This window comes from Streptomyces sp. NPDC057694, assembly GCF_042799415.1.
Classification (GTDB): domain Bacteria; phylum Actinomycetota; class Actinomycetes; order Streptomycetales; family Streptomycetaceae; genus Streptomyces.
The window spans coordinates 664,932-709,918 of record NZ_JBHVIX010000001.1 but is presented as its reverse complement, the minus strand read 5'-3'; the positions used below and the strand labels follow the sequence as shown (position 1 = coordinate 709,918).

Sequence of the window (44,987 nt, the reverse complement as noted above, 5' to 3'; positions counted from 1 at the left end):
GGGGGGGGGGGGGGAGAAGGTCTTCGGGCGTGGGAAGGGGGGGGGGGGGGGGACCGGGTTGTGGGGGGGGGGGGGGGTTGGTTGGGTGGGGGGGAGGGGACCCGCCCGGCGGAGCAACCGCAGGAACGACCATCACCATCAGCCCATTGCTATAGCATATAGCGTAGGAGTCGCAGTGAAGCGCTGGAAACCTCTCCCCGCGCCCCTAAAACCCCCAGCACCACCATTCGAGGCGGCGCCGGGAGCACTGGGGGCGCCCCCGGCCGGGGCCGATCGTGCGTCCTCGCCGCCCGACGAGGACGCTGGCCGCCCGGGCCGAATGAACGCGGGAGTGGTCCTGTGGGTGACCCTCGCCGTCTTCGCGCAGGAGTCGGTGTGGAACTTCTACGACGCGCAGGTCCCCACCGAACTGCGCAAGTACCTGACCTCCGCAGGCCTCGTCGGACTGATCATGGGCATGGACAACATCCTGGGAGTACTCATCCAACCGTGGATGGGCTTCCTGTCTGACCGCCAGGCCCGCGCAGGCAGAGGCCGGTGGCCGATCATCCTGATCGGCGCGTGCGTGGCCGCCGTGCCCTTCGCGCTGATCCCGTGGACCCACAGCCTGCCGCTGCTCATGCTGTGCGTCGTCGCCTTCGCGGCCACAGGCAATGCCTTCAAAGGAATCACGGAGACCCTTGTCTCCGACTACATCGCCCCTGCCAACCGCACAAAGGCCCAGGGCTTCGTCAAGGCCGGGGTCAGCCTGACGATCGTCGTCTCCTCCCTGATCAGCCTGCTCGTGGTCGACCGCAGCATCAGGCTGGCTTTCGCCGTACCTCCCCTGCTGATGCTGCTGATGTTCGCCGCGTCCTGGACCTTCCTGGGCCGGCGCCACTCGGCGGCCCAGCTGTCCGAGACCGAGACCGAGACCGGGCTCGACGCCGGCCGCTCGGAACACGATGCGCCGGTCTCGCCCTGGACGACCGTTCGGCAATTCGTACGCGACCCGACCGGGCCGCGCGCCGCCCTTATGCTCGGCATCTTCTGCTTCGCGGGCATGTGGTCGGCCCTCCGATCGCTGACGACCTCGTACGGCACCGAGATACTCGGCCTGTCACGCGGCGCTGCCGGTGGTCTCACCCTCCCCGGAGCCATCGCCTTCCTCGTGTGCGTCGTACCCATCGCGTACGGCTCGACCCGGCTGGGACACGCCCGCGCCATGCGCTACGGCGTCGGCATGTTCGTCGTGGGACTGCTCATCGGCTTCGCCTCGCCCACCGTCGCCGGCACCACCGTGGCCATGATCATCGTGTCGCTCGGCTACGCATCGTTCGCGGCGAACGCCCTGGTGGCGCTGTGGGACCTCGCCCCCAACAAATACGTCCTGGGCACCTACAGCGGTCTGTACACGGTCGCCGCGTCCGCCGGCGCATCCCTGGGACCCGCCCTGCTGGGTGCCACCGTCGACCTGACCGGATGGCGCTTCATGCTCCTGAACGCCGCGGTGTTCGCCGCGATCACCTTCGGCGTGTTCACCCACCTGGTTCGACGAACCACCCGATCCCCGGCCTCCGCCATCTGACACCCCAGCCTGTCCGTCACAACCCCAAGGAAACAGACACCACATGGAGATCCGCATCCTCGCCCCGACCGGAGTCCTCGGCGCGGGTTTCGACGCCGACGCCTTCGAACGCGGCGTCGAAGCCCACCCGCACGTCATCGCGTGCGACGCCGGATCCACCGACTCCGGCCCCGCCGCCCTTGGCTCCGGCGTCCCCAAACTCTCCGACCAGGCCGTCACCCGCGACCTGCGCCTGCTGCTCGCCGCCCGCGACCGGCTCGGCGTGCCGCTGATCATCGGCTCGTGCGGCACCAGCGGCCGGGACGTGGGAGTCGACCATGTCGCCCGCCTGGCACGCGCCGTCGCCGCCGAGAAGAACCTGAGCTTCAGAATGGGACTGATCTACGCGGACCAACCGGCCGAGCGCCTGGAGGAGCTCCTCGACGCCGGACGCATCGCTCCGCTGCCCCAAGCCCCACGAATCGAGAGGGAGTTGTTCGCCCGCAGCCACACCGTCGCCATGATGGGCGTCGAGCCCATCCAGGACGCGCTCCGGGCCGGCTGCGACGTGGTCCTCGCCGGGCGGGCCAGTGACACGGCACTGTTCGCGGCGCTCCCTCAACTGCACGGCTCGGATCCGGGGTTGACCTGGCACCTGGCCAAGACCGTCGAATGCGGAGCCGCCTGTGCCGTCCCGCCGTCCGCGGACAGCCTGCTCGCGACACTCCGCGACGACCACTTCGACGTCACCACACTGGCCAAGGACAGCCGCCTCACCCCCCGCTCGGTCGCGGCCCACACCTTGTACGAGAACGCCGATCCGTTCCACGTGATCGAGCCCTCCGGCACCCTCGACACCACCGACGCGACCTACGAGAGCGTCGACGAACGCACCGTCCGGGTACGCGGGTCGCGCTTCGTCCCGGCCGACGAATACACCAACAAGCTCGAAGGCGCCGAACTGGTCGGTCACCAGACCATCGTCATAGGCGGCGTAAGGGACCAGGTCGTCATCCGGCGCCTGCCCGAACTGCTCCCCCTCGCCGAGAAGTACTTCGCACACAAGATCCTCGACGTGTTCGGCGGCGAGATCGACCCCGCCGACGTCGACATCAACTACCGCCTCTACGGCGCCGGAGCCGTCCTCGCCACCCCGGAACCGGAACCGCTGCACCCCCGTGAACTCGGCGTCCTCATCACGGTGACCGCCCCGGACCAGGCCACCGCCCACGCGGTCGCCACGTTCGTCGCCCACGCAAGCAGTCATCTGCCCGTCCCCGAGTACGACGGCCTGGTCTCCACCCTCGCCTACCCCTACTCCCCGCCGGAGACGGACCGTGGACCGCTCTACCGCTTCACGCTGAACCACGTGGTCACCGGCGTCAGCCCGACCGAGCTGTTCCGCACCGTCACCGAGGACGTGTGAGCCATGACCGCAGCCACCACAACAACTTCGACAAGGAGCGGACGATGACGACGCGAACCCCAGCCGGCAGAACCACACTGCTCGACTACTGCTCCCTCGTGCGTTCCAAGAACGCCGGGCCCTTCACCCTCACCTTCGACTTCATGTGCCGCGACCGGGAAGCCTACGACGCGCTGGTCGCCTCCGGCTTCCTGAGCAGAGAGCTGTTCGCCGGCCTCTACAACGCCGCCCCCGACGACATCCTCCTCGTCAACCACCCCCGGGCCCTGGCCGTGAAGGTCTCACTGCCGCGCCCCGACGTCCAGGGCAGCCTGCGCGACGCAGACTGCTACGCGGGCCAGCAGTACGCACCCCTCATGGACCTCCCCGTCACCAAGGAGCTCACCGCGTGAAGGCCGAACGCCCCCTTTCTCCCTGGGACCTGCCCGCAGGACACCCGGGGATCTCCTACCTCGTCGGGCACACCCCGCTGTTCGCCCTCTCCGGCGACCCGCGCTTCTCGTACTGCCTCTACGTACCCCGGGACCACAACGCCGACGGCCCGCCGAGCCCTCTTGTAGTCGCTATCCACGGAACGCGGCGCCGTGCCGAGACCCTGCGGGACGCCTTCGCGGACTTCGCCGAAGAACACGGCTGCGTCGTCCTCGCCCCGCTCTTCCCGGCGGGCATCACCGGCCCCAACGATCTGGACAGCTACAAGCTCCTCGACCCCTCCGCACTCCGCGCCGACGAGTTGCTGCTGGACATGGTGGACGAGATCGCCGCCCGCTGGCACGTGGACGCCGACCGCTTCCATCTCCACGGCTTCTCGGGCGGCGGCCAGTTCGCCCACCGCTTCACCTACCTCCACCCGGAGCGTCTGGCATCCCTGTCCGTCGGTGCCCCCGGCCGTGTCACCCTCCTCGACCCGACGCGGCCCTGGTGGCAGGGAACGGCGGACGTACAGGAGCTGTTCGGGACCACCGCGGCCAGCCCGTCCGCCATGCGCCGGCTGCCGGTACAGATGATCGTCGGTGAACTCGACACCGCAACCGACGGTCTCGCGCCCGCAGGCCAACGGCCTGCCCCGGCCACGGGGACGAACCGGGCCGAGTACTTGCGCGCGCTGTATGAGAACTGGCGAGAGGCCGGCATCGACGCGCAGCTCGACACGGTTCCCGGCGTAGCCCATGACCAACTGGGTGTCCTGCCCGCGGTCAAGTCGTTCTTCGCGGACCGCATCGCCACGCAGTCCGGCGGCACGAGCGGCGCTAGCGGGGTTGACGGCACCAGCTGAACACGGCCGTCCGGCCGGGCGGCAAGAATGCCCGGCCGGATGGCCGCTGGATGAGCGATATCCGCCGGGATCCTCAGCTCGTGGCGTCGAGTTCCCCGAGTTCTGGTCGGTGAACGCGGTCAACATCGTCACCAGCAAGTACTTCCGCGGCGCTGTGGGCACCCCGCAGCGTGAGGTGAGCCTCAAGCAGCTCATCGACCGCATCGTGAAGACGTATCGGAAGGCCGGCGAGGACTACAAGTACTTCGCGTCGCCCGCCGACGCCGAGATCTTCGAGCACGAGCTGGCGTACGCCCTCCTGCACCAGATCTTCAGCTTCAACTCCCCGGTGTGGTTCAACGTCCGGACGCCGCAGCCCCAGCAGGTCTCCGCCTGCCCCGGCCGGCCGCCACGACGCGACGCCAACGGGACCGGTCCTCTATGTTCCCGCCCGCTCGGTCCCGCGACCGCGTCTCCACCCGGGGGACCGGCGCGGCCGGGCGGAAAGGATCGACACCATGACCGTCATCGAGCCCGGCCTGTCCGTACGCAACGGCTTCGCGGAAGGACCGCTCGCCGACGCCGCGCTGTCCCGCGCGGCCCGCGGCGGACGGCTTCTCGCCAAACTGCAGGAGCGGGCACGCCTGCTGACCGACGGGCAGCTGCGTGACGGCGTGCACTGGGCGCTGCGCTGCTTCACCCAGGAGCAGCCGGCCGTCTGTCAGGTCGACAGCTTCACCGCGCTGGTCCGCCGTGGGGTGTGCATCGACTGGCCTGTTCCTGACCGTGTGCCCTGCACCTGACGCCCGCCTCGCGGGAGGGCGTCAGGGCGTCCTTCCGAGGGCACTGACGAGGAGGTCGAGTGGGCGCATTCCCTGTTTGAGAAGCTGGCGTCAGACAGTGGCTTCCGCGTTCCACTGCCGTTGCGGGCCGCCGACGGGCGAAGCGTCGTGGACGGCTGGACCGCCAGCGAGTTCCTGACCGGTCAACCTGGACCGGTGGGGCACTGGACCGGTGTCCTCAGTGCCGGTCGCGCCTTCCACAACGCTCTGCGGGATGTGCCCCGGCCCGAATTCCTTGATCTGCATGTGCACCCGTGGGCTGTGGCCGACCGAGTCGCGTGGGGCGAGCAGGACATCGACGTGATTGACGACCTCGTCGCACCGTTCTCGACCCTGCTGCAGTTGAGGCGCCCGGTGACGCCGGACACAGCTCAGCTCATCCATGGCGATCTCACGGGCAATGTCCTGTTCGGTCCGGATCAAGTGCCTGCCGTGATCGACTTCTCCCCGTACTGGCGGCCGCCAGCGTTCGCTGAGGCGATCGTGGTTGCAGACGGACTGCTGTGGTTCGACCTTCCGACTGACCTGTTGACGGCTGGCAGCGATCATCTTGACTGGCCGCAGATGCTGGTCCGTGCACTGATTTTCAGGCTCGTCGCGCACAGCGAGAGCGCAGGTCCACTGGGGCGAGCTCACTTGGGTGAGCCCGCCCGCTATGCAAGGGCAGCCGAGGTTCTAGGTGGCTGTGTCACTTTCCGGGGATGTCGTTTCGAGGTGATTCCAGGAGTCAGTGACGCCGGATCTTCATGATCAATGTCAGTGACTTTTGATGTCACTTTGCCGCAGCGGCAGCCCGTTAGGGCTGCCACAACGCGAGGGGTGACACACCTCAGGCGTGCAACACTTCTGCGTGTCAGTAGCATCGTGGTCATGCCCGATGTCTGGATCGGCTTCAACTCTGATGACCGCCGGAGGTATTGGTGGCGGAACGGCATCGTGACGCTTGCACTGGCCGCTGTGATGGTGGCGATGACCTTGACCGTGCGTGGGCCGGTTGAATGGTGGCTGTTCGGAGCCTTCGGGGTCTTCTCGGTGGCAGTGGTTTTGAGCGCGATGAGCTCGATCTATGGCCGGGTGCTCCTCACCGCGGCGGGGTTGGAGCTCCGCACCCTCGTCAGCAGACGATCGATCCCGTGGAGCGAGGTAGCTGGGATCGAGAGGCGGCAGCGAGTGTTGCGGAGCGGAATCTGGTCGGACCTGCGGGTCGTCAGAGTTGGCAGGCGTTCGCTGACGATTCCGGGGACCTTCACCAACCGGATGCGGGATGCGGAGCTTGAGCGGAAGCAGGCTGTCATCCAAGAACGCTGGTCTCTCGCAATGAGTGATTGAAGGAGCGAAGGTCGGTTCAGCCAGTGGCTGCCTGTTCGGCCAGAGCCCTGGTGTGGGCGAGCCGGGACTCCCGGCGCCGATGCGCCCTGCGCGGCTCCGGCCACTTGCCGTCCAGTGCCCCGCGCACGGTCCGCCACGTGACGTTGTGCTTGCGCTGTAACGCCCGCTGAGACATGCCCTCTTGATGATCGCGACGAATCGCCGCGTACAGATCGATCTTCGACTGTGACGTCCCCATGAGGCCCCCAGCGGCAGAAGCACATCCCACCGTCCCACCGCAAGCCCCGCAGTGACTTCAAAACAAACCGACATCGCAAACTCGGTCAGAAGGTGGCTCCCGGAATCACCTCGGAACGACTCCCGCACTGAGATACATAACCATTCTAGGACGCGCCTGAACCGCGGTCATGGTCGCAGCCAGAGTCTGATCGAGGCGAGTGTGACGGTGCCGTGGAAGATGTAGGCGCGCTTATCGAATCTCGTGGCCACGGCCCGGGAGTGCTTTAGCGCGTTGATCGTTCGCTCGACTTCGTTCCTGCGCTTGTAGATCGTCTTGTCGAAGCCGGCGGGCCGGCCGCCCCTGCTGCCGCGGGCTTGGCGGTTGGCGCGTTGATTCTTCGGCTCGGGGATGGTGTGCTTGACCTGGCGTCGTCGCAGGTAGCGGCGATTGCGGCGGGAGGAATACGCCTTGTCGCCGCCAAGGGGGTCGGGCCGGGTCCGGGGCCGCCCACCGTCGAGACGGGCAACACGGACACGCTCCATGACCGGGATGAACTGCGGGGCATCACCCCATTGGCCCGGAGTGATCAGCAGGGCCAGCGGGCGGCGTCCGCCCTCACCGGCAAGATGGATCTTGCAGGTCAGGCCACCCCGCGAGCGTCCGAGCCCCTCATCGGGGCGGTGCTGCCGGGGCGTGCGTCTTTTCCTGGCAGCCTTGGAGGCTTCTTGCGTGCTGCGGCGGCGTGCTGATGGGCCCGGCAGGAGGTGAAATCGACGCTCACCATCGACCAGTCGATGCGCCCTTCCGCATCGGTATCGGCCAGGACTGCCGCGAAGAGCCTGTCCCACGTGCCGTCCGCTGACCAGCGCCGATGCCGCTCGTAAACGGTCTTCCACTTACCGAAACGGGCAGGCAGATCACGCCACGGCACCCCGGTCCGGTTCCGATACAGGATGTCGTTGATGATCCTGCGGTGACCGCCCCAACGGCCGCCACGCTGACCGGACTTCGGAAGCTGCGGCTTCAACCGGGCCCATTCTTCACTTGTGAGATCTCCCCGCCCCATGGGCATGCCAACGAGCCAAGACCGAGACGGTCACATGATCCGCCGGACAGGCCCTAGCGTGATCGGCTGGCAGTGGGGTTGGCTGTGACTGCGGGCATGGCCGAGTACTTCGTCGGGAAGTGCGTGCGGGGAATTGGCCAGGATCGGTGCGAGTGTCTCGACCACGGTGTTCGCCGTGCCGTTCAGCGAGATGGAGGCATCACCGCAGACCGCCAGGACGGCATAGGCGACGTTCTCTTCCTCCAAGCCGATCGCGTCCCGGGCCTCCTGTGTCAGAAGCGCCAGTGCGGCCGGGCGTTCGTCGGCGGAGAGACCGCTGATCGACGCCAGTACCTCGTCCACCTCGGCGTTCTGAGCCTGCTGCTCCAGCGTCTCGGCCACAGTCGCGGGAAGGCCAAAGACGCTGCCGCTGGTCTCCATGAAGATCAGATCGCTGGCCGGGCCCGGCACATTCCGTGTTTTCTCAAGGTAGGCCACGAGCTGCTGGGCGTGGTGCTTTCGGACGGTGGTCGAGGTCTCTTCCCCGTCCTCCTCCTCGTCTTCGTCGGGGTGAACACCTCGCTGGCCTGCCTATGGGCGGACACGGCCTCCGTGGCGAGGTCGATCAGCGGCAGGATCAGCAAAGTGATCGAGATCGCGGTCACCGCGTCGGTGAACAACATCAGCCGTTCACCCGAGGCACCCCCTTCGCTCCCGCCGGCGCGGGAACCGGTGGCTGAGCCCTGTCGTATCCTCCCGTGCCGGTGTGGTCGACGGCGTCGCCGGCACTCATGCGTGTTGCACCTTTCTTCTGTCCGGTCCGTCAGGCCGGGGTCTGCCGACTGCGGTAGCTCCCACGATCAGGACGGATCCCAATGTCTGTCTGTACAAGGGCTGTTGGGTAAGCAGATTCGAGTTCGAGCACGAAGCAGCCGCTGCCCACGGGGCAGGCCGGGACTCAGGGCTGCCCGGAGGCGCGCACCTTCAGCGCTCCCGAGCGGGTGAGCAGCGCGGCGATCGCCATGAACACCAGTCCGTTGGTGACGATCGAGGCGATGTCCTGAGGCGGGGCGCCGTGCCGGAAGAAGAAGCGGCCCAGCTCGGACTCGTACCAGTAGGTGGCGCCGATGGAGAACACCGAGCGGGCGACAATCAGGCCGATCCAAAGCGCCGCGTAGCTGCGGCCGGCCCGGGCGACGACCTGGCCGTCCGGCTCCCGGAACACCTGGACCTGGCTGACGGCGACCAGCCCGAACAGCACGCCGGCCGCGAGGCCGCAGATTTCGATGGCCAGGCCGATCCCGCTGTCGAAGAAGGTGTGGACGAACACGGGGACGATGATCACCGCGACGATCAGCGGGCGGAGCAGGCGTCCGCGGCTCACCGCCTTGGTGCCGAGGTCGGCGTGCAGGGTCGTGAGCAGCACGACGACGTTGATGAGGAGAGCGCTCTGCAAAGTGGACATGGTTTCCGCCGGTAGGTGAAGGGGGTTCTTGTCCACACAGAGTCAGACCTGTGCCACGGCCCGGGCGTCGGCCGAGAAACCGAGGAGGGTGGAGCGCGGATTCCTCCACCCTCCTCCACCCTTCTCCACCTGCCGGCGGGCCCCGGCCCGGCTGCGGGGCAGAGGCGCATGCCAAGCTCACACCATGGTCGTTACCACCGAAGGCAAGCCGTCGTCTGCGCACGCTGTGCCACCGCGACCGGTCCTGCCGCGTGCTGACCTTTGGCAGCATGCGCTGCCCCGGGTGCTCGGGTTGGCTCTGGTGCTGGTCGGCCTGCCGTTCTCGGACGGGGTTGTCTGGTCCGCCACCACCTGGGAGCTGGTGGTGCTGATGAGCGGCGCCTGGGCTCTGTGGTGCGCGGCCGGCTTCCGTGCGGGATCTCCGGTGCCCGAGGCGTTGGCAGTGCCGATCCTCGGCGCCGTAATGATCAGCGGGAACCTCCTGATCACCCTCGAACCCGAGGCCATGCTGGCGACGGCAATCGTCGGCATGGCGGCGGTGTCGTCCGGAGCGATCCTGTCCACACTGCTCAGCGCGGCCGTGCTGGCGGCCGGCGTCCTGGCGCTGGCGATCGGCGGGATCGTGGCCGGCTTCCCCGGGGAGGCATGGGCGCGCGTCGCCGCCTGGATCGCAGCCCTGCTGGCTTGCCAGCTCGCCGGCGCGACCCGGCGCAGCATCGGGACTCAGCATGCGCAGGCGGAGGAACTGCTGCTGCAGACCCGGCGTGTGCACGAGGAGGAGCAGCGGGCCGCGGCGCTGGCCGAGCGGACCCGGGTCGCCCGGGAGATCCACGACGTCCTGGCGCAGTCGCTGGGTGCCCTGGCGGTGCAGCTGGACGTGACCGACTCGCTGCTCACCGCGGATCCGCCGCGCACCGAAGAGGCGGTGGAGCGGGTCCGCAACGCCCGCCGGATCGCCGTCGACGGACTCACCGAGACCCGCCGCGCGATCGCGGTCCTGCGTGCGGACACCCCGCCCCTGCCGGAGGCCCTCACCGCGCTGGTCCACGACCACCGCACCACCTCCGGCGCACCCGCGACCTTCACACCACTCGGCACCCCACGCGCTCTCGAACCGGACGTTGGGCTAGCGTTGCTGAGAGTCGCCCAGGAGTCCCTGGCGAACGCCGCCAAGCACGCCCGCGGACAGGAGCTGACCGCCACTTTGGACTACGAAGAGGACCAGGTGAGGCTGACCGTGCTGTCCGGGCCCGCCGACTCCGGTGGCGACGAGGCCGGACCACGGCCCCGAGTAGCGGGGATGGACGGCGGCTACGGTCTGGCCGGCATGCGCGAGCGGCTGCTGCTGGTCGGCGGTGACCTGACGGCCGGCCCCACCCCGCAGGGGTGGCGCGTGCAGGCGGAGGTGCCCGCATGACTACTCGGGTCGTGGTCGTCGACGATCAGCAGGTGGTCCGCGAAGGCCTGATGACCCTGCTGGACATGATGCACGGCATCGACGTCGTCGCCGGCGCCGCGAACGGCGAGGAGGCCGTCGCGCAGGTCGCCGAGACGCACCCGGATGCGGTGCTGATGGACCTGAGCATGCCGGGGATGGGCGGCGTGGAGGCCACCCGCCGCATCGTGACGGCGCACCCGGACGTGGCTGTCGTGGTGCTGACGACCATGGCGGACGATCAGCTGATTCTCGACGCCCTGCAGGCCGGCGCCCGCGCCTACCTGACCAAGGACGCCGGCAAGAGCGAGATCGTCCGCGCGATCGAGGCCGCGCTCGCCCGGCACACCACCTTGGACCCGATCGCGCAGGAGCGGCTGCTGGCCGCCGCCATCCGCGGCGCCGACCATACGACCGAACGGCGACGGGCCGAACCGCCGCAGGACCTGCTGACCCCGCGCGAGTCCGACGTACTGCGGCTGCTCGCCCAGGGATTGTCGAACGGCGCGATCGGCCGGCGCCTGCTGGTGGGGGAGGCCACCGTCAAGACCCACATCAACCACCTGTTCGCCAAGCTCCAGGTCCGCACCCGCGCGGAGGCCGTCGCCTGGGCCCATGCGCACGGATTCGGACCCGGTGCGGACCGCGTGCGCGCTAGCCAGCCCGCCGGGTGAGCGGCGCGCCGGGCACGTAGCTGAGCGCGGCCGCCCGGCACGGCTGAAACCTCATCGGGACGAGCGTTATATGACTGAGTGTGACGTCTCACCTCTAATTCGGTGCCTTAATGAATTTCACGCAACGTCACGAAAGCCAGCAAAGGGTCAGCATGGAGGCGGCCAGAGATGACGACACCTCGCGGTACCTGCACATCAATGCTTGCTCGCATTTCCATGCTGACCTGAAGGTTTGCAGGTCAGGCGCGTCCACATAGAGTGCAGGTGTGCCCGTGTGAGAGAACCAGTCGTACCACTCGACGGCGTTGCCGACTGAGGTGGCAATGGGTTGGCTGACAAGGCTGTCAGAGTGGGGGACGGCTGTCGCGGGCTCTGTAACCGCCACGTCCCGCCCCAAGGAACGTGGCAGTTTGCCACCAGTCCGAGGCAACCGACACCAAAGCGTGCGGATGTAGTCACCCGGCTGGGCGTGGCCGCGCGACCTGACTGCCTCCCCGTGCAGAATCTGCGCGCTGCACCTCCGCAGTGATTTGTAGGAACCGTGCAACCGGCTCCTCTAGGGCGTGTCCGCTAATTCGGTCGTGTGGTCAGCGGTCTACCCAGTCCGGCGCCCACACGTCGTGCGGGGTTCGCGGGCCTGCGGTGCGCAGATAGTCGCGTAGCGCGGTCAGCACGGGATGCTGGTCTCCGCTGCGGAACAGCAGCACGTGCGGGTAGACCGGGGTCGGGTCGTGCAACGGGATACGCCGCAGGTCGTGGGTCTGGGGCCACAGGTACCGGTCCCCGCTGCCGACAAGGGTGGCCAGCGAGGTCGAGTCCGCCAGGGTGTCCATCAGGGCCTCGTCACCGAAGTTGGGGCCAAGCGCGTCGATGCTCAGGCCGAAGGCCTCGGACAGCTCCTGGTAGAACGCCGCCCACTCCGTGCCCGGCATGATCCCGGGGATCCAGATGCGGTGACCGGCCAGGTCCGCAGGACTAACCCAGGGCGCGTCAGCCAGCGGGTGGCCGGGTCCGACCAGGAGCTCCAGGGGTCCGTCCAGGAGTCGTTCGGCGCTGATCCCGGCCGGGACCTGGGCTGCCGGCAGAGCACGGAAGGACGCATCGACAGTTCCATCGAGCACCGCGTGGGTGGCCTGGGTGGCGTTCTCCTTGCTCAGTGTGACGGCGTCGAGGTTCATCTCGGGGTGGGAGCGGTAGAACCGGTAGACGGCCTGAGCAGGAGCGATGCGCCGGTTGAGGACATCGACGCGCAAGGGACGGCTTCCGGGGCGCACGGCCTGCTCGGCCTGCTCGACGGTAGTCAGGACCTTCTTGGCGTGTGGCAGGAAGACCTGCCCGTCCAGGCTCATCCGGGAGCCGCGGGAGGTGCGGACCAGGAGCGTGACCTCGAGGTGCTTCTCCAGGGTCGCGATCCGCTTGGAGACTGCCTGCTGGCTGATCCCGAGCTCGTCCGCCGCCGCCTGGAACTGGCCGGTCTCGGCGACGGTCACGAACGTCCGCATCGCTTCAACATCCACACTCTCACCCTCATTTCACAACGGTTGGTTGTCGCTGGCTGGTCTCGAGGTTGTTTGATCGCGGGTTCTTCACGGTGGTGGGATTAGCGCATGTCTACTCGCACAGATCAGATCATGTATGTCCAGAAGCCTGAGTTCGCACGTCATATGGAGCGCGTTGTGGAGGTGACCGACGCGACGTCTCGGCTGAACGTGCTGCCGTTCAGCGATGGCGAAGGTCGTGCTGAACTACTTTCTGTTGTGTTCGGTGGTCCGCTCCCGGAGTCGGTGACGATCTACCCGCCGTTCTTCACCGAGTGCGGGCTGAACACGACGTTCGGTGAGAACGTCTTCGTCAACCAGGGATGTACGTTCATGGACAAGGGCGGGATCCGCGTCGGCAACAGTGTCATGATCGCCCCGAAGGTCAATCTCATCACCGGAGGGCATCCACTGCCCCTGGCCGAGCGCCGCGAGTTCCTCTCCTTTGCCCCGATCGTCATCGAGGACGACGTATGGATCGGGGCTGCTGCCGTGATCACGCAGGGGGTGACCATCGGTGCCGGTGCAGTGGTCGCTGCCGGTGCGGTGGTTACTCGCGACGTTCCGGCCGGCACCGTGGTCGCGGGCGTGCCCGCCCGGGTGATCAAGTCGATTGACTGAGCCCGGTCGGGCTGCTGACCCGGGTGCACGGCACCTCTGCGGTCTGTCCTGATGCCTCGTCACGCGTGTTTGACCGAACGGCAGTGGGACCGCATCCGACCTCTGCTGCCCTCCAGTGCCGGTCGTCGTGGCAGGCCGTGGGCCGAACATCGTCGCATTGTGGAGGCGATTGTCTACCGGTACCGCACCGGTATTCCTTGGCGAGATCTCCCAGCCCGGTTCGGATCCTGGAAGACCGTGTGGGCCCGCCACCGCCGTTGGGCCGCCGACGGGACCTGGGACCGCGTGCTCGGCATCCTGCTCGCCCGCGCGGACGACGATGAGCTGATCGACTGGCGGGTGGCGGTGGACTCCACCATCACTCGGGCCCACCAGCACGCCACCAACACCCGCCGCCCCGAGAAGTGCCGGGCCGCAGCCCGAGGGCAGGGCCTCGACGCTCACCGAGAGCCCGCCGGGCACGCGATCGGCCGTTCCCGCGGCGGGCTGACCACGAAGATCCACCACGCCGTGGATGGTCAGGGCCGACCGCTGGCCGTCGTCGTGACACCCGGGCAGGCGCACGACGGCCAGTCCCTGCCGTTGCTGCTGGGCGACCTGCGTGTCCCCAGGACCGGCGCAGGCCGCCCGCGCACAACCCCGGCCATGCTGCTCGGTGACAAGGCCTACTCCTCTCGCGCTATCCGAGCGGCGCTCAAGGCCCGCGGGATCACTGCGGTCATCCCTGAACGGCGTGACCAGCAAGAGCACCGTCGCCGCCGCGGTTCAGCAGGCGGGCGTCCGTCGAAGTTTGATCCGGTGGCCTACAGGAACCGCAATGTGGTTGAGCGGTCCTTCGCCCTGCTCAAGCAGTGGCGGGGCCTGGCCACGAGGTTCGACAAGCTCGCGATCGTCTACCGCTCGGCCGCGGTCCTCGGCGCCGTGCTGGTCTGGGCTCGCATTTAACGGACACGCCTTAGTCAGCATCGTTCCGTGGAGGAGGCTGCTCCGTGTCGCTTGGGCCGCTGCCTCTTGAGCGCGGCGGTTCGGCTCTGGCCACAGAAACACGAGCTCAGGAGGCCAGGCCGGGGCAGCGGTCGGTCATCGGTTTTGACCTGACGGGGCGTCATGAAAGTCAGCATTGGGTCAGCATCAGTCCGACTAAAGCTGGCTACAGCTGACGAAACTTGCGACTTGTAGGTGCGGGTTCAGACGTCACGAGAAGCGTTTGCGATCGCGTTGGATGGAAGCCGGGCGAGGCGACTCGCTGCTCGCTCAAGCTCACATGGATCATGCCGGGAACAACCCGCTCAGCGCACTCGACCCCGGGGTTTAAGCGGCACAGGCGGCAGCTCAGGCGCATCCAACCGCCCCCCGTCGTACCCCTTCACATCCCCAAACCGCGACCCGCTCATCCAGTCCTCCCGAGCCTGAGCGATCTCGTCCTGCGACCGCCCCACGAAGTTCCACCACATCACCAGCTCCTCCTCGAACGGCTCCCCGCCGAGCAGCATCAGGCCCGCGTCCGACGCGGCCCGTACCGGGAGTTCGGTGCGGCCGCAGCCGAGGTAGAGGAGGGAGCCGGGGAGGAGGGGGACGTCGTCGACGTGGGTTTCGCCCGACATCGACAGGACGGCGTACTCGAAGTCCGGCTCCAGAGGGATGCGGACGTCGGCGCCGCCGATGAGGGACAGGTCCGCGCCGACGAGCGGGGTGTACGTCGTGCCGGGAGAGACCGAACCGTCGAGGGAGCCCAGGATGACGGTCGCCGTGAGGCCGGGGGCCGTCGCCGTCGGGAGGGTCCCGTGGTGCTCGAAGAGCGGGTCCGTGTGGCGGTGGGCGTCAGGGAGGGCGACCCAGAGCTGGGCGCCGTGGAGGAAGCGGGCGTGGGACGCCGGGGACTCCTCCGAGTGGGAGATCGCGCGGCCCGAGGTCATCAGGCCCAGCTCGCGGGGGCGGATCGTCTGCAGGCTGCCGGTCGAGTCGCGGTGCAGGACCTCGCCCTCGTGCAGCCACGAAACCGTCTGCAGGCCCATGTGCGGATGCGGCGGGACCTGCATCCCGGGCTCGTCCGCGATGTCGTCCGGGCCGTAGTGATCGACGAACGCCCAGGCGCCGACCATCCGGCGGCCCAGGTTCGGCAGCAGCCGGCGGACCTCAGTGGAGCCGCCCAGCTTCACGCGCCGCGGACTGAGGAGTTCACGGACCGGTTCCGCGACGACGAAGCCGCGGCCGCCGCACACCGAGGGAACCGCCTCGCGATCAAGATTGCTCATGCCCGACAACCTAGCCCCGCGGCCGTGCCGCGTCAGTCGGGCGGCGCGAAATCGCCCCACCGGACGCCGCGCCACCCCGCGATGGGCCGGGCGCGCACCGCCCGTACGGGTCATCCCAGCGCGCCGAGTCCCGCCGTGGCCACTGGAATGGACGAGTGCCCTTCGTGATCGCAGTGCCGGCGGCGAACGCGGCGTCCGGCCCACCGCCGGACGACTGCCTCGCCCGCAACGACTGGATCTGCGGCGAGTACCTGAGCACGCGCCGCCACATCCTCGTGGACGCCGTGCTCCAGCATCTGCAGATCACCGTCGTGGCCGTCGCGATCGCGCTGGTCATCGCCGTGCCGCTGGCCGTCGTCGCGCGGCGCTGGGGCTGGGCCGCCGGGCCCGTGCTCGCCCTGACGACCGTGCTGTACACGATTCCGTCGCTGGCCATGTTCTCGCTGCTGCTGCCCGCCTACGGGCTGTCCGCGACGCTCGTCGTCGCCGGGCTCGTGCTGTACTCGCTGACCCTGCTCGTGCGGAACATCCTCGCCGGGCTGCGGGCCGTCCCCGAAGAGACCCGGCAGGCCGCCCGGGGCATGGGATACGGGCCCGTCCGGCTGCTGCTCACCGTCGAACTGCCGCTCGCGCTGCCCGCCGCCCTGGCCGGGCTGCGCATCGCCACCGTGTCGGCGGTGTCCCTCGTGACCGTCGGCGCCATCGTCGGCTACGGCGGGCTCGGCAACCTCATCTACTCCGGGATGAACACGTACTTCAAGGCGCAGGTGCTGACCGCGTCCGTGCTGTGCGTCGTCATCGCGATCGTCGCCGATCTGCTGCTGCTCTGGCTCGGGCGGCTGCTCACCCCCTGGACGAGGGCGGGAGACGCGTGAAGACCCTCACCGACGCCTGGAACTGGCTCGCCGACTCTGCCCACTGGTCGGGTGACGACGGCATCTGGCACCGCCTCCAGCAACACCTGGTGCTGACGCTGGTGTGTCTGGTCGTGAGCTGTCTCATCGCCCTGCCCGTCGCGCTCGTCCTCGGGCACCTCGGCAAGGGCGGGGCGCTCGCCGTCAACATCTCCAACGTGGGGCGGGCCGTGCCCACGTTCGCCGTCCTCGTGCTGCTCCTGCTCACCCCGCTCGGACAGTACGGGGAAGGGCCGACCGTCGTCGCCCTCGTCCTGTTCGCCGTACCGCCGCTGCTCACCAACGCGTACGTGGGCATGCGCGGTGTGGACCGTGGCGTCGTACGGGCCGCTCGGGGCATGGGCATGACCGGACGGCAGATGCTGTGGAAGGTGGAGCTGCCTCTCGCCCTGCCGATGATCATGAACGGGGTGCGGATCGCCGCCGTGCAGCTCGTCGCCACCGCGACCATCGCGGCTCTCGCGGGCGGCGGGGGACTCGGGCGGATCATCACCGCCGGGTTCAATCTCGCCAGCACCCCGCAGGTGGTGGCCGGCGCGGTGCTCGTCGCCGGGTTCGCCCTGATCGTGGAAGGGCTGTTCGAGATCGCCGAACGGCTCGCCCCGGCCTGGACGCGGGGGAGGGCCGGATGAGGCGGCTGCGGTGGTGTCTCGCGCTGTTGGCGGGGGTGGCGCTGCTCGCCGGGTGCGGCGGCGGGCCCTCCCTGGAGAACCAGGGCGAGGTGACGGGGCCGCCGGGGAACAGCAGCCATCTCGTGATCGGGTCGGCCGGGTTCACCGAGAGCGACCTGCTGGCCAACATGTACTCCCTGCTGCTGAAGAACGCCGGGTACGGCACCGAGATCCTGTCCGTCGCCAACCGCGAGCTGTACGAACCCGCCCTCGAATCGGGGCAGATCGATGTCGTCCCGGAGTACGCCGCGACCTTCGCCGACTGGCTCAACGCCAAGACCCACGGCGCCGACGCGAAACCGGTCGGCTCGCCCGATCTCGACGCCACGATGAGCGCCTTGCGCACCCTCGCCGCACCCCGCGGCCTCGTGGTCCTCGACCCCGGCCGGGCCGTCGACCAGAACGCCTTCGCCGTCACCGCCGCGTACGCGAAGGAACACGACCTCAAGACGCTCAGCGACCTGGGCGCCTCGGGCCTGAAGGTGCGGCTCGCCGCGGGCGACGAGTGCGTGCAACGCCCGTACTGCGAGCCAGGGCTGAAGAAGGTCTACGGCATCGACATCACCGGCATCGACCCCAAGGGCGTCGGCACCACGCAGTCCAAGCAGGCGGTGCAGAACGGGCAGGACCAGATGGTGCTGACCACCAGCACCGACGCGACGCTCACCGACTTCGGGCTCGTGCTCCTCGACGACGACAAGCACCTGCAGAACGCCGACTACATCGTGCCCGTCGTCAACCGCTCCCGCGCGGGCAGCGACAAGGTCGCCACGGCGCTCGGCGCCCTCAACTCCGTGCTCACGACGGACGACCTCGCCTCCCTCAACCAGCAGGTCGACAGCTGGCGGCGACTGCCCGAGGACGTCGCGCGCACCTATCTGGAAGACAAGGGACTGTTGAAGTAGACCGGTACGGGGCGGGTGTGCGGTGACGGGATCGGGGAACGCGGAACGGCCACCCTCCCCTCCTTGAGCACCGGAAACGGGGGACACCCATGAACCGAGTCGTCGTCGTCGGCGCGGGCGTGCTCGGCGCCTGCGTCACCTACCACCTCGCCCGCGCGGGCGCCCACGTGATCCTCCTGGAGCAGGCGCCGGGGCCCGCGGCCGGGACGTCCGGGGCGACCTTCGCCGCCGACGTCACCCACCTCAAGACTCCGTACGCGTACTACCGGCTGAACCGGCAGGGATCCGAAGGGCACCTGCGGCTCGCCGAGGAGCTCGGCGGGCCCGGCTGGCGGCATCCGGTGCCGCTCGTGCAGTGGGCGGACAGCGAGGACGGGCAGCGGGCGCTGCGGGAGAAGGCGGCGCGGGCCCGGGAGTGGGGCCACGATTGCCGCCTCGCGCCCGCCGCCGCCTTGCGCGATCTCGCCCCCGCCGTCGACCCGGCCGCCTGCCCCGCCGATGAGGTCGTCGTGCACGGGGGCGGCGCCTGGTTCGACGCGCCCCGCTTCGTCCGCGCGCTGCTCGCCGCCGCCGCGCGCCGCGGCACCGTCGAGACGCACTACGGCACGGCGGTCACCGGCCTGACGCGCGACGGAAAGCACGCCGGGGCGCTGGTCACCGGTGTCCGGACGGGGACGCGCACCTGGCACGCCGACGCCGTCGTCAACTGCGCGGGACCCGGCGCGGACCGTCTCGCCGACCTGGCCGGAGTACGGCTGCCCCTGCGGCGCGTACCTGGCCTGATCGCGACGAGCGGGCCGCTGCCCGACCGCCCGCTGACCGCGATCCTCTCCGTGCCGGGCCTCGACCTGCGGCCCACCGCCGACGGCGGGGTGCTCGCGCTGTCCTGGGAGATCGACGCCCGGCTGCGCGGCGCCGTCGACGGCCTCCCGCGGGAACTGCACCGGCGCGCCCGCGAGCTCGTCCCCGCAGTCGCGCGGGCGCGGATCACCGACGCCCGGATCGGGATCAGACCCGTACCCCTGGACGGCCTGCCCCTGGTGGGCGCGGTGCCGGAGGCGCCCGGCCTGTACCACCTGGTGTCGCACAGCGGAGTCACTCTGGCCCCCGTCCTCGGCCGGCTCGCCGCGCGGGAGATCACCGGCGGACGGCCCCTGCCCGAGTTGGCGGACTACCGTCCGGGCCGGCCGGTCGCCGACGCTGTGCACGACGAGAATCTCCGCGCGATGAACCATCACGGAGCCAAGTCTCAAGCTGAAGTTTAGGGTGAGGGTTTCGGTTCAGGCGTCCGCGACCGAGTCGAACGCCACCTCGTCCCGCCCGACCCCCTGCGCGTCCGCGTCGACCGACCGGCGCAGCGCCTCGTGCAGCTTCGCCGGGGTCAGCACCCCGAGGAACCGGGAGCCGTCGAGCACCGCGACCCAGCCCGCGTCGTGCTGGAGCATCACACCGAACGCCTGCTTGAGCGGCGCGCCGACCGGTACCCACGCGTTCATCCGGTGCGCGAGGTCGGCGACCCGGCCGTCCTGCCCGGCCAGCGCCGCCTCGTCGAGCCCGACCCAGCCGTGCAGATCGCCCTGCGGGTCGAGGACCACCGCCCAGCGGGCGCCCGTCTCCCGCATCCGGGCGGCCGCCTCGGCCGCGGACTCGTCGAGCCGGGCCACCGCCGGCTGCTCCAGGTCGTCCGGCTCGATCCGGGTCACCGACAGCCGCTTCAGGCCGCGGTCCGCGCCGACGAACTCGGCGACGTACGGCGTCGCGGGCGTGCCCAGGACCGCGCCCGGGGTGTCGAACTGCTCGATGCGCCCCTGCCCGTACACCGCGATCCGGTCGCCGAGCCGGACCGCCTCCTCGATGTCGTGCGTGACGAGGAGGACCGTCTTGCGCACCGCGGCCTGCATCCGCAGGAACTCGTCCTGCAACTGCTCGCGCACGACCGGGTCTACCGCGCCGAACGGTTCGTCCATGAGGAGGACCGGCGGGTCCGCCGCGAGCGCGCGGGCGACGCCCACCCGCTGCCGCTGACCGCCGGAGAGCTGCTCCGGATAGCGGCTGCCGAACGTCTTCGGGTCCAGGCCCACCAGATCGAGCAGCTCGGCGGCGCGGGCCCGCGCCTTCGCCTTCTTCCAGCCGATCAGCGCCGGGACGGTCGCCGTGTTGTCGAGGATCGTGCGGTGCGGGAACAGGCCGACCTGCTGGATGACGTACCCGATGCGGCGGCGCAGCTTGACCGGGTCGACCGTCGCGATGTCCTCGCCGTCGACGAAGATCCGCCCCGACGTCGGCTCGATGAGCCGGTTCACCATCATCATCGTCGTGGTCTTGCCGCAGCCGGACGGTCCGACGAGCGTGACCAGTTCGCCCTCGGCGACCTCGAAGGAGAGGCCGTCCACCGCCGTCGTGCCGTCCGCGTACCGCTTGGTCACCTGATCGAACCGGATCATGCGCTCACGCTAACCGCGCCGCTCAGTCCCCGCTCACCAGGATCACCTCCAGGGTGCGCGGACCGTGCACCCCCTCGACCCGGTCCAGCTCGATGTCGCTGGTCGCGGACGGTCCCGAGATCCAGGTCAGCGGACGCGTGGGAGCGAGCCGTTCGAGGGCCTGCGGCACGGAGGACACCACCTGGTCCGGGACGCGGACCACGCAGATGTGGTGGTCGGGGACGAGGGTGATCCGGCGACGGCCCTGGTCCGGGGAGCCGTCCAGGACGATGGTGCCGGTCTCGGCGACGGCCACGGCACATCCGGTGACCACACTCCCGACCCGGTCGAGTTCCGCGGTGGTACCGGCCTCCTGGTCCTGGACGCGCGTCGGGTCCGCGGCCGACAGCCACTCCGGGGGCAGCCCCGGCGGCACGAGCACGGTCTGCGAACCGCGTGCGGTGAGGAGCCGCGCGATCAAGCTCGGCAGCCCGGCCGCGTCCGTGCGGTGCACAACGGCCCGGTAGTCCGCCAGGTTCTCCGCGAGCAGGTCGACCGTCTGCCCGGTCGTGCGCGAGCCGTGCTCGCGCAGATAGCTCCGGTCGATGTCCGTCGCGTACGACACCGGTTCCCCGGCCGGGCCGCCGAGCGCCCGCCGCACCCGGCCCAGGATGACGTCCCTGCTGCTCACTTGCTGCCGTCCTTTCCGCCGTTCGTCCGCTGCCACCAGTCGCGGAACGATTCCGCGGGGACCTCGGGGAGATCCCGGGTCGCCGTCCACGCCCGGCCCGGGCCCGGGAGCGTACGGGGATGGAAACGGCGGGTGCGCGAGGCCAGCCGCTGGCCGGTGGTGAGCGCGGCCGGGTGGGTGAACGCCCAGCGGGCGGCGCGCATCGCGGCCCGTTCCGCCGCGTGCCCCTTCGCCGGTTTCAGGGTGACCTTCACGCCGCGCCGGGTCGCCTCGCCGCCCTGCACGATCCGCTCGCGCAGGTGGACGAGGACCTCGGGGATGTCGATGGCGACGGGGCAGACCTCGTAGCAGGCGCCGCACAGCGACGACGCGTAGGGGAGCGAGGCGTCGATCTCGCTCGCGGTGCCGCGCAGTTGCGGGCTGAGGATCGCGCCGATGGGGCCGGGGTAGACCGAGCCGTAGGCGTGACCGCCCGCCCGCTCGTAGACCGGGCAGACGTTGAGGCAGGCGGAGCAGCGGATGCAGCGCAGCGCCTGGCGGCCGACCTCGTCGGCGAGGGTGTCGGTGCGGCCGTTGTCGATCAGGACCAGATGGAAGGTCCGCGGGCCGTCGCCGTCGCTGGTGCCGGTCCACATCGACGTGTACGGGTTCATCCGCTCGGCCGTCGAGGAGCGGGGCAGGGTCTGGAGGAAGACCTCCAGGTCGCGCCAGGTGGGGACGATCTTCTCGATGCCGACGACCGAGATCAGGGTCTCGGGCAGGGTCAGGCACATCCGGCCGTTGCCCTCGGACTCGACCACGACGAGGGTGCCGGTCTCGGCGACCATGAAGTTGGCCCCCGAGATGCCGACCTTGGCGCGCAGGAACTTCTCCCGCAGGTGCAGCCGGGCCGCCTCGGCGAGTTCGGCGGGTGTGTCGGTGAGCCCGTCCGGGGCCGGGCGGCCCCAACGGCCCATCTCCTTGTCGAAGATGTCGCGGATCTCGCCGCGGTTGCGGTGGATGGCCGGCACCAGGATGTGCGAGGGGCGGTCGTCGCCGAGCTGCACGATGAGTTCGGCGAGGTCGGTCTCGTAGGCGTGGATGCCCTCGGCCTCCAGGTGCTCGTTGAGACCGATCTCCTGAGTGGCCATCGACTTGACCTTGACGACCTCCGACTCGCCGGTGTCGCGGACGAGGCGGGTCACGATGCGGTTGGCCTCGTCGGCGTCCGCCGCCCAGTGCACGGTGCCGCCCGCCGCGGTGACCGACTCCTCCAACTGGACCAGGTAGTGCTCCAGATGGCGCAGCGTGTGGTCCTTGATCTGCTTGCCGGCCTCGCGCAGTTGCGCCCAGTCGTCGAGTTCGGCGACGGCGCGGGCCCGCTTGTCGCGGATGGTGTGGGTCGCGTGCCGCAGATTGGCGCGCAGGGTGGTGTTCCGTACGGCGTCGTGCGCGGCCCTGGGGAAGGCGGGCATGCCGAGATACGTGTCGCTCGCACCGCTCATGACAGGGGGTCCTCCTCCGTGCTCGCCAGGATCTCCGCGATGTGCACCGGCCGCATGCCGACCTTCAGGCGCGACATGGTGCCGCCGATGTGCATGAGGCACGAGTTGTCGGCCGCGCAGAGCGTGTCGGCGCCGGTGGACTCCGCGTTGCGCACCTTGTCGGTGCCCATCGCCGCCGACACGTCGGAGTTCTTCACGGCGAAGGTGCCGCCGAAGCCGCAGCACTCCTCGGCCCCGGGCAGCTCCGCCAGCTCAAGTCCCTTGACCGCTCTGAGGAGTTGCGTGGGACGGTCGCCGAGGCCGAGCGAGCGCAGACCGTGGCACGTCGGGTGGTACGTCACCTTGTGCGGGTAGTACGCGCCGACATCGGTGACACCCAGCACGTCCACCAGGAACTCGGTCAGCTCGTACGTCTTCGGGATCACCGGCGCCAGTGTCGCCGCGAGCCGGTCGCCGCGGCCCTCCGCGCGCGCCCGCTCGCCCATGCGGGGGTACAGCTCGCGCACCATCGCCGCGCACGAACCGGACGGCGTGATGATTGCGTCGTAATCACCCGAGGCGATTCCCGGACCGAATACATCGGAGTAATAGCGGGCCAGCGGCTCGGCCTCGCGGCGGTACCCGGTGTTGTAGTGCGGCTGTCCGCAACAGGTCTGGGCGGCCGGGAAGTCCACCTCCACGCCCAGTCTGGTCAGGAGTTTCACCACGGCACGGCCCGTGTCCGGGTACAGCGTGTCGTTGACGCAGGTCAGGAAGAGCGCGACACGCATCGTGGCCCCTTCGGTTGTCGGTGCGGCTCGGTCATCGGATGGGTACAGCGGATGCGTGCAGCGTACGTGGTCGGTGGCCCCGGGTTACGAGGTGGTGACCCGGACGTGGGCGGCCGTCCACGCCGCCCGGTCACCGCGCGGCTCGTACCGGGTCAACGGCTGGGTGGTGGCGAGGAGTTGCCGCATCGCCGCCAGATCGCCCACGACACCGTCGGCGCGTGCCTGGACGAGGACGTTGCCGAGCGCGGCCGCCTCGGCGGGGCCCGCCACCACGGGCAGGCCGCAGGCGTCGGCGGTGAGCTGGCACAGCAGCGCGTTGCGGGCGCCGCCGCCGACGATGTGCACGACGTCGACCTCGCGGTCCGCGAGCCGGGCCGCGTCCATGACGGCCCGGCGGTGAGCGAGTGCAAGGGAGTCGAGGATGCAGCGGGTCGTCTCGGCGCGGGTGCGCGGTTCGGGCTGGCCGGTCGCCCGGCAGGCGGCGGCGATCCGGTCGGGCATGCCGCCGGGCGCCAGGAAGTCGCTGTGGCCCGCGTCCACCACCGAGCGCAGTGGCTGCGCCTTCGCCGCGGCGTCGAGGAGAGAAATCAAGTCCGTCTCCTGCCAGGTCCGTTGGCACTCCTGAAGGAGCCACAGGCCCATGATGTTGCGCAGATACCGGACCGTGCCGTCGATGCCGAGTTCGTTGGTGAAGTTCGCCGCGCGGCTCTCCTCGGAACGGACGGGAGAAGTGAGTTCGAGGCCCGCGAGGGACCACGTGCCGGTGCAGATGTACGCGAAGTGCGGTGTGGTGGCCGGCACCGCCGCCACCGCCGACGCCGTGTCGTGGGAGGCGACCGTCGTCACCGGGACCGGACCGGTCAGACCGGTCTCCTCCAGGACGTGCGGGAGGAGTTCCCCGGCCGGGTCGCCGGGGCGGCGCAGTGGCGGGAAGAGCCCGAGGTCGATGCCCGCGCGGGCTGCCGTGGCACGGGCCCAGTCCCCGGTCGCCGGGTCGATGAGCTGGGTCGTGGAGGCGTTGGTCAGCTCCGTGCCCGTCCGGCCGGTGAGCCAGTACGTGAGGAGATCCGGAATCAGCAAGAGCTGCTCGGCCGACCGGAGTTGGGCGGTGTCGCGGGCCGCCGCGAGCTGGTACAGGGTGTTGAACGGGGCGTACTGGATGCCCGTGGCCGCGTACAGCTCGGACGGCGGGACCTTCGCCCAGACCTGCTCCGCGACGTGCTCCGTGCGGGTGTCGCGGTAGTGGTACGGATTGCCGAGGAGCCGGCCGTCGGCGTCGAGCAGGCCGAAGTCGACGGCCCAGCTGTCGATGCCGAGGGAGCGGACCTGGCCCGCCGCGCGCAGTCCGTCGAGGACACCCGCGTACAGGGCGAGGATGTCCCACTGGAGGGCGTCGCCGGTGCGGACCGGGCGGTTCGGGAAGCGGTGGGACTCCGTCAGGGTGAGGGAGTCACGAGTGACCCGGGCGGTCATGACTCGGCCGCTCGATGCGCCCAGGTCTATTGCGGCGTAGGGGAGTTCGGGCATGTGTGGGCTCCGGGGGCGTGCTGGGGTGTGGTGTCGGGGGCGGGCGCGGGGAGGCCGGGGGTGTGTAAGGTCGCCCCGCCTCCCCTTCCCGTTCCCGAAACCGGGGGCTCGCCCCCGGAACCCCCTTCTCGGATCGTGTTCGTGTGCGGGTGCGTCGTGGTTGCTCGCACCGTTCCCCGCGCTCCTGGCGGGGTCTGTTCGGGTCAGCGCAGGAAGGCTGCCGCCACACCTGCGTCCACCGGGACGTGCAGGCCCGTGGTGTGGGTGAGGTCTCCGCCGGTGAGGGCGAACACGGCGTTCGCGACGTGCTCGGGGAGGACCTCGCGCTTGAGGAGGGTGCGCTGGGCGTAGAACTCGCCGAGCTTGTCCTCCTCGATCCCGTACGTCGCCGCGCGCTGCGCGCCCCAGCCGCCCGCGAAGATGCCGGAGCCGCGCACGACCCCGTCGGGGTTGACGCCGTTGACGCGGATGCCGTCACCGCCCAACTCGGCCGCCAAGAGGCGGACTTGATGGGCCTGGTCGGCCTTGGCGGCGGAGTAGGCGATGTTGTTGGGGCCGGCGAAGACCGCGTTCTTGGACGCGATGTAGACGATGTCGCCGCCCATGCCCTGCGCCTTCATCACGCGGGCCGCCTCGCGGGAGACGAGGAAGGAGCCGCGGGCCATGATGTCGTGCTGGAGGTCCCAGTCCTGGGCCGTGGTCTCCAGGAGCGGCTTGGAGATGGAGATGCCCGCGTTGTTGACGATCAGGTCGACACCGCCGAAGGCGAGCGCGGCCGCCTTGAACGCCTCGGCGATCTGCTCCTCCGAGGTGACGTCCACCTCCACGGCGATCGCCTTGTCCGTGCCGCCCAGTTCCCCGGCGACCGTGGCCGCGCCCTCGGCGTTCAGGTCGGCCACCACGACGCAGGCGCCCTCGGCCGCGAGCCGGTGGGCGATCGCCCGGCCGATGCCGCTGCCCGCGCCCGTCACCAGCGCCACGCGCGTGGCGAGCGGCTTGGGCTCGGGCATCCGCTGGAGCTTGGCCTCCTCCAGGGACCAGTACTCGATGCGGAACTTCTCCGACTCCTCGATCGGCGCGTACGTGGAGACCGCCTCGGCGCCGCGCATCACGTTGATGGCGTTGAGGTAGAACTCGCCCGCCACGCGCGCCGTCTGCTTGTCCTTGCCGAAGGAGAACATGCCGACGCCGGGGACGAGGACGACGGCCGGATCGGCGCCGCGCATCGCGGGGGAGTCGGGGCTCGCGTGGCGCTCGTAGTACGCGGCGTACTCCTCGCGGTAGGCGGCGTGCAGCTCCTTCAACCGGGCTTCCACCGCGTCGGGTTCGGCCGTCGGCGGCAGGTCGAGGACCAGCGGGCGGACCTTCGTGCGCAGGAAGTGGTCGGGGCAGGAGGTGCCGAGGGCGGCGAGGCGCGGGTGCTCGGCGGAGGCGAGGAAGTCCAGGACCGCGGGGGAGTCGTCGAAGTGGCCGACCTGGGGGCGGTCGGTGGACGCCAGTCCGCGGATGAGCGGCGCGAGGTGAGCGGCCCGCTCGCGGCGTCCGGCCGCGTCGAGCGCCGCGTACCCGTCGACGACCGGGCCGAACGGCTCGGCCTTGCCGTGCTCGGCGAGGAAGGTCTCCGCGGTGCGGATGATGAACAGGGAGTTCGCCTCGCACTGTTCGGCCGTGTCGCCCCACGCGCTGATGCCGTGGCCGCCGAGCACGCACCCGACGGCCTGCGGGTTGGCGGCCTTGACGGCGGCGATGTCCAGGCCGAGCTGGAAGCCGGGGCGCCGCCACGGCACCCACACCACCTTGTCGCCGAAGACTTGCGCCGTCAGCTTCTCGCCGTCGGCGGCGCAGGCCAGCGCGATCCCGGAGTCGGGGTGCAGATGGTCGACGTGGGCGGCGTCCACGAGACCGTGCATCGCCGTGTCGATGGAGGGTGCCGCGCCGCCCTTGCCGTGCAGGCAGTAGTCGAACGCGGCGACCATCTCGTCCTCGCGCTCGACGCCCGGGTACACCTCGGTCAGCGCCCGCAGCCGGTCGATGCGGAGCGCCGCGAGACCGGACTCGGTGAGTGTGCCCAGGTCGCCGCCGGAGCCCTTCACCCACATCAGCTCGACGTCGCCGCCGGTCACCGGGTCGGGGGCGAGCGCCTTCGCGGAGGTGTTGCCGCCGGCGTAGTTGGTGTTGCGGGGATCGGCGCCGAGCCGGTTGGAGCGCTCCAGCAGAGCGGCGACTTCAGGATGCACAGCCATGAAAAGTCCTAGAGATGAGGGGAGTCGGGTGCCATCGGTGACGGGGCCGGGCGGAGCTCAGGCACCCCAGCCCGCCTGTTCGCCGCCCACCCGCTCGGCCACGATCCGCTCCTGCCACCCGCACGCCGCGTACCCGGCGACCGGGTCCGGGGCGAGGCCCCGCTCCTCGCGCCACTCGGCCAGCAGCGGCCGCACATCGGTGTTGTAGGCGTCCATCAGCACGGCGTTGGCCGCCAGCACGTCGCCCGAGGCCTGCGCGGCACCGAGCGCCTCGCGGTCGACGAGCAGCGCCTTCGCCGTCGCCTCCTGCACGTTCATCACGGAGCGGATGACCGCCGGGATCTTCGCCTCGATGTTGTGGCACTGGTCGAGCATGAACGCGACGTTCGTCGCCGGGTCGAAGCCGCCGTTGCGGGAGACCTCGTACAGGATCCGGAAGAGCTGGAACGGGTCGGCGGAGCCCACCATCAGATCGTCGTCGGCGTAGAAGCGGGAGTTGAAGTCGAAGCCGCCCAGCTTCTTCTCGCGCAGCAGCAGCGCGACGATGAACTCGATGTTGGTGCCGGGCGCGTGGTGGCCGGTGTCCACGACCACCTGCGCCTTGTCGCCGAGCTTCAGGCACTGCGCGTACGCCGTGCCCCAGTCCGGTACGTCCGTCGTGTAGAAGGCCGGCTCGAAGAACTTGTACTCCAGGAGCAGCCGCTGGTCGTCACCGAGCCGCTCGTAGACCGCGGCGAGGGATTCGGCGAGGCGGTCCTGGCGGGCCACGATGTCGTCCTGGCCGGGGTAGTTGGTGCCGTCGGCGAACCACAGCTTCAGGTCCGTGGACCCCGTCGCATCCATGATGTCGATGCAGGTCAGCAGGTGCTCCACCGCCTTGCGGCGCACCTTCGGGTCCGGGTGGCAGACGCTGCCGAGCTTGTAGTCGTCGTCCTGGAAGGTGTTCGAGTTGACCGCGCCCAGCTCCAGGCCGCGCTCCTTCGCGTACGCCCCGAGCGCCGCGTAGTCGTCGACGGTGTCCCAGGGGATGTGCAGCGCGACCTTCGGGGCGATGCCGGTGAACTCGTGCACCTTCGCCGCGTCGTCCAGCTTCTCGCGGGGCGTGCGGGGCACGCCGGCCTGGGCGAACACCTTGAACCGGGTGCCGGAGTTGCCATAGCCCCAGGACGGAGTCTCGAGCCGCTGGTTGGCGAGTGCGGCCTTCACGGCAGCGATGTCAGGCATGTCCACCTCTGAGTGCGCGGGTAGCCGCATGCCCCCGGTCGGAGCGGGCATGGGCGAGGAGCGGGAAAACGTGAGCCAAGATGCGTGAATCGATTCACTTCGGTGGGGAAGTTAACCCCGGGGAGAGCGGCCGTCAAGAGGTCGCGCGTGAGGTCGGCTGCGTTACGCAATCGTGTCGCACGTCGTGCGATCCCTCTGCCCCACACCTCTTGACCTCTTCGCCGGGGCGGGGCTAGCTTCCGGGCAACTTCACTGAAACATTTCACGCCAGGTGGTCGGTGACCCGTCCGACGCCCTCAGCCGCCGCTCGTGCACGCGGTCCTACACCGGCCCACCCCCCTCTCGCAGACTCACGGAGACATGTCATGACGCATCCCGAACCGGAGACGACTCCGGTCCTCGCGCTGGAGGAGGTGAGCAAGTCCTTCGGTGCCGTGCGCGCCCTGCGCGGCGTCAGCCTGCGCCTGTACCCCGGCGAGGCGCACGCCCTGGCCGGTGAGAACGGCGCGGGCAAGTCGACGTTGATCAAAGCCCTGGCCGGGGTGCACCGGCCGGACGCCGGGAGGGTGCTGCTCGACGGCGCGCCGGTCGAGTTCCACGGCCCCGCCGACGCCCGGGACGCCGGAGTCGCCGTCATCTACCAGGAGCCGACGCTCTTCCCCGATCTGTCGATCGCCGAGAACATCTTCATGGGCCGCCAGCCGCGCCGCTCCCTCGGCCGCGTCGACCACCGCGCGGTCAACGACGCGACGGCCGCGCTCTTCAAGCGGCTCGGCGTCGAACTCGACCCCGACCAGCCGGCCCGCGGCCTGTCCATCGCCGACCAGCAACTCGTCGAGATCGCCAAGGCGCTCTCCTTCGACGCCCGGGTCCTGATCATGGACGAACCGACCGCCGCCCTCACCGGCAGCGAGGTCGCCCGCCTCTTCGGCGTCGTACGGACGCTGCGCGAGCAGGGCGCCGCCGTGCTGTTCATCTCGCACCGCCTGGAGGAGATCTTCGAGCTGTGCCAGCGGGTCACCACCCTGCGCGACGGCGCCTGGGTGAGCAGCGAGCCGCTCGACGGGCTGACCGAGGACGACCTCGTACGCCGCATGGTCGGCCGCGACCTCGACGAGCTGTACCCCAAGCAGGACACCGAACTCGGCGAAGTGGCGCTGAGCGTGCGCCGGCTGACCCGCGAGGGCGTCTTCACCGACGTCTCCTTCGAGGTCCGCCGCGGCGAGATCGTCGGCCTCGCCGGGCTCGTCGGCGCCGGACGCAGCGAGGTGGCCCGCGCCGTCTTCGGCGTCGACCGCTTCGACGGCGGCGAGGTCAAGGTGCTCGGCAAGCGCCTCAAGCCCGGCGCCCCGAGCCTCGCGATGCACGCGGGCCTCGCCCTCGTCCCCGAGGACCGGCGCGCCCAGGGCCTGGTGATGGACCTGTCCATCGAGCGCAACATCGGCCTCACCGGCTTCGCCGACACCAGCCGGGCCGGCCTGATGAACCGGAAGGCCGAGCGCAGCCGCTCGCTCGACTGGGCGGTGAAGCTCCAGGTGAAGTACGCGCGTCTCGCCGATGTCGTCGGCACCCTGTCCGGCGGCAACCAGCAGAAGGTCGTGCTCGCCAAGTGGCTGGCCACCGGGCCGCAGGTGCTCATCGTGGACGAGCCGACGCGCGGCATCGACGTCGGCACCAAGGCCGAGGTGCACCGCCTCCTCTCGTCGCTCGCCGCCGAAGGGGTGGCCGTGCTGATGATCTCGTCGGATCTGCCCGAGGTACTCGGCATGGCCGACCGGGTGCTCGTCATGCATGAGGGGCGGCTCGCCGCCGAGCTGTCGCGGGGCGAGGCCAGCGAGGAGTCGGTCATGGCCGCCGCTACGGGGAGGGCGGCCTGATGCCCGCGAACTCGCCGTTCTTCGAAGCCCGTTCGTCGGCGGCCGCGCGTCGTGTGTGGTTGCTCGCGCAGTTCCCCGCGCCCCTGAGGGAGTTGTCCGCATCGTGACCATGACAGCGCAGCCCGTACGCGAGGACGCCGTCCCCGAGCCCACCGCCGGACGCCGCCTCATCGACAAGGTGTTCAAGGCCCGCGAGCTGGCCGTGGCCGGTGTGCTCGTGGTGATGCTGCTCGCCACCGAGGCGTCGAACACCGAGTTCCTGTCCGAGCAGGGCGTCAAGGACCTGCTCCTGAACGCCACCATCCTCGTCCTCGTCGCCACCGGCCAGGCCGTCGTCGTCATCACCCGCAACGTCGACCTGTCCGTCGGCTCGGTGCTCGGCATCTCGGCCTTCGCCGCCGGTAACTACCTTCAAGGCGGCGGAAGTTCACTGATCGCCGTGGTCTACGCCGTCGTCATCGGTGCCGTGTTCGGCGCCCTGAACGGCGCGCTCGTCAGCCTCGGCAAGGTGCCCGCCCTCGTCGTCACCCTCGGCACGCTGTACGTCGTCCGTGGCATCGACTCCATCTGGGTCGGCTCCGAGCAGATCGTCGCCGCCGACCTGCCGAACGGCTTCGTCGACTTCGGCCACGACGGCCTGTGGGTCGTGCCCTATCTGGCGCTGCTCGCCCTCGCCGTACTGCTCTGCGTCGGGTACTACCTGCGCAGCTTCCGCAGCGGCCGGGAGATGTACGCGCTCGGCTCCAGCCCCGAGGCCGCCACCCTCGCCGGCATCCCGGTCCGCAAGCGCATCATGACCGCCTACGTCCTGTGCGGCGCGCTCGCCGGACTCGCCGGCGCCCTGTACCTGGCGCGCTTCGGCAACGTCGACTCCGGCACCGGCAACGGCTACGAACTCACCGTCGTCAGCGCCGTCGTGGTCGGCGGTGTCGCCTTCACCGGCGGCTCCGGCACCGTCTACGGCGCGGCCCTCGGCGCACTGCTGCTGACCTCGATCAACAGCGTGCTGCCCGCCATCGGCGTCAGCTCCGTCTGGGTCACCGCCATCAACGGGATCCTGCTGCTGCTCGCCATCGCCGTCGACCGGATCCTGGCCCTGCGCGTCGCCGCGGTGCTCCGCAAGCAGGCCGCACAGATGAGGAGCGCCCGCCATGCCTGACTTCCTCAAGGCCGATCTCAAGGCCGATTCTCTGAAGAGCGCGGTCCGCTGGGACACCGCGGTCGGCGCCCTGCTGGTCGTGCTGCTGCTCTGCTCGTTCTCGTTCGTCGACAACTTCGGCAACGCGCTCAACGTGTCGTTCCTCATCGGCAACACGCTGCCGATCGCCCTGATCGCCCTGCCCATGACGATGCTCGTCATCTCGGGCGAGGTCGACCTGTCGGTCGGCTCCACGGCCGGACTGTCCGGCGCCGTCATGGGCGCCCTGTGGAACAACGGCATGGCCATCGAGACGATCATCCCGGTCTGTCTGCTGCTCGGCGTCGTCTGCGGCCTGGTCAACGGACTGCTCGTGACCCGCCTCGGGCTGCCGTCCCTCGCCGTCACCATCGGCACCATGGCCGCCTACCGCGGTATCGCGCAGATTGTCCTCGGCTCCGACTCGGTCACCGACTTCCCCACGCAGTACCTGGACTTCGGCGCCGGCCGGTTCGGCGACACGTTCATCCCGTACGCCGCGCTGCCGTTCGTGATCCTGCTCGCCATCGCCGTCGTCGTCCTGCACGCCACCCGCGTGGGCCGCTCGCTGTTCGCGATCGGGGCCAACGAGGAGGCCGCCCGGTTCGCCGGGGTCCGCGTCAAGCGGCTCAAGCTGTCCATGTTCGTGACGACCGGCCTGCTGTCCGCCCTCACCGGCGTGTTCTGGGCGCTGCACTACGCCAGCGCCCGCTACGACAACGCCACCGGCCTCGAACTGTCCGTCATCGCCGCGGTACTGCTCGGCGGCATCGACTTCGACGGCGGCAGGGGCACCCTCGGCGGCGCGATCGCCGGTGTCTTCCTCCTCGGCTCGCTGCAGAACGTGATGAGCCTGCTCAACGTCTCCTCGCAGTCCCAGATCGTCGTCACCGGCGTCCTGCTCGTGATCTCCGTGCTCGCGCCGCGCGTCGGCCGCCAGATCGCCCAGTCCAGGGCCCGCCGCAGGACCGCCGCCGCGCCACCACCGGCGCCCGCCGCCACCTGACGCGCGACCCCCGTACCTCGCACACACGTCCCGTTCACACCACCGCGAAGGAACCCTCATGTCCGTCACCGCCCGAACCCGCCGGCTCACCGCGGCACTCGCCGTCACCACCGCTCTCGTCGTCGGCGCCACCGCGTGCGGCGGCACCACGAAGGACGACGCGAGCAAGGAGGCGGCGAAGTCCAACGCCGCGGGCAAGGCCGACCCGAACGCGGCCACCAAGAAGGGCCTCACGGTCGCCTTCCTGCCCAAGCAGGTCAACAACCCGTACTTCACCACCTCCGACAACGGTGGCAAGAAGGCGCTCCAGGAGCTCGGGTCGACGTACAAGGAGGTCGGCACCAGCAGCGGCACCGACACCTCCGGCCAGGTTTCCTACGTCAACACCCTCACCCAGCAGCAGGTGAACGGCATCGCCGTCTCGGCGCAGGACCCGGGCGCCCTGTGCACCGCCCTGAAGCAGGCGATGAAGAACGGCGTCAGCGTCGTCACGTACGACTCCGACACCAAGGCCGACTGCCGCAACGTGTTCGTCTCGCAGGCCTCCGCCGAGGACCTCGGCCGCACCCAGGTCCAGCAGATCGCCCAGCAGATCGGCAACAAGGGCGAGATCGCGATCCTCTCGGCGGCCCAGACGGCCACCAACCAGAACACGTGGATCGACTACATGAAGGACGAGCTGAAGAAGCCCGAGTACAAGGACATCAAGCTCGTCAAGACCGCCTACGGCGACGACGACGCCCAGAAGTCGTTCCAGCAGACCCAGGGCCTGCTCCAGGAGCACCCGAACCTGAAGGGGATCATCTCCCCGACCACCGTCGGCATCAAGGCCGCCGCCCAGTACCTGTCCGGCTCCAAGTACAAGGGCAAGGTCAAGCTGACCGGCCTCGGCACCCCCAACGACATGCGGGCCTACGTCAAGAACGGCACCGTCGACGCGTTCGAGCTGTGGGACCCGGCCAAGCTGGGCGCGCTCGCCGCGCACACCGCCGTCGCCCTGCAGTCCGGCCAGATCACCGGCAAGGAGGGCGAGAAGTACAAGGCCGGTGACATGGGCGAGTTCACCATCGGCAAGGACGGCGTCGTCTCCCTCGGCAAGCCGACCGTCTTCGACGAGAAGAACATCGACCAGTTCAAGTTCTGAGGGGCGGTCCCACACACATGCAGCGCGTCTGCTTTCTGCTCAAGGTCAGGGCCGACCGGATCGACGAGTACCGCGCCCGCCACGAGGACGTGTGGCAGGACATGCGGGAGGCCCTCACCGCCACCGGCTGGCACAACTACTCCCTCTTCCTGAGGGACGACGGACTGCTCGTCGGATACCTGGAGACGGAGGACTTCGACAAGGCCCGCGCCGCCATGGACGCCACCGAGGTGAACGCCCGGTGGCAGGCGGAGATGGGCTCCTTCTTCGAGGAACTGGACGGGCAGGCGCCGGACGCCGCGATGCGGCCGCTCACCGAGGTCTTCCACCTTGCCTGAGCGGCCGGGCGGCCGGTCCACGGCCGGCATCAAGGACGTGGCGCGCGTCGCGGGAGTCTCCGTGGGCACCGTCTCCAACGTCCTCAACCAGCCGCACCGGGTCTCCGAGCCGACCCGCCGGCACGTCCAGCAGGTCATCGCCCGCCTCGGCTACGTCCGCAGCGAGTACGCGCGCCAACTGCGCGCCGGGCGCAGCCGCATGCTGGGGCTGCTCGTGCTCGACATGGGCAACCCGTTCTTCGTCGATGTCGCGCGCGGCGTGGAGCGCGCCGCGCGCGACGCCGGGCTCGGCGTCATGGTCTGCAACAGCGGTCAGGACCCGGCCGAAGAGGGCGAGTACCTCTCCCTCTTCGCCGAGCAGCGGGTGCGGGGCGCGCTGATCACCCCGGCCGACCCCAGCGGCAGCACCCTGCGCGACTTCAGGCGGCACGGTATTCCCTACGTCGTCGTGGACCGGGTCGCCGGTGACGAGGAGGGGTGCTCCGTCGCCGTCGACGACGTGTCGGGAGGCGCCCTCGCGGTGCGTCACCTCGTCGCGGGCGGCCACCGCTCCCTCGCGTTCGTCAGCGGACCGCCCCATCTGCGCCAGGTCCAGGACCGAAGGGAGGGCGCGCGCAAGGCGCTCGCCGAGGCGGGGCTGCCGGACACGCTCCTGCGCGAACTGCCCACCGGACGCCTCGACGTGGCCGCGGGACGGGACGCGGGCGCGCGCCTGCTCGGCCTCTCCCCGCGCCCGACCGCCGTGTTCTGCGCCAACGACCTCCTCGCGCTCGGCGTCCTCCAGACGCTGTACGCGGCCGGGGTACGGGTGCCCGAGGACCTGTCGATCGTCGGCTACGACGACATCGAGTTCGCGTCGGCGGCCACGGTCCCCCTCACCTCGGTCCGCCGGCCCGCGCTCACCCTGGGCACGATCGCCGCCGAACTGCTGCTCCAGGAGACGGGGGAGCGGGCCGCCGCGCATCGGCATCAGCATGTGGTGCTGCGGCCGGAGCTGGTGGTGCGGGGGTCTAGTGCTCGTCGTCCGGGTGCGGGTTGAGTGCGGCTGGTCGCGCAGTTCCCCGCGCTTGCGCTCCGCGCTCCTGGGTTGTCGGTCGGGTGCGGGCCGGTGGCCGCTTCTCGCGCAGTTCCCCGCGCCCCTGAAGGCAGCGCTTCGCGCGCCTTCCCCTGAAGGTTGCGCTTCGCGCCGCCTCCCCTGGGCGAGCGGAGCTCGCTTCCAGGGGCGCGGGGAACTGCGCGAGAAGCGGCCACCGGCCGTCAGCCGACCATCAAGCCCTGATGACCCCGAGGACCTCGTCGCGGACCTTCTCCATAAGGTCCCGGTCCCGCGCCTCCGCGTTCAACCGCAGCAGCGGCTCCGTGTTCGACGGGCGGACGTTGAACCACCAGTCCTTCGCCGTGACGGTGAGACCGTCGAGCTCGTCCAGGGTGATGCCGTCCCGCTCGCCGTACGCGGCCTTGATCGCGGCGAGACGGTCGCCCTGGTCGGCGACCGTGGAGTTGATCTCGCCGGAACCGGCGTACCGGTCGTAGGAGGCGACCAGGGCGGAGAGCGGACCGTCCTGGCCGCCGAGCGCCGCCAGGACGTGCAGCGCGGCGAGCATGCCCGTGTCCGCGTTCCAGAAGTCCTTGAAGTAGTAGTGCGCGGAGTGCTCCCCGCCGAAGATCGCGCCGGTGCGGGCCATTTCGGCCTTGATGAAGGAGTGTCCGACACGGGTGCGGACCGGCGTGCCGCCGTTCTCCTTCACCACCTCGGGCACCGACCAGGACGTGATCAGGTTGTGGATCACGGTGGCGCCGGGGTGCCGGGCCAGTTCGCGGGAGGCGACCAGTGCGGTGATGGAGGACGGGGAGACCGGATCCCCGTGCTCGTCGACCACGAAGCAGCGGTCCGCGTCACCGTCGAAGGCGAGGCCGATGTCGGCGCCCTCGGCCCGCACCCGCGCCTGGAGGTCCACCAGATTGGCCGGGTCCAGCGGGTTCGCCTCATGGTTGGGGAACGTGCCGTCCAGCTCGAAATACATCGGCACCACCTCCAGCGGGAGACCCGCCAGAACGGTCGGCACGGTGTGCCCGCCCATCCCGTTCCCCGCGTCGACCACAACCTTCAGCGGCCGGATCCCCGTGAGATCGACCAAGCCACGCAAGTGCGCCGCATAGTCGTCCAGAGTGTCCCGCCCGGTGATCGTGCCCGCGGTCGCGGCAGGCGCCGGGGCACCCGCGTCGCTCCACTCCTCCGCCAGCCGCCGGATCTCGGTCAGGCCCGTATCCCGGCCGACCGGGGCCGCACCCGCCCGGCACAGCTTGATGCCGTTGTACTGAGCCGGATTGTGCGAGGCCGTGAACATCGCGCCCGGCAGATGCAACGCCCCCGACGCGTAATACAGCTGATCGGTCGAGCACAGGCCGATCTCCGTGACATCCGCACCCTGCGCCGCCGCGCCCCGCGCGAACGCCCGGGACAGGCCCGGGGACGAGGGCCGCATGTCGTGCCCCGTCACGATCGCCGTCGCGTCCGTGACCCGGACGAACGCGGCACCGAACAGCTCGGCCAGCTCCTCGTCCCACTGGTCCGGGACCACCCCGCGCACGTCGTACGCCTTCACGAGTCCGGAGAGGTCAGTGGCGCGGGTCATCGGCAGGTCCTTCGGAGGAGAGAGGGTCGATCAGCCACAGAGCGGTGTCCGCCGGAAGCACGGCGTCGTCGAGCGGCGCGCTGCCGAGCACCGGATGTCCCGGCAGCGCAAGAGAGGTGAGCGGCACCGGTGTCGAGCCGACGTTGACGGCACAGACCAGTGCGCCCCGGCGGAAGGCGAGGACGTCGTCCCCCGGTGCGGACAGCCAGGTCGGCGGGGCCGCGGGATCCGGCGCCGGATGGGCGCGCCGCAGCCGCAGCGCCTCCCGGTACAGACGCAGTGTCGAGTCCGGGTCCCTGAGCTGCGCGTCGACCGTCAGCGCGGCCCAGTCCCCGGGCTGCGGCAGCCAGGTCCGGGAGGGCGGCGCCTTCGTGAAGCCGTAAGGTGCCTCCTCGCCGGACCAGGGCAGCGGAACGCGGGCGCCGTCGCGTCCGCGCTCGGTGTGCCCGGAGCGCTCCCACAGCGGGTCGCGGATGCGGTCGACGGGGATCTCCGCCTGCGGCAGGCCCAGCTCCTCGCCCTGGTACAGGTACGCGGATCCGGGCAGCGCCAGCATCAGCAGGGCGGCCGCGCGGGCGCGGCGCAGGGACCCGTACCGGGTGACCGGGCGCACCGCGTCGTGGCTGGACAGCAGCCAGGTGACGGCGGCGCCCGGTACGGCGAACGAGCCGTCGACGACCCGCCGCAGCTCGGCTGCGTTCCAATCCGCTTCCAGGAAGGCGAAGTTGAAGGCCTGGTGCATCTCGTCGGGCCGGATGTAGCGGGCGAGGCGCGCCGGGTCGAAGACGGCGGACTCGGCGACCATCACCCGGTCCTCGGGGGCCACCGCGCCGGGCGGCGCCGGATGCGTGTCGAGCAGGGCCCGCCACTCGCGGTAGAGCGGGTGCAGCTCGTCCTGGTCGTAGTACGGCATGAGGTGGTTGCGCCACGGGTCGGTGTGCTGGCCGGGCCCGGCGTCGGGCAGCCCTTCCGCCTTGAACAGGGCGTGCGCCACGTCGACCCGGAAGCCGTCCACGCCCCGGTCCAGCCAGTGCCGCAGCACGCCGGTGAACGCGTCGCGCACCTTGCGGCTCCGCCAGTTCAGGTCCGGCTGCTCGGCGGCGTGCAGATGGCAGTACCACTCGCCGTCCGGTACCCGGGTCCAGGCCGGGCCGCCGAACGCCGACTGCCAGTCGTTGGGCGGCAGTTCACCGTCCGCGCCCCGCCCGGGCCGGAAGAGGTACCTCTCCCGTTCCGCCGAACCGGGGCCGGCCGCCAGCGCCTCCTCGAACCAGGGGTGCCGGTCGGAGGTGTGGTTCGGCACCAGATCGACGATCAGCTTCAGGCCCAACTCGTGCGCCCGGGCGGTGAGCTCGTCGACGTCCGAGGCCGTGCCGAGATCCTCGGCGACGCCCTTGTAGTCGGCGATGTCGTAGCCGCCGTCGGCCAGTGGCGACGGATAGAACGGTGTGATCCACACGGCGTCCGCGCCCAGATCCTTGAGATGGTCGAGGCGCGCGGTCACCCCGGACAGATCGCCGACGCCGTCACCGTCGGAGTCGGCGAACGCGCGCGGGTAGATCTCGTAACAGACCATGTCCTGCCACCAGCTCATGACCAAGCCTCCAGGGGAATCTGCGGCACCGGCTGGGCGACCCCGGTGTCGGCGGCGACCGTCGCGGCCTCGGCGACCGCCACGGCACTCAGCCCGCTGACGGCGTCCGCCTGCGGAACGGAGCCCTCGTGCACCGCCCGTACGAGATCGGCCAGCGCCGCGCGCACGCTCTGCGCGTACACGTACGGCTTGCGGGGCTCGCCGCCGAGATCGAGGACGGCACGCACCCGGTGCGGGACCGTGCGCTGCTCACCGCGGCCACGGGCCGGGACCGAGGAGCCGGCGTCCCGCTCGGCTTCCACGGTCACCCGTTCGAAGCCGTGCGGCGTGAAGCCGTCCACGGACAGCAACGCGTCGGCGAGGGAAGGAAGTTGCTCCCAGGCGAGGGCCCCCTCCTCGTCCGTCCACGCCGACACCTCGGCCCGTACCGGGATCCAGCCGCTGATCCGCGTTTCCGCGAACCCGTGGTCCAGGCGCATCAGTTGACGCTCGGCGCGATGCGCGTGCGTGAACGAGTGCAGGTGCGAGGCGAGCACTCCGTCCGGATGCACGACGTCCGCGCTCACCATGTCGACGGGACCGTCGGGACGGCGGACCGCGGTGGCTCGGACGCTCACCGGGTCCGAACCGAGCAGCGCTCGTGCCGCGTCGAAGAAGTGCACCCCGTGCTCGACGAAGATGCCGCCACTGTGCGCCCGGTCCCAGAACCAGTGGTCCGGGCCGAGATCCTCGTCCGACGCGTCGTTCTCGAACAGGAACCGGCGCGCGGGCCCGAGCAGCCCCCGCTCCGTCAGTCGCCGCACCGCCCGCAGCAGCGGGTTGTAGCGCAGCACATGGTCCACGACCAGGACGCGGCCGGTGCGGCGCGCCTCGGCGGCCACCGCCGCCGCGTCCTCGGCCGTGGTCGCGAGGGGCTTCTCGCAGAAGACATGGCGCCCTGCGCGCAGCGCGGTCACGGCCATTTCGGCATGGGTGGCGGGCGGTGTCGCGATCAACACGGCCTCGACGTCGATGAGTTCGAGCAGCTCGTCCAGGGATGCGAGCGCCGGGACGCCGTGCCGTGCGCCGAGCCGCGCCGCCCGTTCGGCGGACGGGTCGGCGACGGCCGCCAGGCGCAGGCCCGGCAGTCCGGCCGCCGCGTCCAGGACGAACTCGGCGAAGCCGCCACAGCCGACCAGGCCGATCCCGAGCGGTGCGCGGGCGCCGCCGGTCACGCGGTGCGCTCCAGCAGGGCCACACCGATGTGCGCGTCGGCCATGCCGTAGAACACGTACAGCTCGCCGTCGATCTCCTCGATCGCCGTCGGGAAGACGACGTTCGGGACCGTGCCCGACATCTCCTCCTCGGTCTCCGGCGCCATCAGCGGCGCGTCCGAGCGGGCGAGGACCTGCGACGGGTCGGCCGGGTCGAGGATCATCGCGCCGGCCGCGTACGACACGTCCTGGTTCTGCGCCCACGGGTCCTCGATGGAGCCGGAGACACCGTGGTGGATCAGCAGCCAGCCCTCGGGCACGCGGATCGGGGCAGGGCCGCCGCCGATCTTCAGGGACTCCCACTCGAACTCGGAGAGCGCCACGAGGCGGTGCTGTCGCGGGCGTACCAGCGCGCGGATGTCGGCCTCGACCTCGGTCACCGGGACGTACGAGATCCAGATGCCGGGCCGCTCGTCGGTGACACCGGCGGGCAGGTGCACACCCTCGCCCTCGCGGAACCAGCCGAGGTCCCACATCGGGCGGTGCAGCATCGCGTACGCCATCTCGCCGTCCGGACCCGGGACCGGCTCGGGGAAGTGGACGACGTCCTTGTTCGGGAAGAGGTTGAGGTCGGTGTCCAGGTCCGCCTGGTACGCGAACTGGATCGGGCCGAGGCGCGTCCAGTCCGTCAGGTTCTCGGACACGGCGAGCGCGGGCTTCGGGCCGAGCGGGCCGTAGGCCACGTACGACATCACGTGCTTGCCGAGCGAAGGGACCCAGGTGATGCGGGGGTCCTCGACACCGGCGTTGTTCTTGCCGCGCTCCCAGCCCTCGTCGGGGGAGAGGACGACACCGCGGCGCTCGACACCGCTGGGGACGCCCGCCTCGTCGAAGGTGACCTCGGCGAGGCCGACGCGCGAGACGTTGCCCTCGGAGACCAGGCGCGGCAGCAGGTGGAGCTTGCCGTCGGGGGTGCGGCCCGCGGCCGGGTTCAGGACGCCCTCGACCTCGTTGGCCTCACCGGCCAGGGGAGACATCACGACGCCCTTGCGGACCATGCGGTAGGGAATGCGGGTGGTGCTCATGGTGGGGTTAGCCCTTTACTCCGGAGTCGATGTCGGTAGAGGTGAAGTGGCGCTGGAACAGGAGGAACAGGACCACCGCGGGCACGGCGAGGACGACCGCGCCGGCCAGCAGGGCACCCGCCGGGTTGGCGACCGTGCCCTGCATGTTGGAGAGGAAGCTCGCCAGCGAGACGGCGAGCGGCTGCATGTCGGCGTTCTTCGTGACGAGGAACGGCCACAGGAACTCGTTCCACGGCCCGATGAACGTCAGCAGGAGTGCCGTGAGCACCGCGGGGCGGGCCATCGGCAGGGCGATCGTCCACAGGATCCGCAGTTCGCTCGCGCCGTCGATGCGGGCCGCCTCGAAGAGGGACGCCGGCATCTGGAGGAAGAACTGGCGGAACAGGAAGACGGCCGTGGAGTTGATCGCGAACGGCAGGATCATGCCGAGGTAGTTGTCGCCGAGCCCGTAGTCGCGGACCACGAGCACGTACAGCGGCAGCGTGAGCAGCTGGAACGGGACCATCTGCACCAGCAGCAGCGCACCGAACACGGCGCCCTTGCCGCGGAAGCGCAGGACCGCCAGACCGTACCCGGCGAGCACCCCGAAGACGAGCGTGCACACGAGCACACCGATGGTCATGATCCCCGAGTTGAGGAGCGAACGGCCCACCGAGATCGCGCCGTTGATCGCCGTGTAGTTGGCGCCGGTCAGGCCCGACGGCACGGCCGCCGTCAGGTCGCCGACCGTCGTCGTGCGCAGCGAGCCGACGACCATGTAATAGAAGGGGAAGAGGAAGGCGACCGCGCCGAGCGACAGGAGCACGTAGCGCACGGGCTTCGAAGCGCGAAGGCTGGTACGCATGTCAGTTGCCCCTTTCGGACAGCTTGCGGGAGACGATCGAGACGACGGCGACGAAGGCGATGAGGACGACGCCGAGCGCGGCGGCGAAGTCGGGGTGCCCCTGCTCGATGCCCTTCTGGTACATCAGCAGCACCGGCGAGGTGGACGCGTGGTCCGGTCCGCCGCCCCCGGTCAGCAGGTACGGCTCGCTGAACAGGTTGGCGCCGGTGATGATCGCGTAGATGACGACGAGCGTCGTCGCGGGCCGCACCCCCGGCACCGTCACCGAGAAGAACTGCCGCACGGGTCCCGCGCCGTCCATCGCCGAGGCCTCGTAGAGTTCCTTGCCGACGTTCTGCAGCGCCGCCAGATAGAGCATCACGAAGAAGCCGAGCTGCTTCCACGTCACGAACACGGCGATCATCGGCATCGCCAGATGCGAGTTGACCAGCCACGACGGGTCCGGCGCGTGGGAGCCCAGCAGGTGATTGACGAACCCGTCCGAGCCGAACAGGAACTGCCACACCGCGACCAGGGCCACGCTCGCGGTCACGTACGGGAGATAGAACGCGGCCCGGAAGAACGCGCGCCCTCGGATCTTCGCGTTCAGCGCGCTCGCCAGGACCAGGGCGAGGCCCACGGTGAGCGGCACGTTGATGACCAGAAAGATCACGATGTTGAGGAAGGCCTGGCCGACGACCGGGTCGGTGAAGACGTCCCGGTAGTTCGACAGACCCACCCACGGCGCGTCGATGTCGGTGCCCGGCGCCGTGAAGTAGAAGCGGTGGAAGGAGATCCACACCGTGTACACGAGCGGCACGGCGAAGACGACCAGGATGAACAGCACGTACGGCGACACGAACAGGGCACCGATGCGGCTGCCGCCCTTGCGGGGAGCCCGGGTGGCGGTGGCGCTCATGACGGGTCCTCGTATTCGTCGAGCAGGTGGGAGATCTCGGACGACGCGTCGCGCAGTGCCGAGTCCGTCGGCTCGCGGCCGAAGACGACCGACTTCGTCCACGCGTCGCGGAAGGCTTGCCAGATGTCCACGGACCCCGCCACGTTGGGCACCTCGACGACCCGCTTCGCCTGGTCGGCGAACGCCTTGTACGTGGGGTTCTCGGCGAAGAAGCCGGCGTACCTCGACGTGAGATCGGTGCGCATCGGCATCTGACCGGTGGTGTCGAGGAACTTGCCGTCCTGCTTCACCGACGTCGCGAACTTCAGCACGTCCCAGGCCGTGGCCCGGTTCTTGCAGGAGCTGAACATCGACACGGACTTCTCGTCGCTGAACGAGTGCTTGTCCTTGCCGCCGTCGGCGGTCGGCACCGGCGCGACTCCGATGTCCACGTTGTTCTTGTACGCGGCGACCGCCCACGGCCCGACGGTCGCCATCGCGGACTTGGCGTCGCCCAGCGGGTCACCCGGGTACGACTCCTGCGGCGCGAGCTTCTCCGCGTACAGCTTCCGCCAGAACGAGGCGACCTGGCGGCCCGCCTCCGAGTCGAACTGCGGCGTGCCGTCGTCGATCAGCTGCTTGCCGCCGCTCTGCGCGGCGAACGCCGGGTAGAAGTCGTACCAGGGCTGGAAGAAGTCACTGCTGGGAGAGGGCCAGATCGCCGCCTTCGCGGCGCCGCTGCGCACGAGCTTGCGCGATGTGGCGAGGAACTCGTCGTACGTGGCGAGCTTCGGGTGCGCGGGGTCCAGACCGGCCTTCTCGAACAGCTTCTTGTTGTAGAGGATCATGACCGGGTTGCTCTTCCAGGGCAGCTGGTAGAACTTGCCGTCCGCCGACTTGTACTGGTCCGCGAGGGAACCGCTGCGCTTCTCCACGTACGAGGCGCCGTCCGCGAAGTCGTTCAGCGGCACGAGCCCGTTCTGCTTCTGGAACGTCGGCACCGCCGCGGGCGAGGTGTTGAACGCCAGGCAGGCGCTCGTGCCCGCGATGATCGAGGCGCTGATCGCCTCCTCCGAAGTCTTGCCGGCCGGGATCTGCTGAGCCGTGACGTGCTGGTCGGGGTGCGCCTTGTTCCAGGCGGCGACCATCGCCCTGCCCCACTGCACTTCCTGGGCGTTGTTGGACAGCCACACCGTGATGGGGCCGCGCGCGTCGGCGGCGGTCTTCGCGTCCGGGGCCGCCCGGCCGCAGGCCGTCGCCGCGCCCGCGAGCGCGAGTACGAGCAGCGCGGACGCCGTTCTCCTCAGCATGTTGGATCTCCGAACTGTTCACGCACGGCCTCGTCGCCGTGCGCCATGGCCGGTCCGCGCGCACGCGGCCGGTACGTGGTGCCCCCGTGGTGGTGTGCCGGCGTCAGCCGCGCGGGGCGGGCCCGATCGAGGCGCGGGGCACGAACTGGGCGGGCGGCAGCGTCACGTGCGCCGCCTCGCCGACGGCGATGACCGCGTCCAGGGCGCGGGCCGCCGCCTCACCCCAGCCGCGGGCGTCCGCACGGGCGGAGGCGAGCGGCGGGAAGCTGTAGCGCGTCAGGGGAGTGTCGTCGTAACCGACGACCGACAGCCCGTCCGGCACCCGGATGCCCAGTTCCTGGGCGACCGAGAGTCCGGCCATGGCGGCCAGGTCGTTGCCGTAGACGATCGCGGTCGGCGGTTCGGGGAGGGCGAGCAGCTCGCGGGTGGCGCGGGCGCCGCCCTCGGCGCTGAACCCGCCCGGCAGCACCGGGCCCTCGGGCAGGCCGAGATCGCGCAGCGTCTGCTCCCAGGCGTGCCGGCGCCGCTGCGCGTGCCGCAGCTCGCGCGGCCCCTCGACGTGGGCGATGTGCCGGTGGCCGAGCTCGGCGAGCCGGCGGACGGCGGCCGCGTAGGCCGGCTCGTCGTCCAGGCAGACCGCGGTCAGTCCGTCGCCCCACTCGGGGCGGCCGATCACCACCGCGGGCAGCCCGAGTTCCTTCATCAGAGCGGGGCGCGGGTCGTCCTCGCGCAGGTCGGTGAGGAGCACGCCGTCGACCTGCCGCTCCGCCGCCAGGCGCGTGTACACGCCGCGCTCCTGCGCGGGCGTGGTGACATGCACCATCAGCCCGTCGCCGCGCTGCCCGATCACCGTCTCCACCCCGGCGATGAACGCGGGGAAGAACAGGTCGCTGCCGATCTGCTCCGGATCGCGCGCCAGCACGAGACCGAACGCCCCCGCCTTGCCGAGCGACAGGGCACGGGCCGGCCGGCTGGGCGTCCAGCCGAGCTCGTCGGCCGCGGCCATGATGCGGGCCTTGGTCTCCTCCGCGACCCCGGGCCGGTCGTTCAGGGCGAAGGACACGGTGGCACGGGAGACACCGGCGCGCTGGGCGACGTCGGCGATGGTGGGCTTGCGTGCCATGGTGTGGGACTCCCTGTCGGCGGACCGCTCGGGAAGCGGCCCGCGTTCAAACCGGTTTGAACCGCGGAACGGGGTCAACCAAACCGGTTTGAACGGCGGAGCGTCAAGGGTTCACCAGTTGTGATCTACATCTCAGGGGGGAGGGGGTGGGGGGGGGGTGTCCCCCCCCCCCCCCCCCCTCCCCCCCCCCCCCCCCTCCCCCCCCCCCCCCCCCCCCCCCCCCCTCCCCCCCCCACCCCCCCCCCCCCCCCCCCCCCCCCCCCCCCCCCCCCCCCCCCCC

Annotated in this window: 41 protein-coding genes and 1 pseudogene; 22 read left to right on the top strand and 20 right to left on the bottom strand. The window is 70.3% G+C overall.

Annotated elements, in window-relative coordinates:
- Positions 1-343: 343 nt before the first annotated feature.
- The 8 genes and pseudogenes from ACFVDP_RS03380 to ACFVDP_RS03345 all read left to right on the top strand — a co-directional run bounded on the left by ACFVDP_RS03380 (position 344) and on the right by ACFVDP_RS03345 (position 6,398).
- Complete coding sequence (locus ACFVDP_RS03380) at positions 344-1,567, top strand: MFS transporter (protein ID WP_383482454.1); 1,224 nt, start codon at positions 344-346, stop codon at positions 1,565-1,567.
- Positions 1,568-1,610: 43 nt separating this feature from the next.
- The gene (locus ACFVDP_RS03375) at positions 1,611-2,972 is read left to right on the top strand and encodes an acyclic terpene utilization AtuA family protein (RefSeq protein WP_383482451.1); all 1,362 of its coding nucleotides are present in this window, start codon (positions 1,611-1,613) and stop codon (positions 2,970-2,972) included.
- Between the two features lie 44 nt (positions 2,973-3,016).
- A complete protein-coding gene (locus ACFVDP_RS03370) occupies positions 3,017-3,364 on the top strand; it encodes a DUF4387 domain-containing protein (RefSeq protein ID WP_383482448.1) in 348 nt (115 codons plus the stop codon).
- Positions 3,361-4,248 carry a poly(aspartic acid) hydrolase gene (locus tag ACFVDP_RS03365; RefSeq protein ID WP_383482445.1) on the top strand — a complete coding sequence of 296 codons (888 nt, stop codon included), beginning with the start codon at positions 3,361-3,363 and terminating at the stop codon, positions 4,246-4,248. The genes ACFVDP_RS03370 and ACFVDP_RS03365 overlap by 4 nt, the downstream gene beginning before the upstream one ends.
- 79 nt (positions 4,249-4,327) lie before the next feature.
- Positions 4,328-4,624 (top strand): annotated as a pseudogene (locus ACFVDP_RS03360) (vitamin B12-dependent ribonucleotide reductase); the annotation flags it as partial.
- Between the two features lie 121 nt (positions 4,625-4,745).
- On the top strand, positions 4,746-5,030 hold the full coding sequence (locus ACFVDP_RS03355) for a hypothetical protein (RefSeq protein WP_383484410.1): 285 nt from the start codon (positions 4,746-4,748) through the stop codon (positions 5,028-5,030).
- 147 nt (positions 5,031-5,177) lie between these two features.
- The gene (locus ACFVDP_RS03350) at positions 5,178-5,819 is read left to right on the top strand and encodes a hypothetical protein (protein WP_383482442.1); all 642 of its coding nucleotides are present in this window, start codon (positions 5,178-5,180) and stop codon (positions 5,817-5,819) included.
- 120 nt (positions 5,820-5,939) lie between these two features.
- Entirely contained in the window at positions 5,940-6,398 is a 459-nt protein-coding gene (locus tag ACFVDP_RS03345; RefSeq protein ID WP_383482440.1) for a PH domain-containing protein, read from the top strand.
- 405 nt (positions 6,399-6,803) lie between these two features.
- Here the strand turns inward: ACFVDP_RS03345 and ACFVDP_RS03340 are convergent.
- From ACFVDP_RS03340 to ACFVDP_RS03330, 3 genes are all read right to left on the bottom strand, one after another.
- Positions 6,804-7,684, bottom strand: a protein-coding gene (locus tag ACFVDP_RS03340) for an IS5 family transposase (RefSeq protein WP_383484296.1) whose coding sequence is annotated in 2 segments (ribosomal slippage) — positions 6,804-7,321 and positions 7,321-7,684 — 882 coding nt in all. Because the reading frame shifts where the segments join, the coding sequence is not laid out codon by codon here.
- Between the two features lie 30 nt (positions 7,685-7,714).
- Complete coding sequence (locus ACFVDP_RS03335) at positions 7,715-8,161, bottom strand: hypothetical protein (protein WP_383482438.1); 447 nt, start codon at positions 8,159-8,161, stop codon at positions 7,715-7,717.
- 460 nt (positions 8,162-8,621) lie between these two features.
- Entirely contained in the window at positions 8,622-9,128 is a 507-nt protein-coding gene (locus ACFVDP_RS03330) for a hypothetical protein (RefSeq protein WP_383482436.1), read from the bottom strand.
- A 283-nt stretch (positions 9,129-9,411) separates the two neighbouring features.
- On the opposite strand from ACFVDP_RS03330, the gene ACFVDP_RS03325 reads away from it, so the two are divergent.
- Both ACFVDP_RS03325 and ACFVDP_RS03320 read left to right on the top strand, forming a co-directional pair.
- Positions 9,412-10,545 (top strand): sensor histidine kinase, encoded by a 1,134-nt coding sequence (locus ACFVDP_RS03325; RefSeq protein WP_383482434.1) that lies wholly within the window; start codon positions 9,412-9,414, stop codon positions 10,543-10,545.
- Positions 10,542-11,237 (top strand): response regulator, encoded by a 696-nt coding sequence (locus tag ACFVDP_RS03320; protein ID WP_383482432.1) that lies wholly within the window; start codon positions 10,542-10,544, stop codon positions 11,235-11,237. The genes ACFVDP_RS03325 and ACFVDP_RS03320 overlap by 4 nt, the downstream gene beginning before the upstream one ends.
- Positions 11,238-11,824: 587 nt before the next feature.
- On the opposite strand, the gene ACFVDP_RS03315 is transcribed toward ACFVDP_RS03320, so the two are convergent.
- Positions 11,825-12,754: a LysR family transcriptional regulator gene (locus ACFVDP_RS03315; protein ID WP_383482430.1), complete on the bottom strand. Its 930-nt coding sequence runs from the start codon at positions 12,752-12,754 to the stop codon at positions 11,825-11,827.
- Between the two features lie 114 nt (positions 12,755-12,868).
- Here ACFVDP_RS03315 and ACFVDP_RS03310 point away from each other — a divergent pair, with 114 nt between their 5' ends.
- A complete protein-coding gene (locus ACFVDP_RS03310) occupies positions 12,869-13,396 on the top strand; it encodes a DapH/DapD/GlmU-related protein (RefSeq protein ID WP_383482428.1) in 528 nt (175 codons plus the stop codon).
- A gap of 51 nt (positions 13,397-13,447) precedes the next feature.
- Positions 13,448-14,341, top strand: coding sequence for an IS5 family transposase (locus ACFVDP_RS03305; protein ID WP_383482426.1), 894 nt, complete (start codon positions 13,448-13,450; stop codon positions 14,339-14,341).
- Positions 14,342-14,685: 344 nt separating this feature from the next.
- Here ACFVDP_RS03305 and ACFVDP_RS03300 read toward each other — a convergent pair whose 3' ends face one another.
- Positions 14,686-15,651, bottom strand: a complete 966-nt coding sequence (locus ACFVDP_RS03300; protein WP_383482424.1) for a pirin family protein — start codon at positions 15,649-15,651, stop codon at positions 14,686-14,688.
- Between the two features lie 164 nt (positions 15,652-15,815).
- Here ACFVDP_RS03300 and ACFVDP_RS03295 point away from each other — a divergent pair, with 164 nt between their 5' ends.
- The 4 genes from ACFVDP_RS03295 (at position 15,816) to ACFVDP_RS03280 (ending at position 19,406) form a co-directional block, all read left to right on the top strand.
- Complete coding sequence (locus tag ACFVDP_RS03295; protein WP_383482422.1) at positions 15,816-16,526, top strand: ABC transporter permease; 711 nt, start codon at positions 15,816-15,818, stop codon at positions 16,524-16,526.
- Positions 16,523-17,197: an ABC transporter permease gene (locus tag ACFVDP_RS03290; RefSeq protein ID WP_383482420.1), complete on the top strand. Its 675-nt coding sequence runs from the start codon at positions 16,523-16,525 to the stop codon at positions 17,195-17,197. The genes ACFVDP_RS03295 and ACFVDP_RS03290 overlap by 4 nt, the downstream gene beginning before the upstream one ends.
- Entirely contained in the window at positions 17,194-18,141 is a 948-nt protein-coding gene (locus tag ACFVDP_RS03285; RefSeq protein WP_383482418.1) for an ABC transporter substrate-binding protein, read from the top strand. The genes ACFVDP_RS03290 and ACFVDP_RS03285 overlap by 4 nt, the downstream gene beginning before the upstream one ends.
- Positions 18,142-18,230: 89 nt before the next feature.
- Positions 18,231-19,406 carry an NAD(P)/FAD-dependent oxidoreductase gene (locus ACFVDP_RS03280; RefSeq protein WP_383482416.1) on the top strand — a complete coding sequence of 392 codons (1,176 nt, stop codon included), beginning with the start codon at positions 18,231-18,233 and terminating at the stop codon, positions 19,404-19,406.
- Positions 19,407-19,421: 15 nt separating this feature from the next.
- On the opposite strand, the gene ACFVDP_RS03275 is transcribed toward ACFVDP_RS03280, so the two are convergent.
- The 7 genes from ACFVDP_RS03275 to rhaI form a co-directional block, all read right to left on the bottom strand.
- Positions 19,422-20,585 carry an ABC transporter ATP-binding protein gene (locus ACFVDP_RS03275; protein ID WP_383482414.1) on the bottom strand — a complete coding sequence of 388 codons (1,164 nt, stop codon included), beginning with the start codon at positions 20,583-20,585 and terminating at the stop codon, positions 19,422-19,424.
- A 22-nt stretch (positions 20,586-20,607) separates the two neighbouring features.
- The gene (locus tag ACFVDP_RS03270; protein ID WP_383482412.1) at positions 20,608-21,255 is read right to left on the bottom strand and encodes a lactate utilization protein C; all 648 of its coding nucleotides are present in this window, start codon (positions 21,253-21,255) and stop codon (positions 20,608-20,610) included.
- Entirely contained in the window at positions 21,252-22,739 is a 1,488-nt protein-coding gene (locus tag ACFVDP_RS03265) for a LutB/LldF family L-lactate oxidation iron-sulfur protein (RefSeq protein ID WP_383482410.1), read from the bottom strand. Before ACFVDP_RS03265 ends, ACFVDP_RS03270 begins: the two co-directional genes overlap by 4 nt.
- Positions 22,736-23,509, bottom strand: coding sequence for a (Fe-S)-binding protein (locus ACFVDP_RS03260; RefSeq protein WP_383482407.1), 774 nt, complete (start codon positions 23,507-23,509; stop codon positions 22,736-22,738). The genes ACFVDP_RS03265 and ACFVDP_RS03260 overlap by 4 nt, the downstream gene beginning before the upstream one ends.
- 84 nt (positions 23,510-23,593) lie before the next feature.
- Positions 23,594-25,036 carry a rhamnulokinase family protein gene (locus ACFVDP_RS03255; protein ID WP_383482404.1) on the bottom strand — a complete coding sequence of 481 codons (1,443 nt, stop codon included), beginning with the start codon at positions 25,034-25,036 and terminating at the stop codon, positions 23,594-23,596.
- Positions 25,037-25,239: 203 nt separating this feature from the next.
- Positions 25,240-27,279 (bottom strand): bifunctional aldolase/short-chain dehydrogenase, encoded by a 2,040-nt coding sequence (locus ACFVDP_RS03250; protein WP_383482401.1) that lies wholly within the window; start codon positions 27,277-27,279, stop codon positions 25,240-25,242.
- Positions 27,280-27,336: 57 nt separating this feature from the next.
- Positions 27,337-28,503: an L-rhamnose isomerase gene (gene rhaI, locus ACFVDP_RS03245; protein WP_383482398.1), complete on the bottom strand. Its 1,167-nt coding sequence runs from the start codon at positions 28,501-28,503 to the stop codon at positions 27,337-27,339.
- A 365-nt stretch (positions 28,504-28,868) separates the two neighbouring features.
- On the opposite strand from rhaI, the gene ACFVDP_RS03240 reads away from it, so the two are divergent.
- The 6 genes from ACFVDP_RS03240 to ACFVDP_RS03215 all read left to right on the top strand — a co-directional run bounded on the left by ACFVDP_RS03240 (position 28,869) and on the right by ACFVDP_RS03215 (position 35,084).
- Complete coding sequence (locus tag ACFVDP_RS03240; RefSeq protein ID WP_383482395.1) at positions 28,869-30,380, top strand: sugar ABC transporter ATP-binding protein; 1,512 nt, start codon at positions 28,869-28,871, stop codon at positions 30,378-30,380.
- Positions 30,381-30,483: 103 nt separating this feature from the next.
- On the top strand, positions 30,484-31,539 hold the full coding sequence (locus ACFVDP_RS03235; protein ID WP_383482392.1) for an ABC transporter permease: 1,056 nt from the start codon (positions 30,484-30,486) through the stop codon (positions 31,537-31,539).
- Positions 31,532-32,563, top strand: coding sequence for an ABC transporter permease (locus tag ACFVDP_RS03230; RefSeq protein WP_383482389.1), 1,032 nt, complete (start codon positions 31,532-31,534; stop codon positions 32,561-32,563). Before ACFVDP_RS03235 ends, ACFVDP_RS03230 begins: the two co-directional genes overlap by 8 nt.
- Before the next feature lie 58 nt (positions 32,564-32,621).
- Entirely contained in the window at positions 32,622-33,707 is a 1,086-nt protein-coding gene (gene rhaS, locus ACFVDP_RS03225; RefSeq protein ID WP_383482386.1) for a rhamnose ABC transporter substrate-binding protein, read from the top strand.
- A gap of 17 nt (positions 33,708-33,724) precedes the next feature.
- Entirely contained in the window at positions 33,725-34,045 is a 321-nt protein-coding gene (locus ACFVDP_RS03220) for an L-rhamnose mutarotase (RefSeq protein WP_383482384.1), read from the top strand.
- Complete coding sequence (locus ACFVDP_RS03215; protein WP_383482381.1) at positions 34,038-35,084, top strand: LacI family DNA-binding transcriptional regulator; 1,047 nt, start codon at positions 34,038-34,040, stop codon at positions 35,082-35,084. The genes ACFVDP_RS03220 and ACFVDP_RS03215 overlap by 8 nt, the downstream gene beginning before the upstream one ends.
- Before the next feature lie 229 nt (positions 35,085-35,313).
- Here the strand turns inward: ACFVDP_RS03215 and ACFVDP_RS03210 are convergent, their stop codons facing one another.
- The 8 genes from ACFVDP_RS03210 to ACFVDP_RS03175 all read right to left on the bottom strand — a co-directional run bounded on the left by ACFVDP_RS03210 (position 35,314) and on the right by ACFVDP_RS03175 (position 44,707).
- The gene (locus ACFVDP_RS03210) at positions 35,314-36,681 is read right to left on the bottom strand and encodes a phosphomannomutase/phosphoglucomutase (protein ID WP_383482379.1); all 1,368 of its coding nucleotides are present in this window, start codon (positions 36,679-36,681) and stop codon (positions 35,314-35,316) included.
- On the bottom strand, positions 36,665-38,275 hold the full coding sequence (locus ACFVDP_RS03205) for a glycoside hydrolase family 13 protein (RefSeq protein ID WP_383482376.1): 1,611 nt from the start codon (positions 38,273-38,275) through the stop codon (positions 36,665-36,667). The genes ACFVDP_RS03210 and ACFVDP_RS03205 overlap by 17 nt, the downstream gene beginning before the upstream one ends.
- Positions 38,272-39,489 carry a Gfo/Idh/MocA family protein gene (locus ACFVDP_RS03200; RefSeq protein ID WP_383482373.1) on the bottom strand — a complete coding sequence of 406 codons (1,218 nt, stop codon included), beginning with the start codon at positions 39,487-39,489 and terminating at the stop codon, positions 38,272-38,274. The genes ACFVDP_RS03205 and ACFVDP_RS03200 overlap by 4 nt, the downstream gene beginning before the upstream one ends.
- The gene (locus ACFVDP_RS03195; protein WP_383482370.1) at positions 39,486-40,553 is read right to left on the bottom strand and encodes a glycosidase; all 1,068 of its coding nucleotides are present in this window, start codon (positions 40,551-40,553) and stop codon (positions 39,486-39,488) included. The genes ACFVDP_RS03200 and ACFVDP_RS03195 overlap by 4 nt, the downstream gene beginning before the upstream one ends.
- 7 nt (positions 40,554-40,560) lie before the next feature.
- The gene (locus ACFVDP_RS03190; protein ID WP_383482367.1) at positions 40,561-41,397 is read right to left on the bottom strand and encodes a carbohydrate ABC transporter permease; all 837 of its coding nucleotides are present in this window, start codon (positions 41,395-41,397) and stop codon (positions 40,561-40,563) included.
- Position 41,398: 1 nt separating this feature from the next.
- Positions 41,399-42,295: a carbohydrate ABC transporter permease gene (locus tag ACFVDP_RS03185; protein ID WP_383482364.1), complete on the bottom strand. Its 897-nt coding sequence runs from the start codon at positions 42,293-42,295 to the stop codon at positions 41,399-41,401.
- Positions 42,292-43,584, bottom strand: coding sequence for an extracellular solute-binding protein (locus ACFVDP_RS03180; RefSeq protein WP_383482361.1), 1,293 nt, complete (start codon positions 43,582-43,584; stop codon positions 42,292-42,294). The genes ACFVDP_RS03185 and ACFVDP_RS03180 overlap by 4 nt, the downstream gene beginning before the upstream one ends.
- A gap of 103 nt (positions 43,585-43,687) precedes the next feature.
- On the bottom strand, positions 43,688-44,707 hold the full coding sequence (locus tag ACFVDP_RS03175) for a LacI family DNA-binding transcriptional regulator (RefSeq protein ID WP_383482358.1): 1,020 nt from the start codon (positions 44,705-44,707) through the stop codon (positions 43,688-43,690).
- Positions 44,708-44,987 lie beyond the last annotated feature (280 nt).

What these genes read in the sequence shown, in the direction of transcription:
- ACFVDP_RS03355 (WP_383484410.1), top strand. Translation starts at nt 4,746, where the DNA reads ATGACCGTCATCGAGCCCGGCCTGTCCGTACGCAACGGCTTCGCGGAA.
- ACFVDP_RS03210 (WP_383482379.1), bottom strand. Translation starts at nt 36,681, where the DNA reads ATGACCCGCGCCACTGACCTCTCCGGACTCGTGAAGGCGTACGACGTG.
- ACFVDP_RS03190 (WP_383482367.1), bottom strand. Translation starts at nt 41,397, where the DNA reads ATGCGTACCAGCCTTCGCGCTTCGAAGCCCGTGCGCTACGTGCTCCTG.
- ACFVDP_RS03180 (WP_383482361.1), bottom strand. Translation starts at nt 43,584, where the DNA reads ATGCTGAGGAGAACGGCGTCCGCGCTGCTCGTACTCGCGCTCGCGGGC.
- rhaI (WP_383482398.1), bottom strand. Translation starts at nt 28,503, where the DNA reads ATGCCTGACATCGCTGCCGTGAAGGCCGCACTCGCCAACCAGCGGCTC.
- ACFVDP_RS03280 (WP_383482416.1), top strand. Translation starts at nt 18,231, where the DNA reads ATGAACCGAGTCGTCGTCGTCGGCGCGGGCGTGCTCGGCGCCTGCGTC.
- ACFVDP_RS03240 (WP_383482395.1), top strand. Translation starts at nt 28,869, where the DNA reads ATGACGCATCCCGAACCGGAGACGACTCCGGTCCTCGCGCTGGAGGAG.
- ACFVDP_RS03320 (WP_383482432.1), top strand. Translation starts at nt 10,542, where the DNA reads ATGACTACTCGGGTCGTGGTCGTCGACGATCAGCAGGTGGTCCGCGAA.
- ACFVDP_RS03250 (WP_383482401.1), bottom strand. Translation starts at nt 27,279, where the DNA reads ATGGCTGTGCATCCTGAAGTCGCCGCTCTGCTGGAGCGCTCCAACCGG.
- ACFVDP_RS03275 (WP_383482414.1), bottom strand. Translation starts at nt 20,585, where the DNA reads ATGATCCGGTTCGATCAGGTGACCAAGCGGTACGCGGACGGCACGACG.
- ACFVDP_RS03185 (WP_383482364.1), bottom strand. Translation starts at nt 42,295, where the DNA reads ATGAGCGCCACCGCCACCCGGGCTCCCCGCAAGGGCGGCAGCCGCATC.
- ACFVDP_RS03285 (WP_383482418.1), top strand. Translation starts at nt 17,194, where the DNA reads ATGAGGCGGCTGCGGTGGTGTCTCGCGCTGTTGGCGGGGGTGGCGCTG.
- rhaS (WP_383482386.1), top strand. Translation starts at nt 32,622, where the DNA reads ATGTCCGTCACCGCCCGAACCCGCCGGCTCACCGCGGCACTCGCCGTC.
- ACFVDP_RS03195 (WP_383482370.1), bottom strand. Translation starts at nt 40,553, where the DNA reads ATGAGCACCACCCGCATTCCCTACCGCATGGTCCGCAAGGGCGTCGTG.
- ACFVDP_RS03375 (WP_383482451.1), top strand. Translation starts at nt 1,611, where the DNA reads ATGGAGATCCGCATCCTCGCCCCGACCGGAGTCCTCGGCGCGGGTTTC.
- ACFVDP_RS03330 (WP_383482436.1), bottom strand. Translation starts at nt 9,128, where the DNA reads ATGTCCACTTTGCAGAGCGCTCTCCTCATCAACGTCGTCGTGCTGCTC.
- ACFVDP_RS03345 (WP_383482440.1), top strand. Translation starts at nt 5,940, where the DNA reads ATGCCCGATGTCTGGATCGGCTTCAACTCTGATGACCGCCGGAGGTAT.
- ACFVDP_RS03260 (WP_383482407.1), bottom strand. Translation starts at nt 23,509, where the DNA reads ATGCGTGTCGCGCTCTTCCTGACCTGCGTCAACGACACGCTGTACCCG.
- ACFVDP_RS03310 (WP_383482428.1), top strand. Translation starts at nt 12,869, where the DNA reads ATGTATGTCCAGAAGCCTGAGTTCGCACGTCATATGGAGCGCGTTGTG.
- ACFVDP_RS03255 (WP_383482404.1), bottom strand. Translation starts at nt 25,036, where the DNA reads ATGCCCGAACTCCCCTACGCCGCAATAGACCTGGGCGCATCGAGCGGC.
- ACFVDP_RS03370 (WP_383482448.1), top strand. Translation starts at nt 3,017, where the DNA reads ATGACGACGCGAACCCCAGCCGGCAGAACCACACTGCTCGACTACTGC.
- ACFVDP_RS03175 (WP_383482358.1), bottom strand. Translation starts at nt 44,707, where the DNA reads ATGGCACGCAAGCCCACCATCGCCGACGTCGCCCAGCGCGCCGGTGTC.
- ACFVDP_RS03305 (WP_383482426.1), top strand. Translation starts at nt 13,448, where the DNA reads ATGCCTCGTCACGCGTGTTTGACCGAACGGCAGTGGGACCGCATCCGA.
- ACFVDP_RS03265 (WP_383482410.1), bottom strand. Translation starts at nt 22,739, where the DNA reads ATGAGCGGTGCGAGCGACACGTATCTCGGCATGCCCGCCTTCCCCAGG.
- ACFVDP_RS03300 (WP_383482424.1), bottom strand. Translation starts at nt 15,651, where the DNA reads ATGAGCAATCTTGATCGCGAGGCGGTTCCCTCGGTGTGCGGCGGCCGC.
- ACFVDP_RS03205 (WP_383482376.1), bottom strand. Translation starts at nt 38,275, where the DNA reads ATGAGCTGGTGGCAGGACATGGTCTGTTACGAGATCTACCCGCGCGCG.
- ACFVDP_RS03220 (WP_383482384.1), top strand. Translation starts at nt 33,725, where the DNA reads ATGCAGCGCGTCTGCTTTCTGCTCAAGGTCAGGGCCGACCGGATCGAC.
- ACFVDP_RS03230 (WP_383482389.1), top strand. Translation starts at nt 31,532, where the DNA reads ATGCCTGACTTCCTCAAGGCCGATCTCAAGGCCGATTCTCTGAAGAGC.